General features: G+C 63.7%; 47 protein-coding genes and 1 pseudogene (1 of these 48 cut by a window edge). 24 read left to right on the top strand and 24 right to left on the bottom strand.

The features are described from left to right. Positions 1-371, bottom strand: the start of a protein-coding gene (locus AC6LJ2_RS03210) for an IlvD/Edd family dehydratase (RefSeq protein WP_445658713.1). Its footprint begins 1,405 nt before the window's first position; 371 of the gene's 1,776 nt are visible here — the first part of the coding sequence; its start codon is at positions 369-371; its stop codon lies beyond the left edge, outside the window. A gap of 222 nt (positions 372-593) precedes the next feature. Between AC6LJ2_RS03210 and AC6LJ2_RS03205 the strand changes: the two genes are divergently transcribed. Then, the gene (locus AC6LJ2_RS03205; RefSeq protein WP_263911761.1) at positions 594-1,589 is read left to right on the top strand and encodes a Bug family tripartite tricarboxylate transporter substrate binding protein; all 996 of its coding nucleotides are present in this window, start codon (positions 594-596) and stop codon (positions 1,587-1,589) included. Between the two features lie 364 nt (positions 1,590-1,953). Further along, positions 1,954-3,951 (top strand): cyclic di-GMP phosphodiesterase, encoded by a 1,998-nt coding sequence (gene pdeR / locus AC6LJ2_RS03200; protein WP_263911762.1) that lies wholly within the window; start codon positions 1,954-1,956, stop codon positions 3,949-3,951. Positions 3,952-3,994: 43 nt separating this feature from the next. Here pdeR and AC6LJ2_RS03195 read toward each other — a convergent pair whose 3' ends face one another. Further along, on the bottom strand, positions 3,995-4,879 hold the full coding sequence (locus tag AC6LJ2_RS03195) for a crotonase/enoyl-CoA hydratase family protein (protein WP_263911763.1): 885 nt from the start codon (positions 4,877-4,879) through the stop codon (positions 3,995-3,997). 434 nt (positions 4,880-5,313) lie between these two features. On the opposite strand from AC6LJ2_RS03195, the gene AC6LJ2_RS03190 reads away from it, so the two are divergent. From AC6LJ2_RS03190 to AC6LJ2_RS03175, 4 genes are all read left to right on the top strand, one after another. Next, positions 5,314-7,413, top strand: coding sequence for a TonB-dependent receptor (locus tag AC6LJ2_RS03190; RefSeq protein WP_498150747.1), 2,100 nt, complete (start codon positions 5,314-5,316; stop codon positions 7,411-7,413). A 114-nt stretch (positions 7,414-7,527) separates the two neighbouring features. Beyond that, complete coding sequence (locus AC6LJ2_RS03185) at positions 7,528-7,689, top strand: hypothetical protein (protein WP_263911765.1); 162 nt, start codon at positions 7,528-7,530, stop codon at positions 7,687-7,689. A gap of 6 nt (positions 7,690-7,695) precedes the next feature. Then, complete coding sequence (locus tag AC6LJ2_RS03180; RefSeq protein ID WP_498150746.1) at positions 7,696-8,418, top strand: hypothetical protein; 723 nt, start codon at positions 7,696-7,698, stop codon at positions 8,416-8,418. Positions 8,419-8,515: 97 nt separating this feature from the next. Next, on the top strand, positions 8,516-9,115 hold the full coding sequence (locus AC6LJ2_RS03175; protein WP_263911767.1) for an RES domain-containing protein: 600 nt from the start codon (positions 8,516-8,518) through the stop codon (positions 9,113-9,115). A 90-nt stretch (positions 9,116-9,205) separates the two neighbouring features. On the opposite strand, the gene AC6LJ2_RS03170 is transcribed toward AC6LJ2_RS03175, so the two are convergent. After that, entirely contained in the window at positions 9,206-9,976 is a 771-nt protein-coding gene (locus tag AC6LJ2_RS03170; RefSeq protein ID WP_498150745.1) for a Bug family tripartite tricarboxylate transporter substrate binding protein, read from the bottom strand. Between the two features lie 185 nt (positions 9,977-10,161). On the opposite strand from AC6LJ2_RS03170, the gene AC6LJ2_RS03165 reads away from it, so the two are divergent. Next, the gene (locus AC6LJ2_RS03165; protein ID WP_263911771.1) at positions 10,162-11,019 is read left to right on the top strand and encodes a dienelactone hydrolase family protein; all 858 of its coding nucleotides are present in this window, start codon (positions 10,162-10,164) and stop codon (positions 11,017-11,019) included. 11 nt (positions 11,020-11,030) lie between these two features. Here AC6LJ2_RS03165 and AC6LJ2_RS03160 read toward each other — a convergent pair whose 3' ends face one another. Continuing rightward, the gene (locus tag AC6LJ2_RS03160) at positions 11,031-11,411 is read right to left on the bottom strand and encodes a tautomerase family protein (RefSeq protein ID WP_263911772.1); all 381 of its coding nucleotides are present in this window, start codon (positions 11,409-11,411) and stop codon (positions 11,031-11,033) included. A gap of 83 nt (positions 11,412-11,494) precedes the next feature. On the opposite strand from AC6LJ2_RS03160, the gene AC6LJ2_RS03155 reads away from it, so the two are divergent. Continuing rightward, positions 11,495-12,352 carry a LysR family transcriptional regulator gene (locus AC6LJ2_RS03155; protein ID WP_263911773.1) on the top strand — a complete coding sequence of 286 codons (858 nt, stop codon included), beginning with the start codon at positions 11,495-11,497 and terminating at the stop codon, positions 12,350-12,352. A gap of 48 nt (positions 12,353-12,400) precedes the next feature. On the opposite strand, the gene AC6LJ2_RS03150 is transcribed toward AC6LJ2_RS03155, so the two are convergent. After that, a complete protein-coding gene (locus tag AC6LJ2_RS03150) occupies positions 12,401-12,835 on the bottom strand; it encodes a rhodanese-like domain-containing protein (protein WP_498150744.1) in 435 nt (144 codons plus the stop codon). A 125-nt stretch (positions 12,836-12,960) separates the two neighbouring features. On the opposite strand from AC6LJ2_RS03150, the gene ftrA reads away from it, so the two are divergent. Continuing rightward, positions 12,961-13,968 (top strand): transcriptional regulator FtrA, encoded by a 1,008-nt coding sequence (gene ftrA / locus AC6LJ2_RS03145; protein WP_263911775.1) that lies wholly within the window; start codon positions 12,961-12,963, stop codon positions 13,966-13,968. Positions 13,969-13,996: 28 nt separating this feature from the next. After that, the gene (locus AC6LJ2_RS03140) at positions 13,997-14,767 is read left to right on the top strand and encodes an APH(3') family aminoglycoside O-phosphotransferase (protein ID WP_498150763.1); all 771 of its coding nucleotides are present in this window, start codon (positions 13,997-13,999) and stop codon (positions 14,765-14,767) included. 414 nt (positions 14,768-15,181) lie between these two features. Here AC6LJ2_RS03140 and AC6LJ2_RS03135 read toward each other — a convergent pair whose 3' ends face one another. After that, positions 15,182-17,914 carry an autotransporter family protein gene (locus AC6LJ2_RS03135; protein ID WP_498150743.1) on the bottom strand — a complete coding sequence of 911 codons (2,733 nt, stop codon included), beginning with the start codon at positions 17,912-17,914 and terminating at the stop codon, positions 15,182-15,184. A 138-nt stretch (positions 17,915-18,052) separates the two neighbouring features. Next, the gene (locus AC6LJ2_RS03130) at positions 18,053-18,922 is read right to left on the bottom strand and encodes a LysR family transcriptional regulator (protein WP_263911777.1); all 870 of its coding nucleotides are present in this window, start codon (positions 18,920-18,922) and stop codon (positions 18,053-18,055) included. A gap of 145 nt (positions 18,923-19,067) precedes the next feature. On the opposite strand from AC6LJ2_RS03130, the gene AC6LJ2_RS03125 reads away from it, so the two are divergent. Further along, on the top strand, positions 19,068-20,240 hold the full coding sequence (locus tag AC6LJ2_RS03125) for a Bcr/CflA family efflux MFS transporter (protein WP_263911779.1): 1,173 nt from the start codon (positions 19,068-19,070) through the stop codon (positions 20,238-20,240). Between the two features lie 57 nt (positions 20,241-20,297). Here the strand turns inward: AC6LJ2_RS03125 and AC6LJ2_RS03120 are convergent, their stop codons facing one another. Further along, a complete protein-coding gene (locus AC6LJ2_RS03120; protein WP_498150742.1) occupies positions 20,298-23,450 on the bottom strand; it encodes an autotransporter family protein in 3,153 nt (1,050 codons plus the stop codon). Between the two features lie 497 nt (positions 23,451-23,947). On the opposite strand from AC6LJ2_RS03120, the gene AC6LJ2_RS03115 reads away from it, so the two are divergent. Beyond that, complete coding sequence (locus AC6LJ2_RS03115; RefSeq protein ID WP_498150762.1) at positions 23,948-25,618, top strand: sensor domain-containing diguanylate cyclase; 1,671 nt, start codon at positions 23,948-23,950, stop codon at positions 25,616-25,618. A 34-nt stretch (positions 25,619-25,652) separates the two neighbouring features. Here the strand turns inward: AC6LJ2_RS03115 and AC6LJ2_RS03110 are convergent, their stop codons facing one another. The 5 genes from AC6LJ2_RS03110 to AC6LJ2_RS03090 form a co-directional block, all read right to left on the bottom strand. After that, positions 25,653-26,579 (bottom strand): alpha/beta hydrolase, encoded by a 927-nt coding sequence (locus AC6LJ2_RS03110; RefSeq protein WP_498150741.1) that lies wholly within the window; start codon positions 26,577-26,579, stop codon positions 25,653-25,655. 342 nt (positions 26,580-26,921) lie between these two features. Next, positions 26,922-27,167, bottom strand: coding sequence for a Rap1a/Tai family immunity protein (locus AC6LJ2_RS03105; RefSeq protein ID WP_498150761.1), 246 nt, complete (start codon positions 27,165-27,167; stop codon positions 26,922-26,924). A 192-nt stretch (positions 27,168-27,359) separates the two neighbouring features. After that, positions 27,360-27,980, bottom strand: coding sequence for a hypothetical protein (locus AC6LJ2_RS03100; RefSeq protein ID WP_263911786.1), 621 nt, complete (start codon positions 27,978-27,980; stop codon positions 27,360-27,362). 160 nt (positions 27,981-28,140) lie between these two features. Then, a complete protein-coding gene (locus AC6LJ2_RS03095; protein ID WP_498150740.1) occupies positions 28,141-29,304 on the bottom strand; it encodes a hypothetical protein in 1,164 nt (387 codons plus the stop codon). 353 nt (positions 29,305-29,657) lie between these two features. Next, a complete protein-coding gene (locus AC6LJ2_RS03090) occupies positions 29,658-30,209 on the bottom strand; it encodes a helix-turn-helix domain-containing protein (protein WP_263911789.1) in 552 nt (183 codons plus the stop codon). Between the two features lie 72 nt (positions 30,210-30,281). Here AC6LJ2_RS03090 and AC6LJ2_RS03085 point away from each other — a divergent pair, with 72 nt between their 5' ends. After that, complete coding sequence (locus AC6LJ2_RS03085; RefSeq protein ID WP_263911790.1) at positions 30,282-30,803, top strand: GNAT family N-acetyltransferase; 522 nt, start codon at positions 30,282-30,284, stop codon at positions 30,801-30,803. Between the two features lie 291 nt (positions 30,804-31,094). Here the strand turns inward: AC6LJ2_RS03085 and AC6LJ2_RS03080 are convergent, their stop codons facing one another. After that, positions 31,095-31,523, bottom strand: coding sequence for a bleomycin resistance protein (locus AC6LJ2_RS03080; RefSeq protein WP_498150739.1), 429 nt, complete (start codon positions 31,521-31,523; stop codon positions 31,095-31,097). A 214-nt stretch (positions 31,524-31,737) separates the two neighbouring features. On the opposite strand from AC6LJ2_RS03080, the gene AC6LJ2_RS03075 reads away from it, so the two are divergent. Next, a complete protein-coding gene (locus AC6LJ2_RS03075) occupies positions 31,738-35,655 on the top strand; it encodes an ATP-binding protein (protein ID WP_498150738.1) in 3,918 nt (1,305 codons plus the stop codon). Positions 35,656-35,694: 39 nt separating this feature from the next. Next, the gene (locus AC6LJ2_RS03070; RefSeq protein ID WP_498150737.1) at positions 35,695-37,368 is read left to right on the top strand and encodes an RNA-directed DNA polymerase; all 1,674 of its coding nucleotides are present in this window, start codon (positions 35,695-35,697) and stop codon (positions 37,366-37,368) included. 528 nt (positions 37,369-37,896) lie between these two features. Here AC6LJ2_RS03070 and AC6LJ2_RS03065 read toward each other — a convergent pair. Next, positions 37,897-38,217 carry a hypothetical protein gene (locus tag AC6LJ2_RS03065; RefSeq protein WP_498150765.1) on the bottom strand — a complete coding sequence of 107 codons (321 nt, stop codon included), beginning with the start codon at positions 38,215-38,217 and terminating at the stop codon, positions 37,897-37,899. A 69-nt stretch (positions 38,218-38,286) separates the two neighbouring features. On the opposite strand from AC6LJ2_RS03065, the pseudogene AC6LJ2_RS03060 reads away from it, so the two are divergent. Together AC6LJ2_RS03060 and AC6LJ2_RS03055 are read left to right on the top strand one after the other, a co-directional pair. Beyond that, a pseudogene (locus AC6LJ2_RS03060) lies at positions 38,287-38,538 on the top strand (transposase); the annotation flags it as partial. A 209-nt stretch (positions 38,539-38,747) separates the two neighbouring features. Further along, positions 38,748-39,299 carry a GIY-YIG nuclease family protein gene (locus tag AC6LJ2_RS03055; protein ID WP_498150736.1) on the top strand — a complete coding sequence of 184 codons (552 nt, stop codon included), beginning with the start codon at positions 38,748-38,750 and terminating at the stop codon, positions 39,297-39,299. A 69-nt stretch (positions 39,300-39,368) separates the two neighbouring features. Here AC6LJ2_RS03055 and AC6LJ2_RS03050 read toward each other — a convergent pair whose 3' ends face one another. Beyond that, on the bottom strand, positions 39,369-40,520 hold the full coding sequence (locus AC6LJ2_RS03050; protein ID WP_498150735.1) for a phospholipase D family protein: 1,152 nt from the start codon (positions 40,518-40,520) through the stop codon (positions 39,369-39,371). A 796-nt stretch (positions 40,521-41,316) separates the two neighbouring features. Beyond that, entirely contained in the window at positions 41,317-42,153 is an 837-nt protein-coding gene (locus AC6LJ2_RS03045) for a hypothetical protein (protein ID WP_498150734.1), read from the bottom strand. Positions 42,154-42,420: 267 nt separating this feature from the next. Here AC6LJ2_RS03045 and AC6LJ2_RS03040 point away from each other — a divergent pair, with 267 nt between their 5' ends. The 7 genes from AC6LJ2_RS03040 (at position 42,421) to AC6LJ2_RS03010 (ending at position 48,214) form a co-directional block, all read left to right on the top strand. Continuing rightward, entirely contained in the window at positions 42,421-43,161 is a 741-nt protein-coding gene (locus AC6LJ2_RS03040; protein ID WP_498150733.1) for an imm11 family protein, read from the top strand. A gap of 240 nt (positions 43,162-43,401) precedes the next feature. Continuing rightward, positions 43,402-44,382: a Bug family tripartite tricarboxylate transporter substrate binding protein gene (locus tag AC6LJ2_RS03035; RefSeq protein WP_498150732.1), complete on the top strand. Its 981-nt coding sequence runs from the start codon at positions 43,402-43,404 to the stop codon at positions 44,380-44,382. A 26-nt stretch (positions 44,383-44,408) separates the two neighbouring features. After that, positions 44,409-45,374: a tripartite tricarboxylate transporter substrate binding protein gene (locus AC6LJ2_RS03030; protein ID WP_498150731.1), complete on the top strand. Its 966-nt coding sequence runs from the start codon at positions 44,409-44,411 to the stop codon at positions 45,372-45,374. Between the two features lie 22 nt (positions 45,375-45,396). Beyond that, positions 45,397-46,041, top strand: coding sequence for a flavin reductase family protein (locus tag AC6LJ2_RS03025; protein ID WP_498150730.1), 645 nt, complete (start codon positions 45,397-45,399; stop codon positions 46,039-46,041). A 37-nt stretch (positions 46,042-46,078) separates the two neighbouring features. Then, entirely contained in the window at positions 46,079-46,693 is a 615-nt protein-coding gene (locus AC6LJ2_RS03020) for a glutathione S-transferase family protein (protein WP_498150729.1), read from the top strand. A 13-nt stretch (positions 46,694-46,706) separates the two neighbouring features. Beyond that, the gene (locus AC6LJ2_RS03015) at positions 46,707-47,321 is read left to right on the top strand and encodes a carboxymuconolactone decarboxylase family protein (protein WP_498150728.1); all 615 of its coding nucleotides are present in this window, start codon (positions 46,707-46,709) and stop codon (positions 47,319-47,321) included. Beyond that, positions 47,318-48,214 carry an amidohydrolase family protein gene (locus AC6LJ2_RS03010; protein WP_498150727.1) on the top strand — a complete coding sequence of 299 codons (897 nt, stop codon included), beginning with the start codon at positions 47,318-47,320 and terminating at the stop codon, positions 48,212-48,214. Before AC6LJ2_RS03015 ends, AC6LJ2_RS03010 begins: the two co-directional genes overlap by 4 nt. Positions 48,215-48,227: 13 nt before the next feature. Here AC6LJ2_RS03010 and AC6LJ2_RS03005 read toward each other — a convergent pair whose 3' ends face one another. From AC6LJ2_RS03005 to AC6LJ2_RS02975, 7 genes are all read right to left on the bottom strand, one after another. Continuing rightward, positions 48,228-49,190: a LysR family transcriptional regulator gene (locus AC6LJ2_RS03005; protein WP_263911799.1), complete on the bottom strand. Its 963-nt coding sequence runs from the start codon at positions 49,188-49,190 to the stop codon at positions 48,228-48,230. 63 nt (positions 49,191-49,253) lie between these two features. Then, complete coding sequence (locus AC6LJ2_RS03000; protein WP_263911800.1) at positions 49,254-50,225, bottom strand: Bug family tripartite tricarboxylate transporter substrate binding protein; 972 nt, start codon at positions 50,223-50,225, stop codon at positions 49,254-49,256. Positions 50,226-50,269: 44 nt separating this feature from the next. Further along, on the bottom strand, positions 50,270-52,600 hold the full coding sequence (locus tag AC6LJ2_RS02995; protein WP_498150726.1) for an acyl-CoA dehydrogenase family protein: 2,331 nt from the start codon (positions 52,598-52,600) through the stop codon (positions 50,270-50,272). Continuing rightward, positions 52,597-53,820, bottom strand: coding sequence for a CaiB/BaiF CoA transferase family protein (locus tag AC6LJ2_RS02990; protein WP_263911804.1), 1,224 nt, complete (start codon positions 53,818-53,820; stop codon positions 52,597-52,599). The genes AC6LJ2_RS02995 and AC6LJ2_RS02990 overlap by 4 nt, the downstream gene beginning before the upstream one ends. 108 nt (positions 53,821-53,928) lie before the next feature. After that, positions 53,929-54,726 carry an enoyl-CoA hydratase/isomerase family protein gene (locus AC6LJ2_RS02985; RefSeq protein ID WP_263911806.1) on the bottom strand — a complete coding sequence of 266 codons (798 nt, stop codon included), beginning with the start codon at positions 54,724-54,726 and terminating at the stop codon, positions 53,929-53,931. A gap of 36 nt (positions 54,727-54,762) precedes the next feature. Continuing rightward, positions 54,763-55,983: a CaiB/BaiF CoA transferase family protein gene (locus tag AC6LJ2_RS02980; RefSeq protein WP_498150725.1), complete on the bottom strand. Its 1,221-nt coding sequence runs from the start codon at positions 55,981-55,983 to the stop codon at positions 54,763-54,765. A 253-nt stretch (positions 55,984-56,236) separates the two neighbouring features. Beyond that, positions 56,237-56,980, bottom strand: coding sequence for an SDR family oxidoreductase (locus tag AC6LJ2_RS02975; RefSeq protein WP_498150724.1), 744 nt, complete (start codon positions 56,978-56,980; stop codon positions 56,237-56,239). Positions 56,981-57,032: the final 52 nt, after the last annotated feature.

The following is a 57,032-nucleotide window of genomic DNA, read 5'->3' as shown; positions in this document are numbered from 1 at the left end:
TCGGTGTCCATGGACATGAGGTTGCGCAGGTACATGCTGGTGGGCTGCGAGAAGCTCTCGTGCACCGAGATCGTGGGGAAGTCCATCGGCAGGCCGCCGGCCAGCATCACGCCGCGCTTGACCGCTTCGATCAGTTGCGGCGCGTTGCCGTGGCAGGGGTTGTAGCTGCTGCCGGTGTTGACGATGCCGATGATGGGGCGCGACAGCGCGTCGTCGGACAGGCCCGCACCCTTGATGAAGGCCTTGCGCAGGAACAGCGAAAAACCGATGTCGCCGTAGTTGGTCAGCCCGCGCGCCACGCCGCGCGACTGGGCGCCGTCGCTGTCGAAGGGGCCCTTGGCGGGCTTGCCGCCCTGCGTGTCATCCGTCATTTTTGTTCCCGATAATATTATTGATAATCCAGGGGCATGATCATATCCAGCCTTTGAAAGGCGCGGCAAGCGGTTTTGCAGCGATTGTTTATTGATCTAAATAAACGATCAGTCGATAGAAAAATTCTGATTCATCAATCAAGTTTCGGCTCCTACACTGGCGCGGTTGACGAGCCGGGCGTCCGTTCCATTCCAATACTCATCCCGGCAGGAGACCTACCCATGTCCGACCTGCGCCTGCGGCCCCGCCGCGCCTTGCTGCTATCCCTGCTGGCCGTCTGTGCCGGCGCCGCGACCCCGGTGCTGGCTGCCGACGCGTACCCCGACAAGCCGATCCGCCTGATCGTGCCGTACCCGCCCGGGGGCGCCACCGACGTGATCGGCCGCGTGCTGGCGCAGGAGCTGACCGGCGCGCTGGGCCAGTCGGTGATCGTGGAAAACCGCGCGGGCGCGGCCGGCAACATCGGCGCAGACCAGGTGGCCAAGGCGCAGCCCGACGGCTACACGCTGTTGATGGGCGCGCTGACCAGCCATTCCATCAACGCCGCGCTGTACCGCGGCCGGGTGACGTACGACGTGGAAAAGAGCTTCGCGCCGGTATCCATCGTGGGCACGGTGCCGCTGGTGTTCGTGGTCAACCCGACGGTGCAGGCCAACAACCTGCAGCAGTTGATCGCGCTGGCCAAGTCGCGCCCGGGCTACGTCACCATGGCGTCTGCCGGCAACGGCTCGCCGCAGCACCTGGCCGGCGAAATGTTCAAGCGCGCCGCCGGCGTGGACATCCTGCACGTGCCCTACAAGGGCAGCGGCCCGGCCATGACCGACCTGATGGGCGGCCAGGTGCTGAGCATGATCGAAACCGTGCCGGCCTCGCAGGCCAGCATCAAGGCCGGCAAGCTGCGCGCGCTGGCGGTCACGTCGCCGCAGCGCGTCGAGGCCTTGCCTGACGTGCCCACCGCCGCCGAAGCCGGCCTGAAAGACTTCGAAGTCAGTTCCATGTTCGGCATCGTCGCGCCCGCCAATACGCCGGCGCCGGTCATCGACCGCCTGAACGGCGAGTTGAAGAAGATCCTGGCCAAGCCCGAGGTCAAGGCATCGCTGCTGAACCAGGGCGCCATCGCCGAATGGACCAGCCCGGCCGATGCCCGAGCCCGCGTGTCGTCGGAACTGGCGCGCTGGACCAAGGTCATCGACGAAGCCGGCGTCAAGCCGGAATAGGCCGGCGGGTTCACCCACAACATAGGGCGGCACGCGTGCGTGGCCGCCCGGCAGCGGCCCCCGGCATCCGGCGGGCCGCTTTGTTGCGTCCGGCGATCGCCGTTTCCGGGCCACATGCCAAAAATAGTCACAAATTTTCGGCGATATTGTTTGCGTGCATTGCGCTGCAGCACGCAACAGACATGCAGATCGGCTTTCATTGGAGCATTGTCCATAGCGCCAAGGGCGGGCCGGGCAACACACTTGCCTACTGTTGTGAAATATTCCGCAATACAGCATCCCGGCCGGTCCTACAGGTGGTTGACCCCAAACTGACTACACCGTAATGTTCTTTGCAGCCTTCCTGGGACGGCGGGGGACTCCAATGACTGAGACTCAGGACGACAAATCGATCCTGTACCTGCATTTCGGTACGCCTAGCCCGTACTGGAGGCTGGCGGCCGACAGCGACGCGATCGAACTATCCGCCGTCAAAGGCGCCACCAATATCGCCATGGCGCTGCAGCCCGAGCAGGCGCAGGCCATTCGCGACCTGACCGGCATCACCGCAAGCCTGCGCATCGACATCTCGCTCTATGGCGAGCCGGTGCGCCTGCACCTGGTCGGCCGCAAGATCAATCCCAACGAATGGGCCGGCACCGCGTCGGCCCACACCGACACCGATTCGGTCGCACGCGACCTGGTCGAAGGCCTGTCGTTCGCCGAAACCGTGGTGTCCGAAGCCAACTCGGTCATCGTCATCGTCGACCAGCACGGCCGCGTGCAGCGTTTCAACAAGGTCAGCGAGGAATACACCGGCAAGCGCGAACAGGACATCGTCGGGCGCAGCGTGTTCGACATGTTCATGACGCGCGAAGAGGCCGCGGCCTCGCGCCGCAACATCGCCGAGTTCTACAAGCGTGGCCAGTCCTACGAGGTCGAGCGCCTGATCAATACGGTCAAGGGCCCGCGCCTGTTCCTGTTCCGCAACAAGTTCGTCACCAGCGGCAGCGGCGAAAAGCGCGTCTACCTGATCTGCTCGGGTACCGACATCACCGAAGAGCGCCAGGCGCAGGAGCGCCTGCGGGTGCTGGCCAACACCGACATGCTGACCGACCTGCCCAACCGCCACGCCATCACGGCGCGGTTGCAGGCGGCGCTGGCCGAAGGCGAAGGCGCCAGCGGCGGCGTGCTGTTCCTGGACCTGGACAACTTCAAGCGCATCAACGACCACTACGGCCACGGCTTCGGCGACCGCCTGCTCAAGTCCGTGGCGGTGGCCATTTCCAGCTGCCTGTCGCCGGGCCAGACGCTGGCGCGGCTGGGCGGCGACGAATTCATCGTGCTGCAGGAAGGCGCGCAGGCCTGGCAACTGGAAGCCACCGCCGAGCGCATCATCGAACGCCTGCGCGAACCGTTCCGCCAGGAACTGATCGAGGTCTACACCAGCTGCTCGATCGGCATCGCCATGTACCCGCAGCACGGCGAGGACCTGGACAGCGTGGTGCGCAGCGCCGATATCGCCATGTACGTGGCCAAAGAAGCCGGCCGCCACACCTACCGCGTGTTCCAGCCCGAGATGGACCGCCGCAACGCCGACTATGTCTGGCTGGACACCAACCTGCGCAAGGCGCTGGCCGAAGGCCACCTGATGCTGTATTACCAGCCCAAGCTGGCCGGCCGCGGGGGCGACGTCGACAGCGTCGAGGCCCTGCTGCGCTGGCGCTCGCCCGAGCGCGGCATGATCTGCCCCAGCGTCTTCATTCCCTACGCCGAAGAGTCCGGCCTGATCTCGCAATTGGGCGTCTGGGTGATGCGCGAGGCCGCGCGCCAGGCCGCCGCCTGGAAGCGCGACGGCCTGAACCTGCGCGTGGCCGTCAACATGTCGGCGCGGCAACTGGACGACAAGGGCGTGGTCAGCGAATTCATGCGGGCGGTCAGCGATGCCGGGCTGGATCCCTGCCTGCTGGACATCGAACTGACCGAAAGCTGCCTGATCGAAGACGAAGTCGCGGCCATTGAACTGATGAAGCAGTTCCGGCAACTGGGCGCGCGGGTGCACCTGGATGACTTCGGCACCGGCTATTCGTCGCTGTCGCAGCTGGCGCGCATTCCGCTGGACGCGATCAAGCTGGACGCCAGCTTCGTGCGCGGCGTGAACGAGAACCCGGTGTCGCAGGCGCTGGCGCGGGCCATCGTGGCCGTGGCCCGCACGCTCGAATTGAAGGTGATCGCCGAAGGCGTGGAAACGCAGGAAGAAACCGCCTTCCTGGATACGCTGGGCGTGGATGCCAAGCAGGGCTACCTGTACGCCAAGCCGATGCCGGCGGCGGAATTCACCGCCTGGCTGGCGCAGCGGCGCCGGCTGCACCTGATCGCCTGACGCCCTGCGAGGCGGCGGGCCAGCCCGCCGCGGCCTGACCCTTTCAATGCATCGTCGCGTCCAGCGTCGATTCGGCGCCGCCGGACGAACGCCGGTTCTGCGCCATCACCAGCCGTTCCATATAGGCCCGGTCCTTCGGGTCGATCATGAAGGCGGCGTCCACCCAGTCTTCCGTGATGTCCATCAGCTCTGACCGCGTCAGCTGCAGCACGCGCTGGCGCGCCCGCAGCATGGCGCGCATGCCGTTGAGCTTGGGCCGCATCACGTCGATGAAGGTGCGGGTGGCCTTGTAGGCGTCGCCCGGCTCGAACACCACGTCCACCAGGCCGCGGGCCTGGAACCATTCGGCGGTGTGCGATTCGCCCGAGCCGATCAGTTCCTCGGCCAGCTTCATGCCCGAGCGGCGCGCCACCAGCGAATAGCCGCCCATGCCCGGGAACAGGTTGAACGCCATTTCGGGAAAGCCCATGCGGGCGTTGTTCTGCGCCAGCACGAAGTGGTGCGCCAGCGCGGCCTCGAAGCCGCCGCCCAGGGCCGTGCCTTCGATCATCGCCAGCGACACGGCGCCGGTGTCAAAGCCGCGCGTGGCCGCGTGCACGCAGTCCACGCAGGCGCGCGCATAGGCGCGCAGCGCCTCGCGCTTGCCCGTGCGGATGGCTTCGGCGAAGAAGTTCAGGTCGCCGCCCACGTTGTAGATCTGCGGCACCAGCGAACCGGTGACCCAGAAGTCGATGGGCAGGCCCGAATCCTTGGCGGCGCGCGCCAGGGTCATGATTTCGTCGATCAGTTCATGGTTAAAGCACGGGCGCGGCTGGGCGCGCAGCATCATCCACATGACGCGTCGTCCTTCTTCGTAGAACGCGGAGACTTGCTTCAGGGTGCCTGCGGCGGTGAAGGGATGGCAATCCGGATGAATGAGTTGATTCATTTGCTTTCGTCCAATCGATCAGGGTGAGTCGGAGTACTGCGGGGCCAGCCTAAACCAGCTGTCGCCCAGTCCCTCTCATGCAAAGCTCATTCGGCCGGCCAGAGTTCTCCGTAGTGCAAACATCCGAGTGATTGTTGGGAAAACTTTGCATCGACGCGTCCAGGTCATGCGCGTGGAGGACCCGCGCCTCGTCAATGCGGATGAGGACCGTCGCGAATTCGCGAGGATCGGCGCGGCCGCCAGGTGTGGGGGCGCCTCGTGCAAAAGGAGGGCAGGGCACTGCTGCGGGCGACCGCGTGGCGAGGCCGGCGTGGGCCTCGTTGTGACCTCGCAACAAAAATCAGGGAATCCCGCCAAATGCGAATAATCTCATTTACTAATAAGGTTCATTATCGATATCATCGCGGCTCGATAAAATCTACACACTGCTCGCGATGTCCCTATCCTCCGTACCGCGCGCCCTGCCACTGGGCGCCGCGCTGGCTTTGCTGTTTTCCGTCGTTGCCGTTGCCGCCGAACCGGCGCAGCTCGCGCCCATCAGCGTTGAAGGCGCCAATGCCGACGACCCCCGCCTGCCCGAAACCACCACCGCCACCCGCACCCAGACCCCGGCCCGCTACGTGCCGCAGGCCATCGACAGCGTCAAGGTCGAGAACCTGCAGAACTACGGCATCCGCACACTGGGCGAGGCGCTGGCCGGCATTCCCAACGTCACCAACGCCCAGGACACGCGCTTTGACTCGCTGCGCATCCGCGGCTTTGACGCCAGCAACGACTTCTATCTGGACGGCATCCGCGACGACAGCCAGTACGTGCGCGATCTGCACAACATCGAACGGATCGACGTGCTCAAGGGCCCGGCGGCGGTGCTGTACGGCCGCGGCAGCCAGGGCGGCATCGTCAACCGCGTGAGCAAGGCGCCGCAGCCCGGCCGCGAATCCACCTTCGAAGCCCAGGCCGGCAGCTGGGACCTGCGCAGCGTCTACGGCGACCTGAGCGCCGACCCCAGCGACCACGTCAGCGTGCGCCTGAACATCGGCCAGGAAGAGACCAACAGCTTTCGCCACAAGATCGGCGGCACGCGCCAGCTGGTGGCGCCGTCGCTGAACTGGCGCATCACGCCCGACCTGGACTGGCTGGTCCAATACGAATACAGCCGCTACGACCGCACGCCCGACCGCGGCATCCCCAGCGTCAACGGCCGCCCGGTCGACGTGGGCCGCAGCACCGTCTACGGCAACCCCGACCGCGACGACATCGACGACCGTGCGCAATCGTTCCGCTCGCGCCTGTCGTACGCGCTGGCGCCGGGCTGGCAACTGCGCTACACGCTGGCCGTCTTCGCCCTGGACAGCGACTTCGACAACACCTACCTGACGGGCTACAACGCCGCCACCCGCAAGGTCACGCGCACCCGCTGGCAGCAGGACCTGTCCACCCGCAACCTCACCAACAACCTCGAAACCGAAGGTCTCTTCCATACCGGCAGCATCGAGCACCGTGTGCTGTTCGGCGTCGAACTGGCCAACCAGGACCGTTCGCCCAAGCTCTACACCACCGCCACCCGTGGCCCCGGCGCGCAGGCCGTGCCCTCGCTGGACCTGTACAACCCGGACCTGTCGCAGCAGCACAATGGCGCCATGGCGATCAACAGCGACGCGCGCCACAAGGTCAAGAGCCAGGGCTACTACGTGCAGGACCAGATCAAGCTGGACGACGCCTGGCAGGTGCTGCTGGGCCTGCGCATGGATCGCTTCAGCATCGATTCCACCAACCGCCTGCTGGACGCGTCGGCCAGGCGCGACAGCCACGGCCTGAGCCCGCGCGCCGGCGTCGTGTGGACGCCGGTGCGCGACCATTCCTTCTACGCCTCGTACAGCAAGACCTTCTCGCCCACGGGCGGCGGCACCATCGGCATCACGCCGAATGCCCGCGGCAACGCCAACGACCTGGACCCGGAACACACGCGCCAATATGAAGTGGGCGTCAAGAGCGACTGGCTCGATGGTCAACTGAGCACCACGCTGGCCCTGTACCAGCTGGAGCTCTACAACCGCCGCACCACCGACCCGGTGGACCCGACCCTGGTGCTGCTGACCGGCCTGCAACGTTCACGCGGCATCGAGCTGACGGCGGCCGGGCGCCTGACCGGCAACTGGTATCTGCGCGGCGGCATCGGCCTGCAGAATGCCTCCATCGTCGAAGACAACAACGGCCTGGCCGGCAACCGCGTCAGCAACGTGGCGCGGCGCAACGGCAGCGTGTTCCTGACCTACAAGCCGGCCGAAGGCCTGTACGGCGAAACCGGCCTGACCTTCGTCGGCCAGCGCTACGCCGACAACGCCAACTCGGCCGTGCTGCCGGGCTACGCCACCTGGGACGCCCTGGTCGGCTACCGCACCGGCCGCTGGGACTGGCGCCTGGCCATGCGCAACATCACCGACAAGGGCTATTACGCCTCGGCCACCAGCGCCGGCCAGATCCTGGTGGGCGAACCGCGCACGGTGGTGGCGACGGCGCAGTATCGCTTCTGATCGGGGCGGTTCCGGCAAGACGGACGGGCGCTTCGGTGCCCGTTTTTTATGGGACGTTTTCCGGCTTGTTCAGGCTTTGCCGATGAACGAACATGGCACAGTGATGGAGAACGAATGATGCGAAGCAGGGCCAATGACGAGGCGATGGCCGAGATGTACCGCGATGACCCAGCCTTTGCGCTGATGTTGGTCAATAGCATTCTCGAGGATGGCGATGAATGGGAATTGCAGGTGGTGTCGCGCCAGATTCTGCTGGCGATTCGATCGTATTTTTAGGTGATAATGAATATGCTGTTATTTGATAATTCCTATCACCATGAAGGCGCATCCATGAGCGTCGAGCGGGAGTCTCCCGGCGTTTCCTCGTTTGTCGGCACGCCGAAGCAGGCGCAGGCTCGCCTTGGAAAATCGCATGCGGAGCAGGTGCTTGTTGTCGAGATCGAGCGCATCAGCACCAGCAAGATGCAAGCGCTGGCTGAAAACATTGCAGTCGTCGCATCTTCGATGTTCGATGCCCTGCAAGTCCGGCAAGACCGCGTATTGCTGGAACAACTGGCAAACGCCCTGGTTCCGCGCAAGCCGGTATCGCCCCGGCTGCTCAGGGAAGCCGCCATGCTGGTCCAGGCGCGCAAAGCAGTCCTGTCCAGTGGCGATTGGCTCACCGCAGCCCAGATTGCCGAGCTTGCGGGTCTGAGCGCTACCAATCCCAGTGCACAGCCCAACAAGTGGAAGAAGCAAGGGCAGATATTCGCTATTCACCACAATGGCGTTGACTACTTCCCTGGCTTTGGGTTGGCGCGCAATGCCAACTTCCGGCCGGTCAAGGCGCTGGCGAAGGTGATCGACGTCTTTGCGGGGCATAAGGATGGCTGGGGCATGGCCTATTGGTTCATGTCTGTCAGCAGCCTGCTTGGGGGAAAGCGGCCCCGGGATCTGCTGGTCAGCGCCCCGGAAAGGGTGATGGAGGCCGCGCGGGACGAAGTCCTGGGGGCCGTGCATGGGTGAGCGTCGCGTGCCAGCCGCGACTGGCAAGAAGCCGCTATGTCGGGCGGGAGCAGAGCCTGGTGCGCTTCCTTCGCCCGACGCCCTGAATGTCACCACCATGCTATTGGCTTCTGGAACGGTGCTGCATCGAATCCATCTGAATCGATATCGCGCAGATCGGTTCAACCGGGGACGACAAGGCAATGCGCGTTTCAGCCCGATCCGCGATGCCCGGGGAAAGCTCATTCCCACGCTTTATGGCGGTTCAAGTATGGATTGCGTCATGATGGAGACGGTATTTCGTGACGTTCCACATACCGCGGGTTTAAAGACAGTTGATCGGGCGGCACAGGCCGATCTGACGCACTCTCGCGTTGGAATCACGCGGGATCTGGAAGTCGTCAACCTTGCCAATGTGCCGCTACGCAAACTGGGTGTCAGTCGCAGGCAATTGATTGACACGGGAAGAGACCATTACCCGGCCACGCGAAACTGGGCTGAAGCATTGCATCAAATCTGCCCGCAAGCGCAGGGACTTTGCTGGATTTCGCGACAGGACGACACAGGCCGCGCCGTGATGCTGTTCGGTGACCGGATTCCTTTTGGGGTGTTACGGGCACAGGGCGACTCGCGCAGCCTCGTGGATGATCCCGACGCCCGTGACGCAGTGCTTGACCTGGCCGAGCGGCTTGGGGTGGCGATCGTTGCGAGAGACTAGTCAGCTCGGGTCCGAGTTGCCCACGTTCAGAACCCCTGTATGCCGCGCCTGCGAGGCGGCCCAGACTGCGAAAGCCTGGGCCGCTCAGGCTTACTGCGGCTCGATCTTCGCGTCGATCGCGCGCTGGGTCCAGATCTGGCGTTGCGATTGGGCAAACGCCTGGTGTTCGGCCAGCGTGTTGGGCGCGACCTGCATGCCCAGGGTCTCGAATTTCGCCACGCTGTCGGGTTCCTGCAGGATCTGCGTGATTTCCCGGTTCAGGCGTTCGACCACGGGGGCGGGGGTGCCTTTCGGGGCCGCCACGCCAACCCACACCACCAGGTCGAAGTTCCTGTAGCCCAGCTCGGCCAGCGTCGGCACCGCAGGGAAGTCCTTGGACCGCGCCTGACCCGTGAAGGCAATGCCGCGCAGCTTGCCGCTGTGCATGAACGACGTCACGACCGACAGGTCGGCGAACAGGTAGTCGACGTGGCCGCCGAGCAGGTCGGTGACGGCGGGCGGCTGGCTCTTGTAGGGCACGGCGTTGGCGGCGGCGCCTGCCACGCTGTTGAAGGTGGCGCCGGCGATCTGGCTGGTGGGCGAGCCGTAGGCGTAGTTCAGCGGCTTGTCGCGGGTGGCCTGCACCAGCTTGGACACCGAGTCGTAGGGCGAATCTTCGCGCACCACCAGCATCATCGGGATGGTGGCGATGCGGATGACGTGGATGAAATCGCCCGTCGGGTCATAGGGCAGCTTGCGAAACAGGGCCGGCGTGGCCGAGTGGGTCGAGCTGCTGGTCAGGATCAGCGTGTAGCCGTCGGCGGCGGCGCGGGCGGCGGTCGACGAGCCGATGGTGCCCGAGGCGCCGGCGTTGCCAGCCATCCTAGGCCCGGTCGTTGATCACGACAAACAAGTAATTTTCATGGAATAAGTCTGAAGTGGAATGAATCGGCGGGGCGGGTTCGCAATAGTGGCGAGCCGGCCGCGGCGGGAGTAGTCTTGCCGCTACCCGGGCGCCGAGCCTGTTCATGACGAGGGTCTACATGGGTGCGCTGACAAGAATCGCGATGATCGCAAGCGTTGCGTTGCTGACGGCCTGCGCTGCGCCGCCGCCCCGGCAGGCGGCCAACGAAAGCATCGAGAAAGTCCCCGTCAAGGTCGCGCTGGAAAACGGCGGCACGGCTTCGGGCGATCTGGTGGTGACCGTGTTCACGCCCGCCGGTACAGGCAAGCATCCGCTGATCGTCATCAACCATGGCCGGGCGGGCGACCCCGCCGGCCGAGCCAGGCTGGGCCGGGCGCGCTACTCGGCGGCCTCGCAGTTCTTCGCGGACGCGGGCTTCGTGGTGGCCGTGCCGGTGCGCCTGGGCTACGGCGCCACCGGCGGCCCCGACCTGGAAAGCAGCGGCCCCTGCAACGACCGGCGCTTCACCCCCATGTTCGACCGGGCCGCCAGCCAGATCAGCCAGGTCGTGCAAGCGATGGCGCAACGCGTGGACGTGGACGCCTCGCGCATCGTCGTGCTGGGCCAGTCGGTGGGCGGAGGTTCCACCGTGGCGCTGGCGGCGCAGAACCCGCCCGGCGTGAAGGCCGCCATCAACTTCGCGGGCGGAGCCGGCGGCGATCCAGTGCGCGCACCCGGCAAGTCCTGCGGGCCGGATCGGTTGCAGGCCACCTATGCCGCCTATGGCCAGGCGACCCGCCTGCCGATGCTATGGATCTACACCGAAAACGACCTGTACTGGGGCCCCGACTGGCCCAAACAGTGGGTCGCCGCCTACAACCAGGCGGGCGGCCACGCCACGTTTGTGCCGATGGGGCCGGACGGCGAGAACGGGCATAGTCTCTTTACCCATTCGCCGCAGAAGTGGAAGCCGATCGTGGCGCAGTTCTTGCGCGAGCAGGGGTTCGCGATGGGGCAATAGCGGGCGGGCGCTCAGGCATACTGCGCGAGGCCATTGCCCATCGACCAGTTCTCTTTCGCCACCTCTACGAGGTTCACGAACACATCCTCGGGCCTCATGCCCGGGCTTTCGGCGAGCAGTTCCGCCGTCCGCGCAAACAGCGCCTTCTTCTGTTCCAGGCTGCGGGTGTTGTTGGCCGTGATCTGGATGAACACAAGGTCATCGCTGCGCGCCACCCCCAGGTAAGACTTGCCGTAGCGAAAGTCCGCCGCCTCATGCTGGGTAAGGGTCATGAACTGGTCGTCTTCGGGAACGTTGAAGGTGTCGCGCAGCGCACGGTAGACGCTGTCGAAGATGGCTTGTCGGTAGGCTTCGGTCTTGCCGGTGCGCAGGGAGATATGAACGAGGGGCATGTTTCGGTCTCTGTCAGTTGAGTCGCTCCATACTAATCATTCTGATACGCTATGCGTGTTTATTTCAATGATAACTATCTGAAATGACTGCGCATTCTCTTGATCTGGACGCCGTAAAAGCCTTCGTCCGCATTGTCGAGTTGGGAAGCTTCACGCGCGCCGCAGAAGCGATGCAGACGACGCAGGCCGGCATCAGCCTGAAGCTCAAGCGGCTGGAAGACAGGCTGAATGCCCGGCTGATCGAGCGTACGCCCCGGTACGTCGAGCTGTCCGCAAGCGGGGCAATGTTCCTCGAGCACGCACGCGAACTGCTGGCGGCCCATGATCGTGCCCTGGCGGCATTTTCCGGTGCCCGCCAGCGCATAACCCTTGGCATCAGCGATCACGTCGCAGGCCCGGAACTGCCTGCCTTGATCGCGCGCATGAATGCGCAGGACCCCGAACTGTTGGTCGAAATCCGCATCGGCTCGTCCGGTGATCTGCTGCAAAGTTTCGACCGGCGCGAACTCGACACGGTCATCGTCCGCCTGGATGCCGGCCGCCGCGATGGCACCCTGATCGCCGAAGAAAAGCTCGGCTGGTTCGCGGCCCCGGGCTGGCAATACCGGGCCGACGAACCCCTGCCGCTTGCCACCCTGGCAGAGCCCTGCGGGGTGCGCGCGTTGGCGGCAAGCCTGCTGGATGCCGCGCAGGTCCCCTGGCGAGAAGTCTTTGTCGGGGGCGGCGTGGCGGCCGTCGCAGCGGCGGTCATGGCGGGACTGGGCGTGGCGGCGCTGGCGCCCAGAATGCTGCCCTTTGGCGCGGTGGATATCGGCGCCAGACTCGGGCTTCCCGACTTGCCGCATCTGCCCGTCCTGCTACATACCCGCAGCAAGGATGCCCGCACGCAGGACGCACTGGCTGCGCTATCGGCGGCGTTTCGCAGCGCGGTGCGCGGGTAGGCGACTGCCCGTTCCCGCTCGCCGGGATCGTCCGTCCGCGCCCGATCCTCAACCCGGCTGAGAGGCTTCTCTGCGAGGCGTGGCATCGCCCGTCAGGTCGAAGCCTTCATCGAGCCACCCGGTGATCCCGCCTATCATCACCTTCACCGGCCGCCCCAGCTGGGCAAACCGTATCGCGCCCCGCGTCGCGCCATTGCAGTGCGGCCCGGCGCAGTAGGTCACAAACAGCGTATCCGCCGGGTAGTCCACGAGTTTGGACTCGACGATCTTGCCGTGCGGCAGATTCAGCGCGCCCGGCACGTGGCCCTGCGCATACAGCGCCGGGCTGCGCACATCCAGCAGCACGAAGCCGGGCACGCCGCTGGCCAACGCGCTGGCCACATCGGAACAATCGGTCTCGAACTGCATGGTCGCACGAAAATGGGCAAGCGCGGCATCGCTGCGGGCGGCGGGAATGGCGGTGACGGCATTGGAGGTCGACATGGGTGAACTCTGCGTGAATGGTTCGATGAACAAGTGCCTGGAAACCCGATCCAGTGACGTCATTCTGGCCGTTGGCCGCCATTCGCAGTAGTGGCGTAAATGCCATTATTCGGTAACATCACGCCATGGCTACTCATCTTGTCGTCGCGCTGGCTTATGACCGGCTCTGTACCTTCGAATTCGGCTGCGTGACGGAACTGTTCGCGCTGGAGCGTCCGGAACTCGGCGTCGACTGGTATCGCTTCGCCGTGTGCGCGGGCGAACCCGGTCCGCTGCGCGCCGCGGGCGGCATCACGGTCGCCGCGCCTTACACGCTGAAGATGCTGGATCGCGCCGACACGATCGTGGTGCCCGGCTGGCGCGACGCCGACGAATTACCGCCCGAGGCCTTGCTCAAGCGCATCCGCCTGGCCTACCAGCGCGGGGCGCGGCTGTGCTCGATCTGCTCCGGCGTGTTCGTGCTGGCCGCGGCCGGCGTGCTCGACGGCAAGACGGTCACCACCCACTGGCGCTACGCTGAAGCGCTGCAGCGGCGCTATCCGCAAGTGCGGGTCCAGCCGGACGCGCTCTATATAGACGAAGGCCAGGTCATCACGTCGGCGGGGTCCGCCGCGGGGCTGGACATGCTGCTGCACCTGGTACGGCGCGATTACGGCGGCGCCGTGGCCAACCGGGTCGCGCAGCGGTTGGTGGTGGCCCCGCACCGGGAAGGCGGCCAGGCGCAGTTCGTGCCGCGCCCCATGCCCCTGGACGACAGCGGGCGCCTGACCAGGCTGATGGACTGGATGCGCCAGCATCCCGCCTTGCCGCACACGCTGCGCTCGCTGGCGGAACGCGCCGCGATGAGCCCGCGCACCCTGCAACGGCAATTCCACGATGCCACCGGCATGGCGCCGTATGAATGGCTGGTGCGTGAACGCGTGGCGGCGGCGCGAGACATGCTGGAAGCGCAGACGGCCTTGTCGATTGGACGGATTGCGGAGCTGGCGGGTTTTGGGTCGGAGGAATCGATGCGCAGGCACTTCAGGCGTATCGTGCTGACGAGTCCCGCGGCATATCGGGATAAGTTTGGCCGAGGGGCGCCACCGCTGAAAGACGAGGGTGGCGACGATAGACGGCTGCGCCCAACGTAATTCCGCTGGAAAACAACACGTGGACAACATGCATATCCCGGAAGTATGGCAACAAAGACTGGCTGGCGCGGTCATCGAACGACAAGTCATTGGAGAATCCGGAGCGGAAGTCTTTCGCATCCATGGCGATGACGGGCAAGCGCTATTCCTGAAGTCCGAACCTGCGGGCCTGTTGAGTGAGCTTCCTGGCGAAGTCGAACGCCTTCAATGGCTGCAGCGGCTGGACCTGCCTGGGCCGGCGGTGGTCGGCTTTACGACGGATGACAACCGCCACTGGCTGCTCATGACTGCCGTTCCTGGGCGCGATCTGGCCAGCGCGGATGACCTGCCTTCCGCTCAAGTCGTGGCTGTTCTGGCGCAGGCACTGCGTCGTCTCCACCAGGTGCCGATCGCAATGTGCCCATTCCACCACCCCCTGGAGGAACGTATCGCTGTCGCCAGAGATCGTGTGCGCCTGGGACTCGTCGACGAAGCGGATTTTGACGATGAACGCCAAGGGCAGAGCGCTTCGGATGTGCTGGCGGAGCTGTTGTCGACGCGTCCGCTGGCCTGTGATCCTGTCGTGACCCATGGCGACGCCTGCCTGCCCAATTTCATGGCAGCCGGAAGCGATTTCACGGGCTTCATCGATTGCGGCCGCTTAGGCGTCAGTGACAGATACCAGGACCTTGCACTGACCGCACGAAGCATCGCGCGCAATCTCGGGCAAGCATGGGTGGCACCATTCTTTCGTGAATACGGCGTGGAACCCGACCACGAACGCATGGCGTTCTATTGTTTGCTGGATGAGTTTTTCTGATTGCCGTTGCGTCGGGGTTCGATCATCGGATCACGTCGCAACAACCGCGGCGCAAGCCGAACTATCTCGGCACTCCTGTCTTTGCCGCACCTGATATGCAGGGAGATCAAATCCAATTGATCCGTCGGCTCTGAATAGGTGTCCAAGGCCACTACGGTAGCGTCGTCAATCTCGAACACATAGACGTCGCCGCGACCCACTCGAGCACGGTCTTCAAAATACCCGGAGATTATGGGTAGTAAAGCGATATCGGGAAAAGTTCGGGCGTAGGGCGGCGCCGCCGGCAAACGCGGGGGGCGGCGACAGACGATCGCGCGCCGCATGGATTCCAAGGGAGGGTCGCCTGGCGACCGTGTGATCGGGTGGCAGATCCAGCGCCTTGATCCCAAGGCGCTGTGTGCCAATCGTGCGGATCTAGAACGTCATTCTGAAACCTGCGGTCGCGGTAACGATGTAGCTGCCCGAGAAATCCGCGTCGGCATCGACCTGGCCGTAGATCGCATAGCGATCGCCCCAACCGTAATTTGCCCCCGCTCCCACGCTGCCCCAGGTCCGCGCCATGCGGCTGGCTGCGGGCACGTCGGCCACGCGCACACGCGTTCCGTTCAGGAATTCGTGTTTCACATTGACGACGCCGTAGATGCTGGATTCCCGATTGACGCCACCCGTTTGCCAATTGCGCTTGTAGTCCAGGGCGATACCCATGCGGGCCAGCAGGCTGTCGCCCTTCTCGCTCTCGACGCGCGCGCCGAATTTATCGTTGAAGCTGTCAAAACGGGTCGATACATAAGACAGCTGTGCCTGCGGGATCAGGGCAAACCGTTCGCCCAACCCGAACGCCTTGCCCGCCTCGATACCCAGCCCGTAGCTGTTGGCCTGGCGGCCGCTCTTCAGCTTGCCGGCCAGCCGGGAATTCAGGTCGCTGTCGAACCAGGTGGCCTGGGCCTGCGTGTCGACATAGAAGCCGTTCTTGCCGTACCAGGTCAGCGTCGGCGTCAGGCCATAGGCAGTGGTGTCGATCGTGCCGTTGCCATACGCCGACGACACGTGCGTGTCGGCCTTGCCGTAGTGAAAGGCGATGCCACCCACCAGGCGGGACCCTTCTTCCTGGCCGGCCAGGATGCGGTCGACACCAAATTGCGCCTTCCAGCTATCGATGTCCTGGCGGGTGCCCGTGGTGGACGTGGACGGGTCGAGCCGGCTCGTCGTGCCCTCCACGCGGCTCCACACGCCGTTGCGGCCGACGTCCGCCGAGTCATAGAGACGATTGCCGACGCGTTGGCGCAGGGTGGGCAGCCGGCTCAGGTGCAGCAGCGTGTTGGCGTAGGCCTCATAGACCGGCACGCCGGGCTGGAACAGCAAGGGGCGGCCCACGCCAGGCGACGCGCCACTGGGTTGGGAGGGCAGGGGAACGGTCGGCGGCGTGCCGGAATCAGGCAGGGACGACCGCAGATACCAGTCGCCGTCGGCCGGATCCTGTTGCAGGATATAGCCATAGGCGCCGGCCACCACGGCCGGGCGGCCCTGGATGACGTAGTCGCCATTGGCCAGGTTGAACTGGCCCGTCGAGAGACCGTTGACCTGCACCACCTGGATGCCTTGTTGGGTCTGCGCGCCCGTGCCTCCCATGTTCTTCACGATGACCGGTGTCGCGCCCGCGGTATCACCCGTGATCACGAGCTTGTCGGTCGGCGAGTCATCGCCGCCAAGCTGGGTGCGGATCTCGAGGTTGCCGCCTTGCGCCGTATAGTTGCCGGCGATGGTCAGGGTGCCGAAGCCGCTGCGCGGCCCCGGTGCGATGGTGCCCTGGTTGACGGTTGCGCCAACGCGCCCCGTCCCGGTCAGCCGTGCTCCCGACAATACGTTCACCGGCCCGCCCAGGACGCCATCGACCTGCAATGTTCCGGCCCGGACATCGGTGGTGCCCGTGAAGGCGGCGCTGTTGCCCGACAGGGTCAGCCTGCCGGCGCCCAGCTTGTTGAGGTTGGAGGTGCCCGAGAACGCGGTCATCACGCCCACCTCGTAGCCGTTGGTGTCGAACGAGGCGCCCTCGTTTCCGATTGCCTGCGTCAGGAAGCCATTCAGGAAATTGGCCTTGTCACGCCGAGCACGCAGGACGCCGCCATCGAGGGTGAAGGTGGCGTTGCCGGCGCCCTTGATGACCGAGCCGGTCTCCAGCACGCCGCGGCCGCTCGCGTCGCCAGTGAGGTTCAACGTGCCGGTAGCGGTGCTGTCGACAGTCACCCACGTGTCGCTGGCGGCGACCGCCAGGCCGCCCTTGAAGACGTTCAAGGTTCCCGTTCCTGCCGAGCCGACTTCGATGCGATCGCTGGCGGTAAGCGTCGAGACATCGGCGGTCGTGCTCGATACGGTCACGGTGCCAACGCCGCTCGTCTGGTTGCCGATGTAGATCGTTGCGGCGGCGCCCGGCGCGGATGATCCGACGGTGCGCACGGTGGCGCCCTCCAGGACTTGCAGGTCGCCCTGGCCCTCGAAGCCTACGTAGATATTGTTGAACGCCTGCCAGACCGATGCGGACCCCGACACCGTCACGTTGCCCTGGCTACCGGGGCCGCTGCCGATCAGCGCCTGGCCGCTGCGCACGGCGCCGCCATCGTCGATACGCAGCGTGCCTGTCCCAAACGAGCCGATCTGGAAGGAGTTCAGCGTGGCGAGATTCCAGGTCGACCCCAAGCCGGACACGAGCACGTTGCCGTTGCTGCCATTGTCCTCGCCGATCGAGGCCGAGTCGCTTTGCGCGAAGCCCCCGCCCAGGAGCCTGAGCCTGCCGGTGCTGCCGCTCTGGACCCCGATGATCACGGGCCCGGCACTGATCCAGGTGGAGGGCGTGCCACTGCCGCTGCGTCCCGACACTGTCAGGGTGCCCGTGCTGCCGGGACTGTTGCCGATACTTGCCGCGCTATTGTCAACGGCGCCTCCTGCGTCCAGGGTCAACGTCCCGTCCACGACATCCCCGACGGTCAGATCGCCGCCGACGCTCCAATTCGGCGACAGCACCGGCCCAGGCACGACATCGCCCGTACTGGAAACCGACTGGGCTTGGGCAGGATGGGCGACATAGGCCGCATAGACCACAAAGATGGCCGACGATAACCATCCCGCGCTCGCTTTCTGGTTAGCAATCATGAACACCCCTCCTGAAATTAATGTGATTTTGTTGGGAAAGATTACATTGTGTCGGAGTGTGTCGTCAGAAATAAAAAGTCAAGGATGGTCAATTTGCCTGGGGTGTGGCTGCGGAGTCACACCGAGGGGGGCGTCCGCTCAAGCCGCGAACGCCGACGTGATCGCATCCACGACCACACGCACTCTGGCCGTGCGTGCCAAATCCTGGTGCAGCACCAGCCACGCCTCGTAGGGCTTGGCGCGCCGGCGCTCGGGCCATAGCCGCACCAGCGCGGGATCGCGCCGTGCCAGGTACTCGGGTAACTCGCCCAGGGCCAGGCCGGCGCGCACGAAGGTGCTGAGCATCAGGCTCGAATCCAATTCCGCAACCACGCGGCCCTTTGCCCTCGATTCACCCGCCAGCGTGTCGTCCTGCCGGCCGGTCACGCCCTCTTGGTAAAGCGCAATGTCGTGGCCCGCCAGGCCATCGCCGGGCTGCGGTTGTCCGTACTTGGCCAGGTAACCGCGGGTGGCGTACAGCCCGACATCCCAGCAGCCGAGTTGGCGCACGATCAAGTCCGGTTGCTGCGGCCGCAGGGTGCGTACGGCAATGTCGGCTTCCCGTCGAGCCAGGTCGAGCAGCCGTGTCGTGGTGCTCAGGATCACCCGCACCTCGGGATGGCTGGCACGCAGGCGTTCGATGGCTGGAACCACGAAGTCCACCGCCAGCGCGTCGGTGGTGGTCACGCGCACCTGCCCGGCCACGCGCGCATCGGCACCTTCGCCACGACGCTCGAAGGAAACGGCCATGCGTTCCATATCCTCAGCCATGCGCAGCACTTGCTGGCCGGTGTCGGTCAGCACCAGGCCGGCGGTGGTGCGCAGGAACAGCCGGCTGCCCAACGTCCGTTCCAATCCGGTCAGGCGCCGGCTGACGGTGGTCTGGTCGATGGCCAGTTGATCCGCCGCACCGCGCAAGGTGCCGGCGCGCAGAATGGCCAGGAATATCCGTACGTCGTCCCAGTTCATCGTCGTCCCCGCATGCGTGTCCTGCAAATTTGCAGCACATCGCTGCCAATTTGTGCATTTTCACATGAAAGGCATCTCCGTAGCATGGCGGCTATTCCTTTGAACCTTGGATGCGCAGCGAGCCCGACTGGCTGCCCGGAACCCCATGCCTCGCCTATCTTTCATACTGACCGTCGCCATGCTGAGCGCCTTGGGGCTGCTTGCTTCGGATGTCTATCTGCCCGCCATGCCGACCATGAGCAAGGAGTTCGGGGTTGCCGACTGGCAAATGCCGCAAACGATCTCGTTCTACCTGTTGGCATTGGCACTTGCCCAGTTGGCTTACGGGCCGCTGTCGGACCGCAATGGCCGCAAGCCCGTCCTGCTGGCCGGCATCGCCTGCTACGTCGTCGGCTCGGCGGGCTGTGCGCTGTCCGCCACCTATGAGGGATTTCTGGCGTGGCGCATGCTTGAAGCGGTCGGCGCCGCCGCGGGCCTTGTGGTTGGCCGTGCGCTGATCGCCGATACCTGCGACAAGCGCACCTCTGCGAAGGTCTATGCGGTGATCTACCCGCTGGTGTCGCTGTCGCCCGCGCTTGCACCCGCCATAGGGGGCCACCTGGCAGCGGCCTTCGGCTGGCGATCCGATTTCCTGTTCGTCGCCGCGTTCGGGATCGTCGCTCTGCTGATGGTGCTGACGCAGCTGCCGGAAACGTTGCCCATCGCCGCCCGTACCCGGACCGCTGCGTTTGCCGGCTTCGGCCACGTGCTGCGCGACCGAACCTTTCGCCGCTACACCTTGGTGGTCTGCGCGATCTACTGCGCGTGGTTTGTCTACTTGACCCAATCGCCATTCCTGTTCGCGCGGCAGGGCCTGAGCGAAGAACAGAGCGGCTGGCTGTACTTGCCGCTGACGGCCGGCATCATCGGCGCCAATTGGGTGACCCGGCGGTTGCTCGAACACTGGCCGTATGATCGCATCGTCGCTGCCGGCATCGTTTTCTTCGTCGTCGGGGGCGTGGCGTTCATGGCGGTGGCGGCGCTGGGACTGCATGGCGCGGCGGCCGTCGTGTTGCCGATGTGCCTGGTCAGTCTTGCCAACGGTTCGTCGCTGTCGCTGGCCGTGTCCGGGGCGGTCGCCAGCGAGCATGGCTATGCGGCCACCGCGTCGGGGCTGGTCGGGTTCTGCCAGATCGGCAGCGCCGCGCTGGTGGCGATGGGTGTCAGCGCGGCTTTTGGCACAGGGCCTGGCGTGCTTGGTGCGACGGTGCTGGTGCTTGGCCTGGTCGCGCTGTCAACCTGCCTGCCACGGCCCGGATGCCAGCCAAAGGTCGTCTGAGCGCCATCCGGTACGCCGCGGGGCCCTGCGGTCTTGTGCCAGGAACGCCTGGGCGCATTACCACGTGTACTTCACGCCGATCCGCCCGACATACTGGTGGTAGTCCTGCGCGCCCCAGCTGCCGGACGCGTTGACCCATCCCGTCCAGCCCTTGGTGAAGTCGGCATGCACGCCCACCTTCAATTCATATCGGTCCTTGGGATACAAGCCCCCGACAGGCAGTTGATTGAAGGATACGGAACTGTCGACGCTGCTGTGCCACCAATTCACGGTCGCGAAGGGTTGGGCCTTGCGATTGTTGCCAAGGTCAAGCGTGGTGAACGTGCGCACCCCAAGGCGGGTAATGGTCCCATTCGAGTCGGCACGATCCACCCGGGTGCCGTTCTGCTCGGTGATGCTGTCGGTGTTGCTGTCGACATAGATGATCTGGGCCTGCGGCTCCAGCATCCAGTTTTCCCGCAGCTTGAATGCATAGCCGGCTTCCGCGGACACTGCCCAGGCCCGAGAGTCGTAGTCCACTCGCGGCAGGTCGGTTCCTTGCACCCGGTTGTTGAACCAGCCGTATTGGAACCAGGTGTCCACGTAGGCGCCCAGTTTGGTCTCGTCGTTTTGAAACCAGGTGCCGTACACGCCTGCGCTGTACCCGTTGACGCGGCCTTTTGCCTTGTAGGGGTTGCCGTCGGCGCGCGCCGTGCTGTCAGCCGTGCCGTAACCGAGCATGGCCCCCAGATGCAGGCGATCGGTCTCTGAAAACAGCTTCCATTGCGCAAGATCCGCGCCGCCCTGCAACAGGAAGAGGTCGGTGCTGACGTCAAAGTTGCCGTCGCGGCTGTGGCTGCCTTCCCATTTTCCCACCGCGCGCAACCAGATCGCGCGGCGCTTGCTGTCTTCATCCCGGAACGATTGCGATTCGATGAACTGAGGTTCTCCCAGCCGGTCGTGCATGCTCTGCACGAACATCTGCCCGACCAGGCGTTGGTTGGCCAGGTATGCCGCAACTTCGGGTCGATACAGCGGCTCTGGATCGGGTGTCGGTCCTGGCGGGGCAGGGGGCGCAGGCGGCACGGGCGGCTCCGGTTCCTTTTCAGACCGCAGGTACCAGCTCTGATCCGCGGGGGCCGCCGCGGACCCCTGGTAGAGTCGATATTCGTAGGGGCCTGCGACGGCTCGTCCGGTCAACGAAAATGCGGACGCCTGGGTCGTGGCCCCATTGATGGCGTCGACGACCTTGATGCCTGCGGCCGTGGTCAAGGCCCCGGGACCGCCGGCATTGGCAATGCGCAAGCCGGTGGTGCCCGTCGCGGCGCCGCCATCGATGACCAGGCGGTCCGAGGGGGAACTGTCATCCCCCAGATAGGTGTTCAAGCCAATCAGGCCGCCGCCAGAGCCCGTGTAATTGACGGCGGTCAGCGTCTTGAAGGTGCCCGACGAGGGAGGCGTGAACAGAATCTGGCTCGCGTTGTTGGTCAGCGAGGTCACGTTTGAATTTCCGGACATGTTCCAGACCGTGCCGTTGGTGAGCGCCACCGTCGACGTGGTGCCGGTCTCGGTCAGCGCCGAGCCGTTGAGCGTGGCCCCGGACGCGCTGATCAGGGCGACGCTCGTGGGGCCCGCCGCTGGTGCGCTGACGCCGCCAGCCAGTACCGTCACCGCCACCCCCGAAAGCCCCGGCGAGTTGACCCCGGAAGCGGTCGTCGCATCGGGGGCTGCCAGCGGATCGGCTGTGAGCGTCGAGGTTCCGATCACGTGCAGCCAGCGCGGGGCGCCCGTCACTTGCGTGCCCGTCAGTGTGACCTGGGCAGTACCGCCATTCACCGCGATGGCGTCGGATTGCGCGCTGGTCAGCGTACCGCCCGTCAGGGTCGCGGTGGCCGTGATACCGGCATCGCTGCTCAATCCCAACCCGGCCGCATCGACGCCGCCTGCCTGCAGGGTGGCATTGTTTGCATTCAAAGTGCCGTTGATCACTCGCGCGCCAAAAGCCCCCTGGCCGGCGGTGCTGACCGACGTGCCGTCGACGGACACCGTGGCCCTCGCGCCACGGGCGTACAAGCCGTGCGAATTCGTGCCTTGTGTTTGAACGGAGCCGCCGGTCAGGCTCAGCGCGACGTTGTCGGTGGCCGACGTGCCCCAGGCCGTCGCGCCGGGCGCATTGTTGTTCGTGGACACCGCCGTGACATTGGTGCCGGTCACGCGAGAGTTCGCCCCGTAACTGAGCAAGTTGTATCCCGAGCTGCCCTGGGTAGTGACGCGGGCATCCTGCAGCGTGACGGTCGAACCCATCACCGCATAGACCCCGTAGGCTGACGCCCCGGAGGCGGTCACCACCACATTCGACGCGTTGATCGTGCCGGCGTTTGCGAACAGGCCGCTGCCGCTGGCGCCCGTCGTGGTGATGGTGGTGCCGTTGAGCGTGGCGTCGGAGCCGATGGCGCCTACCCCGTAGGCGACGTCGCCGGCCGTGGAGATGGTGCCGCCCGTGACCATCATCCTGCCACGCACGCCATTCAGTGCGTTGGCCAGCGCTCCATAGGCGCCATAGGTGCCGGTGCCGTCTCGATAGGCATTGCCCCGCGTGGCAATGGCAACGTTGTTGAGCGTGACCTGACTGCCGAAGGCATAGGCGCCCGTTGCGCCCAGGCCTTCCGTGAGAATGTTGGCCTGGGTCAACGATATGCTGCTGTTGTGGCTGGCGACGGCGCCGTACGAGCCGACGGGCAGGCCGCCGACGTTGCCGTACCCGCCGGTGGTATGAATGTTCAGCCCGCCCAAAGACGTCGCGGATACCCCCGCATTCTGCGTCCAAAGCGCGGCGGCTGCGTTGCCGGAGGTCATGATGGACGTGGTAACGCCGGGCGCGGCACCGCTACGGAAGATAATCGTTCCGCCTGTTGCGTATATGCCGAAAGCGTTGAAGTTGCTTGCCGAGAATGACACCGATCCGGGGCTTGGACCGGCTGCGGGATCGACGATCAATGTCCCGCCCGTTACGGCTGATGACGTCCCCGGCGTCGTGATCGTGGTACCGCCCACCACGGTGGTGGTGCCGCTGCCCACGTTGACGGGCACGCCGATCGGTCCGGGACCGACCGTCTGCGCACAGACATCGTTTACTGCGGGTAAGAACGACCCCGTGGCGACCACGGGATATAGCCAGTGCAGCGCCGAACGCCGCGGAAATAATGAGCCTGATACTAACCAGCGTTTCATAGTGACACTCCAGAAGTTGCGATGGACAACTCACACGGTCTGACTTGATGAAACTGGCAATATCTGTAATTTGGCGAAAAGCCTAACACACGACTGAAAAAATGGTCGCAAAAAAAAGACTATCGGGTGGGGAGGGCAGTGGAGGGGTTTATTGTCGACTCACTGCTGGCGCACAAGATCTGTCCCCGAAAAAAACCGTAAATGGGCGCTGCAATCACCTCATTCTTGGCGGGTAATCACTCATCGAGGTCGACCCACGTACATTGCCGGTATCCCGCTGTTAAATATTGTCAACAAAAAAATCGAAGGCAGACGGCTGCGATATTGTGTCGATGCTTGTTCCTGCTCCAGCACCGATAAATCCGACGCACGATGCGTCGGTGCGCCTATTGCGATATTTTTGAATATCGCCTGGGAGAATGGGCGGGACGGGGCGACGCTCATACTGTAGCCAGGAGTGAGAAGGTCACACATACCGAATCAAGCGCTTTTCGACGATTGGCAAAGCGAGGGAGAACGACGTGTTGCTGCAGCAAGGCGGGCGTGAACAACAGACGTGGCGCACCGTGCGCCGCGTCTCGCTGGGCCTGGCCGTCGTCTGGTTGGCGCTGGTGGCCGGCCTTGGGTGGTGGATTTCGCAGGGGATCGTGTCAGCGCAATTGGCGAGGTCGGCGGCAAGCGCCGAATACGAGGCGAAAACGACTGCGCGCGTCATGGACCGGCTGTTCACCGAGATGGCGAGCGTGGCCAATATGGTGGCGCGGCAGGGCCAGGTGATTGAACTCGCCATGCGTTATCGCACGGATCCCCCAGGCGCCGCCTCGCTGACACGGCAGCAGCGTGCTGCGCAGTTCGCGAGCGACCCGCTGGTGCGCAGGGTCGGTGATTTCATGAACGCGCTGGCCACTGACCTGCGCTACGCCCGCATTTACATGAATAACATGTCGGACGACACCGTGTCGGCCAGCAATTGGGCCGAACCCGACAGCATCGTGGGCATGATCTATTCGGGCCGGCCCTATCTGATTGACGCGTTGCGCACCGGCAATGGCCATTATTTCGGTATCGCGCGTTTGAATAAATCCCCCTCCTATTTCGTGGCCAGTCGTATCGAGGACGCGAACGACGTGCCGTTGGGCTCGGTCACGGTCAAGTTCGACGCGCCAGAGGTCGCGCTGTATTTGACAGGGCGCCATGTCGCGCTGATCGTGAATCGCCAGGGGCGCGTGATCACGGCATCGTCAGAGCCGTTCATGCTGCGCAACGTCGCGGCGCTCCTGCCGCCAGGCACGGTCCTTGCGCCGGATGGCGAAGAAGCGGCAGGCGAGCGCATGGACGTGCGCGCGGCAGGCGACCCGGACCTTGCCGACCAATGGCTCATCGACGGCAGGCCCTATCTGCTGCGGCGCCAGCCCTTGTCGGGCACCCAGTATCAGCTGCTCACGCTGGCCACGCTGGAGCACCTGGCACCCATGCGCAGACAGCACTTTTGGATGACGGGGTTGGTCGCGGTGGTCGGCCTGGTCCTGATCCTGCTGACAGGCCACGTCGCCAGCCAGGTCGTCATGCGCCGACAGGATGAACGGTATGCCGCCAACTATGACGCGCTGACCGGCCTGCCTAATCGACGCGCAGTGTTGGCTGAATTGGAGCGGTTGTTCGCGCTGGCAAAGCGGACACAGCAATGGGTTCTGGTAGCGTTTATCGATCTGGACGGGTTCAAGCCCATCAACGACACCTATGGGCATGACGCCGGCGACAGATTCCTGATCGAGGTGGGCCGGCGCATGTCGGCCGGTCTCCGTGCAAGCGACATGCTGGGTCGATGGGGCGGCGACGAGTTCGTTGTGATCGGACTCGTGGATCCGTCCAGGTCCGACAATCCGCAAGGAGTCGTTGACGAAATGCGCAACCGGCTGGCGCAGCCGCTGATCGGTACCTACACCGCCGCCGAGTGCAGTTTCCATTATCGAGGTGCAAGCTTTGGCATCGTCACCGTGGATCCTGCCGTCAGTTCGTTGCAAGCCGCCCTCAAGCAGGCCGATCAGCTTATGTATGCAGACAAGCAGGCACGGCGGGCGCAGCAGGCTGCCAAAGGGGGGCAGGCGGGTGAATCTGCGCGAAGGCCGGGCTCGGACTTGGATGTGGGGTTGCTGAACAAGGTGTGATGTCGGTGGCAAGAACCGGCAGCCCTATGAGGGTTCAGCGCACTGGCAGCAGGTACTTCAATCCCTGCGTGAAGCCCCGGGGTGCGACGGTGAGATGATCTTCGTCGTTCAAGATCGCTGACTTCAGTTTCAAGCTCGAGTAATTTCTGCTCAGCAGCGCCGCTTCCAATGCGCGGTTGTCGGCAACCATGTCCACCGTCTGGTTGTAGCGTCGATCACCTTTGCGCAAAGCCTCATAAGCACCGACATAATGGTAGACATTCGCCTTCAGGTCCTGATTCTGCTTGGCGTAGGCCGCCTCGAGTTTCAAGGCATATCGCTTGTCGTACCAAAGAGAAGGGCTGCCGAGGATATAGCTGCTGAACAAGCCAGGATCGGTGAAAAGCACCTGAACCCCAAGCAGCGCGCCGTAGGAGTGGCCCAGAAAGATTGCTCTGGCAGGGTCTGCGCGATACCGAGCGGTGATGAAGGGCTTTACTTGATCGCGCAGATACTGCTGATATGCGCGCGCCTGACCGTGTATCGAATTGGGTGGTGCCGTACTTGGGCCGTTGGGTGTCGGCGTGTAATCACGCTGGCGGCTGACACCGCCGTCCTCGCCCTTGCCATAAGATAAGCCGACGAGAATGAATTCCTCGATCTGCGGGCCTTCAACATTCAGGCGGCGCCCTAGCTGCCGAACGATCGGGAAGGCGTAGTCGGCGTCCGTCACGTACAGCACGGGGTAGCGCCGCTGTGGCTGTTTGGCATAGGACGGTGGCAACGCAACGAAGACCTGGTAGCCGCGGTTGGAAACGGGATCAGGCACGTCCCATACTTCGCTGTCGGCGATCTCGTAGGGGTGCCCGTCGCCAGACTGCACCTTTGGCGTCGATGGGGCCTGGGCGTGCGTGGGAGCAATATAGGCGCCGAGGCTGGTCAATAGCGCGATCAATACGGCATGTGCAAGACGTCGATGCATGTGGATTCTTCGTTGATGAGCGCTGCCCTTGGCGCACGGGAATGATTCGGGTCGATGATGCGTGGCGTGCTTGCGCAGCCGCACGGGGCACATACTACTGAATTCGAGATGCCAGCGTGCTCGTATCGGCCTTGGCCGCGGTAGTCGTTCCAGCTAGCATTGGTCGAGGTGATTTTCGTCGACCTTCGGCGACACGTCGAACTACCGCTTCTGGCCGGCAGGGGCTTTTGCGCGCGCCGATGTCAGCAGCCGCTCGGAATCATCGACAGTTACCGTGCGACAGAACGCACGCACCCATTCCGGTCTTAGCGCAGCGGGGGGGCCGTATTGGCGGGGATGACTCTACCGGCAAGCGAAAGACTGATGGAGTGCCTCGCTTACTAGCGGGCCGGCATTTTCCTCGAGACGGCTGGCTTGCAGCGTGGACAAGTAGCTGTACACCCTGTCCTTCAATTCGTGGGGAAGGACGCCGGTGGGGGGGCACCAGACCGTGCCTTGTGTCTGGTCGGCGATACCGACGACGTAGGCCTGCGCATAGGAGGAAGCGAATTGGCGGCGAAGCGATGGATCGTGAAGCTCCGAGGGCATCCGGCCTTCAAGGGCCGCGGCCAGTTCGGCACCAGTGAAGTGCCAGGTCCTGGTTCCCTGCGCCTGGCAGACCGCGCAAGCGGACAGCATGATGACCTGTGCTAGTAGTCGCATTGGAAATTTTACCTCCTTGACCCGCCTGACGGCCCTGTCGTGTGCATTCTGTCGTCCCTGCTGGGCGCAGGTCCGGTCTCAAAGATGGTCGAGTTGATCGCGGGGGTGGAACTCCGGATCCTCTTTGCCGTCCAGCATCGCGTCCACCATGGCCTCGAAGGCGCCAGCGGCGTGGCCGAGTTTTTCGGATGCCAGGAATACGGAGCAGCCCTTTCCGGCGAATTCAAGCGCCGCCACAGTTTCTCGTTCGTCTTCCTCGCCCCAGAGATAGTCGTGAACCACTGCAAGGCCGCGATCATCCGCCTCGAAAAAATCGGCCGCTCCGCGCGCTACCGTAAAAAACACGATGAGGTCGTAGAGGTTTTCGGAATAGGTCAGCGAGCCTGCAACGAAGCACGTTCCTGTACGATCGTAGGCCGCAACCTTTATGTTCTCGGCCTCTGCGGATTTCAGGATGGCCCCCAGCGCCGCGCGGTTGTCTGGATGGCGAGCCAGCATGGCGTCGCATTCCGAAATGAGCCTGCCCAGATCCTGATTGCTGGAGGCAGCCAGATCCTTGCCTTCGGAGAGATACCACTGGCCGCCGATGGAACGCCAGTCCGACCATCTTGATGCCGCCGGCGCCGGGGCAGCGAGCCATCTGGCAAGATTCTCGCGGGACATCTGGAGATTGAGAAAGGCAGAATAGGGTTCGGACATGGTAGCCATCGACTCTCAGGTTCTGATCAACTTTGCTTTTACCAAATAAGGGCTTTCAGGCCAACTCTCGACAAGATTCGTTCAGTTCAGAGGCCGGTAGCGAGCAGCCAGCTGCGACTTTGGAAGGGTCAAGGCAATGACCGTAAAGAAGGTGCAATTGCTAGGGCTGTGTCGTCAGCACGGCCTGCCGCACGATGTCGTAGACCGACAGGCCCGGGAGGCGCGAGAAGAAGGAGCTTCTATCAGCAGAAGGTTTCCATGCCGACCACAGTGTCAGCACGGAAAGCTGGCCGTTCTTCCATGCGACGAAAGCCTCAATGGCGCCGGCGTCTCGGCCTTTTTTGTCTTCGACGGAAAAGCGGAAGGTGCGCGCGGCAGCCCCCTGGTCCCTCAATGAGCTGTCTTCTTCGCTCGACAACAGCACCGGTGTTCGCGCGTCCGTTGTCTGCTTGACGAAATAATCCTTCACGATAGCGGCACCGGCTGTTGCGAGGTCGGGTTTGTCCTTCATGTTTTGCACGAAGAGCCAAACCAACCCGACATCCTTTCCGTCCTTACGCCTGACCATGTGCAGCTCGGCAGGAAGCGGGCCGTGAAAATCGTTGATAGGAATGTCCCATCCTCTCGGAATGCGAAGCGTCAGGTCCTTGGCGCCAATACGAAGCGGGATCGCCTGCATTTCCCGTCCGAAGCTCGACTGCCGCCCATCTGCCCATGACAGGCCGTCAATGAACGAAGCGGCGTCTCGGTCGACTTTACGTACCAGGTCGTTCGCGGCCTCCATGCTGGCGGCACTGCTCACATCGACGATGAAATAAATGCCCAACGCCTGCTTTTCGCGGGCGAAGCAATAACCGATCGCGGCGCTCTTTGGCTTTCCGCTTTCGGCCTTCTGGGCCAGAAGGGCCGCCTCTGTCAGGTCGTCCGAGGTCGTGGAGACTGAAGGTATAAAACCGATTGCTTCCACTTCGAACGTGCAGATACGCAATGCTGTGGCGGGCGCTTGCAGGTTATAGCCCACAATACTTGTCTCGAGCTTCGGGGCATCTTTCTCCGACTCGATCTTTCCTATGACCTTTACGTTGCCGATGGTGTTTGGCGGCTTCGGTTCCATTGGCACCATCTTGACTGCCGCATCCCGAGGAACGCGGCTTTCAAAATTCAACGCGGGCGCTGAAAAATCGAACTGCTGGGTTACCCAGGGCCCGCCATCGGACGAAGTGTCGTTCCCTGTGGCGAAAGCCGTTCCAATGGTGGGTGGGACCCAAATCGACACCGCCAACGTCGTATTGGCAAGGATAAGATACGCTTTCCTTCTGTTCATCTGTGTCGCTCAGAAAGACCTTCAGGGTTGTGGCGATCCTGTCGCATTTTAATGATGGAGCGGATCTTGGCCATTAGTCAAAGGCATCGTCTGCACGATTCTCCGAGGTAGCCAGAGGCTTTCGAGCGTCGGCAAGAGGTCCACAGGGGCTGATATTGCATCGCGGTCTGTTCTTCATCAACTGAATTGGGACGTTTGAATGCGTGGTTGGAACAACGACTTGCGCAAGCCATTCAAACGCGTACTTTCTGGCGTCCGGGCCAAGCCTGTGAGCAGTCTTCGAGCACGGCCCGCTTCCGAGCCGAAGCGGAGCGTGTATGAGACAGGCGGATACATCGGATTGCCGAAGCGATTCAGGCATGGAGCACGTTGAGCAGGTATCGGCATTGCTCGCATGCGAAATAGCTGACGGCCTTGTCCACGGCAAAGTCCAGTTGATCGCCTGCCACCAGGCGTCGTGTCTCGTCGCCGTAACCCAGTTCGAGCACGCCCTTCAGCAGCCATAGCCGCTGTCGGTACGGTTTCGAATGCCATTGTGGATAGTCGATGCGGGCACCGGCAGGCAGCTCGATTTCTATGAGCTCGGTGCCGGTTTTTTCATCCAGTTCTGCGACTTGCCGCCGGACGTATCCGGTGGCTGGGTCACGCCAAGTCGTTTGATCCGCCTTGTGACGGAGCAGGAATGGGTTGGGGGAGGGTGCCGGGGCCAGCAGCTCTGTCAGCGCGACCCCAAGGCCCGATGCAAGGCGGCCGAGCACGGCCGCTGTCGGGCTGCTGTCCCGTCTCTCTATCTTCGAGATCATTGCCTTGCTGACGCCGGAGCGCTCGGCCAACTGGCTAAGACTCAGCCGCTGGGCAGTCCTCAATTCAGAGATGCGTTGTGCAATGACGTCGTCAACAGCCATCGGGTTTCCTTTTTCAAAGATGTCTCATATAGTAGACGAATCGTACTCTAATGTGAAACCCGAGGCCCCCTTATGCGTACCGTCCATTGCACCGAAGAACGCCATGCGGCAGCCATGCTGGCTATCTTTAACCACGCGATCCTGAATTCCACGGCGCTATACGACTACAAGCCCCGCCCGCCCGAGGCCATGTCCGGTTGGTTCGAGACGAAACGCAAGCATGCCTTCCCGGTCCTGGGATTGGAGGACGAATCCGGGAAACTGCTGGGCTTTGCATCCTATGGGACGTTCCGTGCTTGGCCTGCCTACAAGTACAGCGTTGAACACTCGATCTATATCCACGATGCATGCCGCGGCCAGGGGCTAGGCCGTCGCTTGCTGACCGAGCTGATTGAAGAGGCTCAGGCAAGGGATGTCCACACCATGGTGGGCGGGATCGACACCACCAATCGGGCAAGTATCGCCCTGCACGAGCGCTTGGGCTTTCAGCCGGGCGGGGTCATCAGAGAGGTCGCCTACAAGTTCGGAAACTGGCTCGACCTGGCGTTCTATCAGAAGGTGTTGAGCACACCGGCCCATCCGAACGAAGAATGACGACGACCGATGCCCGCTGCTGGCCGTTTGCAGGCCTTGGTGGCCGTCCGTTTTCAACTTGGATCGGGCCGGAGCGGCAGCCTAATCCTGATCTAGCTCTTTGTGCTTCTGGAAAACCTGCTCCCTGTGCACTTTCAAGAATTTCCTCTGTCGAGGGTGAAAAGCGCCGACGTTGGCTGGGCACCTCACGAGAAACCCTGGAATACCGGCTCTTCGTCACAAATCAGATATGGAGCACGTCCAGCAAGTATCGGCATTTCTGGCATGCGAACTAGCCAATGGCATTGTGTATTACGAGGGGCGATTTCCAATCCACGCGGAAAAACGCAGTAGATAGCCATCGGGGTCTTGCACTAAAAATTGATGGACCCCGATCTCGATTTGCTCGCTCCGATACCAACGCTCTTGCGGTTCCCGGTACAACGGCCAACTGGCGTCCAGTAATCTTCTGTACAGGGTGTCGATCGACCTCACCTTGATTTCAAAATTCACGCCACGGCCCAAAGGCGCTTCGAGCGGTGCTGTGATCCAGCCATCGTCGCCGCGGACCTCTTCGAGCATGAACTGTGCGCCCTCCCGGTCCAAGAAGACGAATCCCTCCTCCTCGCGCTGATAGACGACCTCGAAGCCGCACAGGTTGATCCAGAATTGCCGGCTTCGCTCGAGGTCTTTAACCATTAATTCCGGGACCATACGCGCTCGGTAGGATTTGTCTTCCATCGTCTCTCCTTTTTATTGGGGCCATGATAACGCCCTAGGTCCTTGGGCGCTGGGAAGCTCTCGCTCGTTGCCGGAATCTGAGCATCTCGGACGCTCGCTTTCGACCCAAAGCGGCCGGTGAAAGACCCAGCGACCCTGCTCGTGTAATATTTCGAAACCATCCGCTTTGAGCGAAAGCAAATCGGCGAACAGTATGGCTGAACCAGGGAGGCATATGACCGATATCGAGCCATCGTCGCGGGACATTCATTTGCTAACTATTGACACCTTGCTTGCAGATCTTATTTGCGGCCGTGCAGTGGGTACTGGCGGCGGTGACAAATTCGCGATGTCATCCGATGACGCGCGCGCAGTCCTCGACTGGTACCGGCAGAATCGCGGCAAGTGGCAGGCGAATTTGTCGGCCAGTGATGCGGAGGCAGTCATAGATAGAATTGGCACTCCGCCGCCAACGACGGAAGCAACGGCCGAGCCAGTGGGCGCCCGCGCTGTCAAGGTATTACGCCTCGTGAAGGTTGAGGCGCACCGTTTCGCGGGGTTACATGCTTATGGCGAAGCGAGTGCGCCTCCGGCGTCTTTCGTCTTCAAACCGGAAAAGCCCGTAACGCTGCTGGAAGGCGTAAATGGTTCGGGTAAGACATCGATCGCCAATGCAATTGTCTGGTGCTTAACTGGTCACCTTATCCGGTCTCAGCGGCTGCCGGAGGAAGGGCCGGTGGAGTTTGTCTGCGAAATTGCTCGAGACGATGGAGCGGACACATCACATCTCATTTCGGCGGTCACACCATTACCGACCAAATCGGCCGAACTACCTGCTGCAGGCCAGCCGATCCCCGCAGATACATGGGTCGAAGTGACACTTTGCGATTTGAGCGGCACATTATTGCCGCCATTGCGTCGCTCACAAACCCGTACAGCTCGCGGCAAGATCAACGAAACCCCACCGGATTTAGAAGCTACAGGGATTGATCCGATTGGATGGCGGATCGCCACGACTATGCCGGCGTTGCTTCCATTCCTTTCGATCGGTTCAACCTCACAGTTGGGCGAGGCAGTAGCGCGGCTAACCGGCTTAGCGGATCTCGTAGATCTGGCCCGACACGCGGAAAAGATGGCTGCCCGCCTTGGAAAAATCGAGGCCGCCACGCTTGAGAAACAAAGGCTGGAGATCGCGGGCCGCTATCAACAAACAGTCGACGACCTCGCAGCAATTCTCTCCGAAACACCAATTATCGCGTTCGAAGGCGAACCGCCGGCAGTAGACGCTGTAGGGGCTAAAGAGCGAGTCGCCGAAATAGCGCAGCATTTTGTTGAAGTCAAAGCGAAGGCGCTTAGCGAAGCGCAAGAGGTGCTTGGAACAGGGTTCGATCCGGAAAATAAGCAGGCTCGCGACGATTTGGAGGCGAGTACTCGCCCGGCAATCGAAGGACTAAAAACGATTGGCGACCTACCATCGATTGGCCGCCTCTCCGCGCTAAAAGTGGACGCTATCGAGGTCGCCACCGTCGTCGCATTGCTGGCGCAAATTGAAGCTGAAGCGGAGACTTTGTCAACCCTCGCTGCCAATCCTGATCGTGCGCGTCGTGCGCAACTCTATGCCAAGGTGTCCGAGTGGATGCATGACCATGGTCATGTTGACGACGGCGCTTGCCCCGTTTGCATCGGCCAACTGGGGGGCGTGTGCGATCCAGTGACGGGTGCGCTCGTTACCGACCATCTCACGGCAGCAGCACGTAACCGAGGGGTGATTTCCCGGACCATTGCGGAGTGGTCGGCGTATTGGTGCGGGCGTCTTCTTCAGGAACTTCCTCCGGCGATAAGTGGCGAAGTGCGCAAGGATCTGCCCAGTTCTCCTGCCGCGCTGCTCCGCGCTGGTTTGGCTGATGATCTTTTCGCAACAGAACCATACCGTGGCACCTTGGCAGCGTTGCGCACAGATGCTGTCTCCCTGATAGATGAGAGACTCCTCTCACTTCCGGAGTTTGTAGAGCCGCCGGCGCCATCTCTACCGTCTGCATTGCAGGCCGCCTCCGTTCAACTGCAACAAATGATCGGTCGCACTGCTCGGGCTTTAGCCTTTGCCGAGTGGCGTGCGCGGAACGGAAGCGCGCTGACAGCCTTTGTGCATTCGGTGCGACGCGGCGACGACGGAGATGCAAAGGCAGGGCGTGCAATCGGCAGGCGGTTGAGCGCGCTTCTCACAATTGTGGAAGATGTCGCACCGCTGAACTTGGCGAGCGAACAGATTCGCCGTATGGAGGTGGCACGCAAAGAGCATGAGGCAAAGACAGAACGTATTGCCGCATGTGGGCGAGCGGTAATCGCGCTCAATCTTCTGGTTCCGCTCGGCCATTTAGCACAGGTGCAGGTCGACACGCTACGCCGCAAGCTTCATAGCAGATCAGAGTTTTGGCGCCGCGCGATCTATCGCAATGCCACGACTTTTGCGCCCGACCTTACGGGCACGGATATGAACGCGCGCGGTGTGCTGGACCTCAAGGTTGGCCGAGATGGGGTCACGGCGTCAGCACAGCACATCTCTAACGCTTCAGCCCTGCGTGGCGCCCTGTTCGGCTTCTTTCTTGCATTTAGGGAGCATGTGCTATCAAAGCGCGGCGGACTTTCACTGCTCATTCTCGATGATCCCCAGGAACTTCTCGATCACGACAACCGCCAAAGACTGGCGCACGGGCTTGCTGCAGTCGCCCAGGCCGGCGCTCAATTGCTCGTCACCACCCACGATCGTCGTTTCGCCCGTTCGCTCGTTGCGGAGAACCGCTCGTCTGATCGTGTTCAACATCTTTCGGTTCATGCGGTCAATAGCGTCCATCCAACCCTGAGCCTGTCGCCAACTGTAGAGGAAGTCGACCGGCGTCGGCAAGCCTTCGTCAGCGATGTTGATTCAGCGGCCGCAGCGCAAAATTATGCATCAGACCTCCGCGTATTTATTGAGGGACGACTGAGCGATTTGTTCGATGATTTGGCAGAGCCGGCCCACGCGACATCGACACAGGCGCTCACACTATTCCCGTTGCTTGATCGACTGCGCGCGCTCATAAGCGACGGGAAGGGGGAATTATTCTCCAATTCGATATTGCGGCGTTTCGTTGACGACCCTGGGCTGGTCAATGGTGCGGCGCCGAGGCGTATTCTCAATAAAGCCCATCACAATGAACGGGCATCCATAACATATGTCGATGTCAAGGACGTCGAATCAGACTTCGTTCGTCTACGAATTGGGATCGAGAAAGTTCATGAGCAATTCCGGCTGCACCGTTGGCGGGAACCGCTGGCGCCTATGAACGCCTCTGAATCTAATGTCGTTGGGCTGTCGATCATGATGCGGCCGACATTTTCGGTGCCGATCTGTCCTGACATTGCGGCCTTCTCTCGCTCAGTCTCGTCAGCCGGTTCGCAGGACTTTGCCGCCGAACAGCTCAGCGGAGAATGGTTCGACGGAAAGGCGCTATTTTACGTTCGCGGTGAGACACTGGGTTTTGCAATTCCGTCGGGCTCCGTTGCTATTGTGGAGGCTGAGCCCTATCCCGGTCGCGACAGAAACCTGGTAATTGCACGGCATCAAGGTAACGTGCTTGCGCGTCGGCTACTTAGGGCGTCGGGCGCACAGGGAATATCACTCGCCGCGCAAGCGCCTGATCCTCGAACTCCGCGCCCGACGTTGACTTACGACGAAAGCAAAGTTCGGCTGTTCCGCGTCGTCGGTGCCATATTCACCGATATGGCACCGCCATCTGGTAGTGGCGAAGCGACAGTGATCGACACAGTACAGGAACTTGGCCAGATCGAGGTCGCATATCGTGTGCGTGAAGAAAGTGCGGTACCTCTCGCACTACCTGGTCAGATCATTCTTGGCGGTGCCGAACTGACGCCAAGCGAACTCGATACATGGGAAGGCAAACTCGTCGCCGTTTCGCTTGCGGATGGGAGCAGCATCTTTAAGCGTGTTGGCGCGCGCCTTCCCGGTGGCCTTGCTCATATTCGCCAGTTCGAGACCATCGGTGGTCTTGGGGCCTCGATGGTAGTCGCAACGGAGGTGTTGGACACGGCCACCCACGTCCCAGTGATGGTTTCCGCCCGACGGATTCTGGGAGTGCTCTATGAACAAGCATAAAGACAGATGAGTGGCATCAAATGAACTGGATAGAATGAAATGGACCGAATCGAAAGACTCCTGAGGTTGGGCTACCTGCCGTCCCAGTTGCCGCCGGCGTTCAAGTCGGGCGACCTGGCGTTACACCATGCAAATTTGTACGCTGCATGGGCCGCTATGCCTTCTAAGTCTCATGTTCCGACGTCCCCAAGATCAAAGTCAGAACTGTTTAGTGTCGCGCGCGCTGGCCATCAACGCCGGGCGACGGGCTTACCAAACCCGATTGCTCAGACCTTCCTGAGCAAGGCCGTCGTCGACAACTGGGCCAGCATCATTTTGAATTTTCGCCGTTCGAAAATTAGTGCAAGCCATCCCCGATTTCGACGCGACTCCAATCGAGCAGCAAGCTTGCCGTCCATGCAAACTCTGTACGAGAGACGTTTATTACAAGGCGCCGGATATCGCTACGTCCTTCGAACTGACATCTCACGATTCTTTCCTACTATCTACACGCACTCCATTCCTTGGGCGTTGCATGGAAAGGCAGCAAGCAAAAAGAATACTAGACCTACTCCGAAATTTTTCGGCAACCTATTGGACCTCGCCACTCGTCAAAGCCAGGATGGTCAGACATTCGGGCTATCGATCGGTCCGGATACTTCGCACATCATTGCCGAATGCATCGCAACGTCGATCGACGTCGACCTAGAACGCAAGCTGAAGGGCAAACTCGCCGGTTTTCGTTACGTTGACGACTACTACCTATTTTTTGAAACGCAGGACGATGCAGAGAAAGCACTCGCTGCCTTGGTACGGTGCCTTAGAGATTTCGAACTGCAAATAAACTTCGAAAAGACCCGTATATGCCGCATCGACGAACTGGAAGAGGATTCCTGGACACACGCACTTCGCAGCATCGCCATCTCGTCCAGCGGTCAACGGCAGCGTTCAGACATCAACCACTACTTTGAACTGGCGCGTGATCTCGCCAAGCGACATGCAACCGATGGCGTCATGGTCTACGCTCTGCGCCGCGTCGGCTCAGTGATTCTTCGGTTGGAGAATTGGGACGCTTTTGAAGCGCAACTTTGTCTGGTTGCTTCCGCCCATCCTGTCACGCTCCAGTCGATCGCAAGACTCCTTTCCACATATTCAAGGTTGGGATTTCCAATCAGCAAGCAACGCGTGTCGCGCCTCATCAACTCGCTCATAGCAGAGCATGCCCCACTTGAGCACCATAGCGAGGTCGCATGGTGCCTGTGGATCTGCAAGGAGCTTAACTTGGAAATCACAGCTGCGAACGTCGACTCGGTCGCGGCAATGGAATCTTCGATCTGCGCGCTAATCTTGCTGGACCTTGACTCAGCTGGGGCTCTACCTAAAACGCTTGCACACTCTCGCTGGAGGCCATTCGAGACATCAAGCGCACTATGGGAGGAGCAGTGGATGCTCAGCTATGAAGCAGGGGTGAGAGGCTGGGGAGGCATGTCCGACACGCATATCAAGGCGGACCCGTACTTTGATGAGCTTCGTAAGCTTCAGGTTCGCTTCTACGATACGGGTGCATTGATAACTCCGCTCATTACCCCTAAGTCGAATGCACTGGAGCGCCACAATTTCAATTCGATTGCTCAGCTGTTAGAACTCGAAGATCTTGACGACGTGTTCGAGTATGAGGACGAAGAAGATGCATATGGGAGCCCAATCGAAAAGGAAGAAGAAGATGATTTCTAAACCGGCTTGGCCCGAGTGATCAGCATTTAGAAATCGGAGGTCATCTTCGTTAGAGTCCCTGCTCGTTGATCGTTTATATTGACGTGAAATGTCCAGCCATTTGGGGTAGCAACTATTGTTCTGCGAGAGCGACGGCTTGATATCCGAAGCAGACCATCGGAGAAGGATTCTGCAAGGGTCCATCCAGCCTGAAGCGGGCATTCAGCCAAACCTTCCGGATGACCGCTCCTGGCCGGGAACGGCCAGTGCTCCTGGTTGCCCGAGCGATGACCGCCAGGGCTGAGGTTCGCGGTAGCAGGATCTACCGCGGGGGTGGCTCGACGCTGGCGACTGGGGGCGAGGTAGGCGCGGCTGTCCAAGTGAGCGACGGGGTGGACCGAGGCACCCGTGACCCCTGCCAGGATGTTCTGTGAGCAAGTTCAGTGAACTTGTTGGACGAGAATCCCATGTTAAATGAACCACGGCGAACAAAGTGGATGAACCAAATCTCAATAAGTCGTTAATTTGTATGGTTTGGCGTCTGCACTTTCAATGAACTTCGACAGGCGGATCAGGCCACTCAGCTTGACGATTCTGATTAGCCGCTCGTTCTGCGTCGAGTCTGCCGATAATGTCTTGCATCGCAACATCACGGTTCCATGCTCCAGGTGCATGTTCTTCGATCGGCATATGGGCGAACTCTCGGAGTCGCTTGGCGATCCCTGAAACTTTGAAGCCGAGGGCCGCGTAGTCGCGCTGCCGATGCATGAAGAAGTCGCCGTGCTCAGGCGGATCGTCATTCTCCCACACGTTACTGAGTTGGGTTTCCAGGCGCTCCTGCTCGGCAGGAATTTCCAGAATGTCGTACATCAGCTTGCGCGGCAGAACGCGCCACTCGACCCTAATGTCCAGCGGCGCGAACGTCGGCGGTTTGACCGTCAGAGGCAGTCAGGCACATCCTTGCGTGGGCGCAGCCGCATGTCCAAGGCGGGTCCTGCCGACGTCAGGGCGCTGGCATACATGGCTGGGGTCGTCGCCTCGAAACACAATCCTCATGTACGGGCGTTGTATCAACGGTTGCTGGCCGCGGGCAAGACCAAGATGTCGGCTCTGGGCGCCTGCACGCGCAAAGTGGTGCATCTGTGCTTCGGCGTGCTCAAGACGCGACAGCCTTACAGGCCTGATTACGCTTTTTTCTACTTGACGGCCAAGACGGTATCTTCAGAGTCGGAAGCAGCCTCAGAGAAAGGCCGCTGCCGACCGCTTTCCGGTCATTCAATTACTGATAAGCTCCCATGTGGTCGCGCCCTCACCGGGGAGCTTTTTTGAGGCACAACTTTGATTTCGACAGGAAGGGGTAAATTGACAAACTCGTATTCTGCCATTGAGGGGTGATCTACATGATGGAGACGGTTCCAGCAATAGCGCCTGGAGGGTGGATCTACATAATAATGACGCGCAGCGACGGAGACAGGGTCAAGATCGGAAAGACCAAAGGCAACCCTATTGATCGGCTGGCGAAGCTCCGATGCGGCGACCCATATTTAGCAATGGTTGGGGCGTTTTTCATTCCCGAATCGAAGGGAAAAATCAAGCAAGTCGAAAAGTATGTGCATAGTTGGTTTGCAGAAAAGCGGATTAGGTTTCAAGAGCACATTCGTTCGCACGGGGGTAGTCCCGCATATACGCTAGATGACCCTGATCTTATCCCCCACTCCGAGTGGTTCACGATGGACCCGCGTGAAGCAGAACACGACGTGCGCGGCGCACTTCAGAGTTGCCTCGCCGGCGCGCCGATTTCCGTTGCGAGCTGGTTTAACGCCGGCTCATTTCCCTGCCTTGCCTTTTACACTCAAGATATGTTGACCCAGATGTTCGGAAAGCCAGCAAATATAGATGACGATTACGAGTTAGGCGATGAGCTTGAAGACATTCCATGGGATGCTTGGTAGGAGCAGTGACGTAATCCCGCGCTCCGAAATAGCGAAGTTTGGCTCGCCCCAGGGGGCGGGGCCTCACTGTCAACGCTTGGCGGGGCTGTTTTTCCCATAAGCGAGCCAAAGAACCGCGTCCAATTCTGCAAGCGTCTTAGCGGGGTGACGCGGGTTGGCACGCAATGCCATGCGAAGGCGCTGGGCCAGATCCACATAGGCCACACCTTCCGACGCGCCTCGCGGCCCGCGGAACTTAATGTCTGTCAAGAAAGCCAACACAGGCTGGTTCTTCACTGGATACAGCTTCGGAAACCTAAGGCATAGCATTTCGGACAAGAATGCGCCGCGAGACTGGACGCCTTGCCTGCTCAGCGAGTCGATCTCCCTCACGACGGTGTCATCTCGTTCTGAAGAGGGAGAATTGACGATGCGAAGAAAGGATTGACTGAGCTTGTGAAAGTCGCTCGCCTTGCCTTGACGCTCCCAACCCGCACCTTGCAGACGATCGTTGAGCTCGGAGCTCCAATGCTCGGGCAATGCGTCGTAGAAATCATGGTTGGACATGCGCCTTTCGGCGGACGCTCTGAAGATCTGCATCAACCCAGCCCTGTGTCTTGAATAGCTCTCTATCTGTTGCCGGCGCCTGCGCACTATCGCGGCCGCGCCAGCAATCCGCGGTAGCTTCAAAGCCTCAAGCAGTTCCTCGGACGAAGATTTTCCCTTTTGACCGATCGGTCCGCCTTGAGGAGCCTCTCGGTAGATTTTGAGCCAGTCTTCCGACACGCTGATACACGCCTGTTCCATTTTCTTTATCCAACCGCGTGCTTCAGCAAACTGAGCCGTGCTTGGTTGGAAGTAGACGTTTGCTTCATGGTTCCTTGAGAACGCAGCACCGGTCAAGTTGGACGAACCAACCAAGGCGTGAAGGCTTCCATCACCCTCGCGCCAAAACATCGCCTTAGGATGGAAACCGTCAATGTCTACTGCGACCATGAACTGCCCACCGAGGCGGTTTGGCAGCCACTGCATCACCTTTTTGCAAGCCTCCTTACGCGTGATGCCAAAGTCCTTGCCGACAATGAACCGAAACGCGTCGCAGCCATCATTTAGCTTTGCCGGTGCCTCCCAATGGGTCAGGTAGGCCGATACGATGTACAGTTCGACCGCCTTCTTCAGCGCGCTCGCATAGTAATGTTCCAGGAGTTTTTGTCCGCTGTCCGGCAGCAACACTAGGTTCATTCGGAATTTCCTCTCTCGTCGGACCCACAGCTTAACGATTGCGAACGCGAGTGAATTTCCACACGACGAGCCTTAATTGGACGTTATTCTCGTAATTTGAAGGCCGCTCTGGCTCGGCTTCGGGACATTCAGACGCGAATAGCGTAGGCTATCGCCGACCGCGGATGGTCGCATGCTGCTGCCGGCGTCTTCCATGCGCGGCGATGGACAACGTCGTGCGTGTGGTGGCCAGCATGCGGGAATCCATGCGCGGCTTGACGTGGGGACGGGGTCGTGGGCGGGGGCTTTCTGCTCGGAGCGAGGGCCTGGTGCTGGCCCGCGAGCCCGGTGCGTGCGTCAGCGTACGGACCTGTCGTGCTGGGGTGCGGGGCTGGCGGCCGCTCTGCGCATAAATCCGCCTGGCCAGCGTCTCGGCCGCTCTGCCATACGCGGCCCAGCGCACGCTAGCGCAGCGGCACCATCTCGCATGCCAACTCGGCGAACAATTAGCACATCTCGCTCCGTCGTCATTTGCAGATCGGCGCTCAAAATGCTCCAGTTCCACCAGGGTCGCTTGCCACGCCCGGGTTGCCGGTCATGGGTCATGGCACAGACGCGGCAGCCGCGCTGGCTCGGAATGTCGATAGCGAGGTCGACCGCGCCGCGATACATTTGCACGCAGTAAAGTTGATCGACCTGTGGCTGAAGTAGTTCATCGAGCCGTCTGCTCGGTAGATGGTTCATGGCCTGCGTGATTCGGCACGGACTGCTATTGGCCGGTGCTGGACAAGCGCAAGCGGTACTCGGTGACACAGCGCTAAACGATTGCTGGGCAACCAACTCGAGCTTCGCCGACGTACGAGAGCTCAGTCGTCAGCTCCCTGCCAAGGTAGCTCAGGTAGGCTTCAGGCTGCCCGACAATTCGAGGCTTGCATAGCGTCAATGGTTGAAAGCCGAATGAACTGGCGACGCCGAGTTGAAGGTCTCCTCCGATGCTTGGGAATGACTCGTCGTTGATGCAGTCCTGAATAACGTAGCGCGGCATCCTGCTAATCGGTCTTCCCGGAGAGGACGCTCCCGACAGTGCTTCAGACAGTCTTCTCGCCATCAGCTCCTTCTTGTCCCCCAAATACAGGAATTCGCCAGTCCGCATTCCATTTTTTGCCGAGGCGCCAAGCACGTACATGCCGTCACTGATCTGGGGCCTGAAGTGAACAATCGCGAGCGCTTCTATTGAGTGGCAATAGCCAAAAATAGCCGCCTCGAATATGGCATGTTCCCCCACTCGACCCTTGTAGTCGTCGAACGTAAGCTGCAGGTAGGTATGAACATATTGAGCAATATCGGCCATCGAAGGAGCGTGTCCTGCCGGCGATGTTAGATTGTTGAGGAGTGGAGCAAGTGAAAGATATGCGTTCTGCCCCATAAGAGTGTTGCCGGCGAAGCAAAAGCCAATCGAATGGAAATAGCTGACCTTCGAAAAGAAACCGTTCTCTCCAGGTTCACGGCAAATAATCTGAAGAGGGAAAATCTTCGCGCCATCCTCAAGCAGTATTCTTTCCGTCGGCGATGCACTGATACGACTGTCTGCGGCGACCCACAGTGTCGGGTGCTCTTGCAATTCATTGTTAAGCCAAATGGCGATCGCCGTCATGCTGCGCTCCAAGGTTCCATAAGTTCGCCTAGCACTAGATTATTGCCCAGTTGGCGGCAGACCGCTCTTGGCCGCGAGCGGACGTCGGCGACGGGCCGCGTCCGACGCAGTGCGGTCTTCCAGCCAGTGATTCCGGCCCAGAATTGCAACTCCGGTTAAAGCCGACCGTACTCGTATTGGTTTAAATCAGCGATCTGTGTCAAATTTCTGCTGCAGAAAGGGATTCCTCGAAAATTGCTTGGCAGCTACGAAGTTCTGCCGCAGGCTATGTCTATCCCGCTCACTCAGAGCGAAAAGGATTCATCAAGATTGGCTTCAGCGAAGTCGACCCCTTTACCCGCCATGACGGAAGCCACCGTGACCGAACCGCCCGCCACTGAAATTTCAGCCGAAGCCGCCTCCCATAAGGGCGAATTTTTCCTGATCGACGCCAGCTTCCCGGGCAACGGCGGGGTTCCCGGCATAGCAATCGCCAACGAAGCGAAGCTGATCCATCCGGGAATGCACGTCGTCTCGCGTCCTGACGGAACGCCTAATCAGTATCCGGAGCGTCCTCACCTGGTCCATGTACCGGAGAAGGGCGCAATGCCACGCGATCTGGAAGAGCTTGCCGGCATATGGGTTGTGTCCGAGCCTTTGAAGCAGCTGTTTGAACAAATGGACGCCGAGGCGTTTGCATTTGTGGCCTGCGACTTCAGCCTTGCTGACGGCAGCCCCGGTCCTCGGTACTACCTGGGCAATGTGCTGCGCAGACTCGATGCCCTGGATGAAGCCTCTTCTCGCGTGAGGATCAAGCTCGACCACAATGACCAGACCGGCGAGGACGAGAAGCTTTATAGCCTCGTCGGCGGGGCCAGTTTGGTGTTCAGAAAGGATGTTATCGGAGATGCCCATATTTTCCGCCAGGATCGCATGGGCGCGCCTCCCATCTGCGACCGCGCGATGTTTGACGCATTGCGTGCGGCCAATTTCTCCGGCGTACGGCTGCGCGATGTCGCCGATCTCTGAGAAAGGCGCCTTCAAACGGATTCTTGAATGAGGTTGTGCGCCGGCATTCAGGCGCGGCGCCAATATTCGGCGATGACGCCCAGCGTTGGATGCACCGCGGCCTCCCCAGTCCCGCCGTAGTCGCGCTGCCGCCCCATTCCCCGATGTCGAGCAAAGCAGATATGCGGTCCTGCGCATAGCGCCGTCTGTGCGCCGCGCCTACCATGCTGAAAACACAAGAACCCCCAGGGTGGAGACAGCATGAGAATGGCAAGTGCGCTGACCGCGGTCAGCCTGTGGCTCGGTGCGGGCCTAGTATCGGCGGCGGTGGCGGCCGGGGCGTATCCCGACCGGCCGGTCAAACTGATCGTGCCGTTTCCGGCCGGCGGGGCCACCGACCTGATGGCGCGCTCGCTGGCGCAGGGGCTGGGCGAAAAGCTGGGCCAAACCGTCGTGGTGGAAAATCGTGGGGGGGCCGGCGGCGCCATCGGCGCCGAGGCCGTGGCCGGCGCCGCGCCCGACGGCTACACGCTGCTGTACTCGACCATGGGCGTGCTGACCATCAATCCGTCGTTGTATCCCAAGCTGCGCTATGACCCGCAGCGCAGCTTCGCGCCGGTGTCGCTGACCAACCTGACCTCCAACCTGCTGGTGGTCAACCCCGCGCTGAAGGTCGATTCGGTGGCTGCGCTGGCCGAGCTGGCACGCCAGCGGCCGGGCGAGCTGACCTTCAGTTCGTCGGGCAACGGCACCACCAGCCACCTGGCGGGCGAGATGTTCAAGACGGCGGCGCATGCCGACATCCGCCACATTCCCTACAAGGGCACCTCGGGCGCCATCAATGACTTCCTGGCCGGCCGCATCTCGATGATGATCGACACCTCGTCCAACTTCATTGAGCAGGTCAAGCAGGGCAAGGTGCGGGCGCTGGCCGTGACCAGCCGCCAGCGGCTGGCGGCGCTGCCCGACGTGCCGTCGATGTCGGAGACGCCGGGGTTCGAGGACTACGAGGTGAGCCTGTGGTCGGGCGTGCTGGCGCCGGCGGGCACGCCGCGCCCGGTCATCGATCGCCTGAATGCCGACATCCATGCGGTGATGACGTCGCCGCAGATGGTCGAGCGCATGGCCGGCTATGGCATCCAGACCACTCATAGCACGCCCGAGGCCTTTGCCGAACGCATCCGCGTCGATACGGCGAAATGGGCGCGCATCATCGAACAGTCCGGCGCGCGCGCCGATTGAGGCCCCGGCCCGACTAGGGAACTCCCATGCGTACGATGCTTCGATCCCTGCTGGCGACGGTTGCGCTGTCCGTCGCTGCCGCCTCTGCCATGGCGGCGTATCCCGACCGGCCCGTCATTCTGGTCAATCCCTATGCCGCGGGCGGCCCCGCCGACGTGGTGGCGCGCAGCCTGGCGCGGGCGCTTGAAAAGCGCCTGGGCCAGCCGGTGGTGGTGGAGAACAAGCCTGGCGGCGGTGCGTCCATCGGCACCGGCTTCGTGGCGCGCGCCAAGCCGGATGGCTACACGCTGCTGCTGGGCACCTCGGCCGGCCATGTGGTCACGCCGCTGATGCAGAAGACCGTGTACGACGGCGTCGAGGGCTTCGCCTTCTGCTCGGTGGTGGCGGTGCAGCCCATCATGCTGGTGGTCAATCCGTCGCGCGGCATCCGCTCGGTGCCGGCGCTGATCGCCCGCGCCAGGGCCGAACCGGGCAAGTGGAGCTACGGCTCGGCCGGCGTGGGCGGCGCGACGCACTTGGGCGCCGAACTGTTTCAGCAGGTCGCGGGTGTGCAACTGAATCACATTCCCTATGCCGGCGCGTCGCCTGCCATCAACGACGTGGTGGGCGGCCAGACGGATCTGGCCATGCTGAACCTGTCGGCCAGCCTGCCGTTCATCCGCCAGGGGCGCCTGGTGGCGCTGGCCTACGCGGCGGACAAGCGCTCGCCCTTGCTGCCGGACGTGCCGACGCTGGCCGAGGCGGGCGTGGCGGGCCGGGACGCGGCCACCTGGTACAGCCAGGGGGCGCCAGCCGGCACGCCCGCCGACATCGTGCGCACGCTGAGCGAGACCGTCCGCGCCGTGAACGGCGACCCCGACTACCGCCGCGTGATGCAGGATCAGGCGATAGCGTTGATGGCGTTGTCGCCGCAGGAGGCGGAGGCCTACGTCGCCAAGGACCAGGCCGCCATGCGCCGACTGCTGGGCGCGCTGGGGCTGCTGGCCAAATGAGGACGAGAGGGACGCCACATCCATGAATTTCGATTTCAGCGAACTGAGCGCTGCCAATGCCTTCAAGCTGCTGTCCAGCGTGGTGGTGCCGCGGCCCATCGCCTGGGTGGTGAGCCAGTCGGCGCTGGGGCAACGCAACGCCGCGCCGTTCTCGTTCTTCAACGTGGTCAGCAGCGATCCGCCGATCGTGGCGCTGGGCATCGGCCCGCGCGGCGGTCAGCTCAAAGACACGTCGCGCAATATTCTTGAGACCGGCGAGTTCGTCATCAACCTGGTGTCGGCCGAGCTGGCCGCGCAGATGAACCACACCAGCCTGGACTACGTGTCCGAGGTGGATGAGCTGACCCGTGCCGGGCTGGCGACCGAACCCTCGCGGGTGGTTGCGCCGCCGCGCATTGCCCTCAGCCCGGCAGCGCTGGAATGCCGGGTGTGGCAGGTGCTCGATGCCGCGCCGCAGCGGGTCATCGTGCTGGCGCGGGTGGTGGCGCTGTACCTGCGCGACGACGCGCTGCTGGATGCGCAGCGCTTTCACGTGGACACGCCCGCGCTGCGCCTGCTGGGCCGCATGCACGGCGCCGGCTGGTATGCGCACACCAGCGACCTGTTCCAGATGCGCGCGCCGGACGCCGCCAACGATCCGGCGCTGCGGCCGGCCCAGGGCCATTGACGCGCGTCACGATTTCGAATCCATAGGGAGTCTTTTGATGAAACTGCATTGGTCGCCGCGCTCGCCCTTCGTGCGCAAGGTGATGATCGTCCTGTACGAAGCCGGCATCGCCGACCGCGTGACGCGGGTGCGCACGCCGGTGGCGATGGACAAGCCCAACCTGGACCTCGTGGCGGACAACCCGTTGATCAAGCTGCCCACGCTGGTGCTGGACGATGGCACGCCGGTGTACGACTCGCGCGTCATCTGCGCCTATCTGGACGGCCTGGCCGGCGCCGGCCTGCTGCCGGCGGACCCGGCCGCGCGCCTGCTGGCCGAACGCCGCCAGGCGCTGGGCGACGGTTTCCTGGACGCGCTGCTGCTATATCGGCAGGAGCGCAACAAACCGGTCGACAAGCAGACCCAAGCCTGGCTCGATGCCTTCGCGCTGAAGACCCGCGCCGTGCTGGCCGTGCTGGAAGCCGAGGCACCGGCGCTGCGGGCCAGCCGCTTCGACCTGGGCCTGATCGCCATCGGCTGCGCGCTGTCGTATCTGGACTATCGTTTCCCGGACCTGGCTTGGCGCGACGGCCATCCGGCGCTGGCCGCCTGGCACCAGGACTTCAGTGCGCGGCCCTCGGTGCAGCGCAGCCAGCCCGACGAAACCCCTTGAGCGAAGGACGATGATGAGCCGCATTCCCCTGCCCACGCCCGACAGCATGAGCGACGACCAGAAGCGCGTCTACGAACGCATCGTCTCCGGCCCGCGCGGCCGGCTGGTCGGCCCCTTGCGCGCGGCGCTGCACAATCCCGAGCTGGCCGAGCGCTGGCAGGCGCTGGGCGCCTTGCTGCGCTTTGGCACCAGCCTGCCGCCGCGCGTCAGCGAACTGGCCATCGTGGTCACCGCGCGGCGCTGGAACAGCCAGATCGAATGGCACATCCACGCCCAGGCCGCCCGCGCCGCCGGCATTTCGGAGGCGGTGCTGGACGCCATCCAGGCCCGCCGCGAACCTGCCTTCGACAACCACGACGACGAGATCGTCTACGCCTACGCCTGCCAGTTGCAGGAGACCGGCCAGGTCGAGCCGGCGCTCTATGCCGAGGCGGTGCGGCGCTGGGCCGCGGTGGGCGTGGTCGAGCTGACCGCCGTCATCGGCTACTACACCATGGTGTCGATGACGCTGAACGCGCATGAGATCCCGATGCCGGACGACGCGCCCGCGCCGCTGGACGTGCCCGAGCAGGATGGCCGGCCGGCGCTGAGTCGGCTGGCGCCGCTGGCCTGGCAGGGCAAGGCATGACCGCCGCCAGCGCCTACGTGCCCGACAGCGTCGAGACGCCACGCATGCCGGCGGCCCCCGCCCAGCCGCTGCCGCCGCAGGCCTGCGACACGCACTGCCACGTGTTCGGCCCCTACGACCGCTTTCCGCTCTGGCATCCGTCGTCCTATGCCGCGCCCGACGCGCCGGCGCAGCGCTACCTGCGCATGCTGGACATCCTGGGCGCCGCACGCGGCGTGCTGGTGCAGCCCGCGCCCTACGGCACGCATCCCGACGCCTTGCTGGACGCCCTGGCGCAGGGCGGCGACCGCCTGCGCGGCATCGCGGTGGCCGACCCGTCGGTCAGCGACGCGCAACTGCAGGCCCTGTATGACGGCGGCGTGCGTGGACTGCGCTTTGTCGAGGCGCGCGACCCGGCCGGGAACCTGTTTCCGGGCAGCGTCGGCTTCGACCAGGTCGCCGCGCTGGCCCCGCGCATGAAGCAATTCGGCCTGCACGCGCAGCTGTGGGCCCCGTGCGACACCTATCTGCGGCACCTGCCGGCGCTGGCGAGGCTGAACCTGCCGCTGGTGATCGACCACCTGGGCAGCCTGGTGCCCGCGCGTGGCGAGCAGGATCCGGCGTTCCAGCTGCTGCGCGGCCTGCTGGCCGATGGCCGCCTGTGGCTGAAGCTGACGCTGTGCCGCGTGGGCAGCGCGCCGGACTACGAGAACGCGCGTTTCATCCACGACGCCTTCGTCGCCGCCAACCCCGACCAGGTGCTGTGGGGCTCGGACTGGCCGTTCGTGCGCATGGGTGAGTCGGCGCCCTCGGCCGACGCCCTGGTGGCCGTGGCGCAGCGCTGGCTGGGCGATGATGCCCTGCGCCGCAAGGTGTGGGTCGATAACCCGGCGCGGCTGTACGGCTTCGCCTGAGGCGCCTGCCCCGTCAGGGGCTGGCGTGCCACACGCCTTCGCCGCCGATCTCGCGCACCAGGCTCTGGATCTGGGCCGCCACCTCGGTGACGGTGCGGCCGGGCCCCTTGGCGCGGGCAAATGCCATCGAGATGATGCGGCCCATGGCCGGATCGCGCAGCGCGGCAATGCCCAGGCGGCCTTCCTGCACCTCCTGCCAGACCGCGTGCAGCGGTAGCACCGTGTACATGTGCTCGTGCTCCACGATGGACTTCATCAGCGGCAGCGAATCGGCCTCGATGAGCGGCGCGATGGTGATCTTGCGCGCCCGCGCCAGTCCGTCCAGCGCATTGCGCAGGCCGTTGGGCGCGCCGGGCAGGATGAAGGGCAGGCCGTCCAGCTGTTCGAACGCGACTTCGCCGCCGCGCGTCAGGGGATCGCCCGCCGCGCCCACCAGATACGAATCGACCGAGGCCAGCGCTTGCTCGCCCGGCGGGCATTTGTCGCCATAGCGGTACAGGATGGCGATGTCGACGCGGCTGTCGGTCAGCCATTCTTCGATCTGGCCGCTGGAGCCTTCCAGGATCTTCAGGTGCACCTTGGGGAACTGCTTGCGCAGCCGCGAGAACAGCCGCCGGATCAGCGGATGCGCGGTGGACGGCAGCAGCCCCAGCGTGACTTCGCCGGCCGGTTCGCGCGCCTCGCCGTTCAGTTCCAGTTCCAGCCGCTCGGCGTCGCCAAGCAGCGTGCGCACCAGCGGAAACAGGCGTTCGCCCACCTCGGACAGATGCACGCCGCGGCCGGTGCGATTGAACAGCCGCGCATTGCACTCGCGTTCCAGTGCGTTGATGCGGCGGCTCAGTACCGACTGGTCCTGGTCCAGGTACAGGGCGGCGCGCGAGATGCTGCCCAGTTCCGCGATGGCCAGGAAGGCCCGCCACTTGTGCAGGTCGGCGGTGACGTCCAGGCTCAGGCCCGTGGCTTTGGCAGGCGGCATGATGGATAAGGCGGCAACGAAAGAGACGGCATAAGGGTACGGCAAAAGCGGGCCGGCATGGGACTATTCCAGCCCCAGCTTGCCGCGCCGGATCACCTCGCCCCATTTCTTCGACTCGGCCTGCATCAGCGCCTGGTAGGCCTCGGGCGTGGTGGCCGTGGGAATGGCCCCTTGGTCGATCATTTTCTGCCGCAGGGCCGGCTCGGCCAGCGTCTGGGCGATGGCTTGCGACATCTTCTGCACGATCTCGGGCGGTGTGCCGGTCGGGGCGATGATGCCGTAGTTCGATTCCACGATCACATCGGGAAAACCCGCCTCCTTGGTGGTCGGCACATCGGGCAGGCCCTCGAAGCGCGTCGGGCTGGCCACCGCCAGCGTGCGCAGCTTGCCGGCCTTGATGAAGCCCAGCACCGCCGAGGCGTCGCCCGGGAACATCTGCACCTCGTTGGACAGCAGCGCCGTGACCGCGGGCGAGGCGCCCTTGTACGGCACGTGCATGATGTCGATGCCGGTTTGCTGCTTGAGCAGTTCGCCGCCCAGGTGCGGGGTGGTGACGTTGCCGGCCGAGCCATAGTTGTACTTGCCGGGCTGGCGCCGGGCGCTGGCGACGAAGTCGGCCAGCGTGGCGTCGGGCAGGGACGGGTTGACCACGATCACCAGGGGAATGCGCGCCACCAGCGACACGTACTGGATCCTGGACACGTCGTAGGGCACCTTCATCACGTGCGGCAGGCCGGTGATGGCGCCCGGCACGCCGAAGCCGAAGGTATTGCCGTCGGGCGTGGCGCGCACCGTGGCGTCCACGCCAATGGTGCCGCTGGCGCCGGCCTTGTTCTCGATCACGATGGTCTGGCCCAGCCGCTGGCCCAGCGCCGGCGCCAGCAGCCGCGCCAGGTTGTCGACCGAACCGCCGGGCGGGTAGGGCACGATCAGCCGGATCGGCTGGCTCGGCCAGGGCGCGGCGGCGTGGCCCGGGGCGGCAAAGGTGGCGCCCAGCAGCAGGGTGGCCACCGTCAGTGCGGTTGCTTGCTTCATCTGTCTCTCTCCTGTGGCGCCGGCTCAAGGCCGGCGCGTCGTTGTCATGCGCCTTCCAGGCCGAGCTGTCTGGCGTAGATATTGCGCTGGATCTCGTTGGTGCCGCTGAAAATGGTCGCCGCCAGCGCGTTGACGTACGGCGCCAGCGCGTGCACCTGGCCGTTGCCATAGCCCAGCCGCATCGCCGCGCCGCCGTATTCCTCGGCGATCTGGATCAGCAGGGCACCCAGCCGTTCGTGCGTCTCGGTGGCCCAGACCTTCAGCAGCGACAGTTCGGGCGGCAGCGGCCGGCCGGCCTTGGCCAGCTCGGCGAAGACGCTGTACATGGCGGTCAGGTCGGCCGCGTCCAGCCGCAACTCGGCCAGCCGGTCGGCGAACGCCGGGTCGGCCAGCAGCCCGCGCTGGCGCGCGATGCCGTAGATCTGCTGCAAGGCATGGTTGGCGTGCTTGGGGCTGCCGCTGAACAGGCGCTCGAAGCCCAGCAGCGCCTTGGCGATGCCCCAGCCGGCATTCAGCTCGCCGACGACGTTGGCGCGCGGTACGCGCACCTGGTCGAAGAACACCTCGCAGAATTCCTCGTGCCCCGACAGCGTGCGGATGGGGCGGCGGCTCACGCCCGGGCTGGCCAGGTCGACCAGCAGGAAGCTGATGCCGGCCTGCTTCTTGACCGTCTTGTCGGTGCGCACCAGCATGAACATGTGGGTCGCGTCCTGGGCCAGCGTCGACCAGGTCTTCTGGCCGCTCACCACCAGCTCGTCGCCGTCCACCAGCGCCTCGCAGCGCAGCGAGGCCAGGTCCGATCCGGCGTTCGGCTCCGAATAGCCCTGCGCCCATACCGCTTCGCCCGACAGGATGCCCGGCAGGAAGCGGGCGCGTTGTTCCTCGGTGCCGTGGCGGATCAGGATCGGTCCCAGCATCACCAGCCCCTGGTCCGGCGCGCGCGCCACGCCGTGGCGTTCGGCCTCTTCGATGAAGGCGATCTGGCGCGCGGGCGACAGCGCCATGCCGCCATGCTCGCGCGGCCATGACGGCGCGATCCAGCCCTGGCGCGACAGCGTGAAATACCAGTCCCTGATCTCGTCCCAGTGCAGCCGCCACGGCACGTGGCGCAGGTGCTCGGGATAATGGGCGCGGAAAAAACCGCGCACCAGCCGGCGGAAATCGGCTTCCGGCATGCCGTTCCAGTCGGCCTCGCGCGGGAAGTCGATGGCGGGCGCGGCGGTGTCGTCCTCGGCGTCTTGCGCAGGCAGCGCCGCCAGTGCGCCGTAGCGCTGGCGATGGGCCGCAGCATTGCCCAGCCACGCCGCCAGGTGCAGCGCGCTGCGCAAGTACAGGCTGACGTCGCATTCGTCGGTGTAGCCGATGGCGCCATGCAGCTGGATCGCCAGCCGCGCGGCCTCCAGGCCGGCGCGCGCCGCTCGGGCCTTGGCGCGGCTGGCCACGCTCTTGCGCAGGGTGGCGTCGTCCGGCTGCGCGGCCAGGGTATCGAGCGCGTCCAGCAGGCTGTTGGCCGCCAGCTCGACCTGCATGGCGGCGTCCACCAGCCGGTGCTGCAAGGCCTGGAACGACGCCAGCGGCCTGCCGAACTGCTGGCGCGTGTTCAGGTAGGCCACCGAGTCGGCCAGCACCTGCCGCGCCACGCCCACCAGTTCCGCCGACTGCATCAGGCGGCCCAGGTCCAGCGCTTCGTCCACCGCGTCCAGCACGGCGTCGATCGCCAGCAGCGCGTCCGCCGGCACCACGGCCGACTCGATCGCCAGGTGGCAGGCGACGGTGCCGTCGGCGCGCTCGTGGACCTGCGCGGACACGCCCGGCGTGCCGGCCGCGACGTAGAAGAGGGCGCTGCCGCGCTCGCCATCGGCCGTGACCAGCCAGCCATCGACGCCGGCCCCGGGGACCACGTGGCGCTTCTCGCCATTGAGCACATAGGCGCCCTCGCGTTCGATGACGCTGACGCCGAAGGCCGTGGCGGCCTCGCCGGCCTCCAGCTGGCCCTCGGTCTCTTGCCAGGCCAGCCCGATCAGCATTGCGCCGCCGCACACCGCTTGCAGCAGCGCGTCGCGTCGCGCCGCGTCGACCGGCGCGAGCCGCGCCAGCAGCGCCGCCGGCAGCACGCCCGCGGCCACCAGCGGTTCGGGCAGTTGTGCGCGGCCCGCTTCCTCCAGTACCGCCGCCATGGCCCGCCAGGGCAGCCCAAGGCCGCCTTGCGCTTCGGGCACGCTCATGCCGATCCAGCCGACCTCGGCGATCTCGCGCCAATAGTCGCGGTCTGGCGCGGTCGCGCTGCGCTTGCGCTGGCGCTGGTCGCGCCGCTGCAGGAAGTCGCGCGCGCTGTCGCGGATCTCTTCGATCAGGTCAGGGTCGATGCCGCTCATACGATGCCCTCCGCCCGCAGGCGGGCTATCTCGTCATCGGCCAGCCCCAGTTCGGCGCGCAGGATCTCGGCCGTGTGCTCGCCCAGCAGGGGCGGCGGCAGGCCGCCCGTGATCGGCGTGCCGGAAAAATGGATCGGATTGCGGATGACCGGCAGGGTGCCCAGTTGCGGATGCTCGACGCTGCCCAGCACTTCGCGGTGGCGCACCTGCGGGTCTTCGAACACCTGGTCCATGGTGTAGATCGGCCCGCAGGGCACGTTGGCCGCCGCCAGCGCCTGGTTCCAGTCCTGCACGGTGCGGGCGCGCATGGCCGGCTCGATCAGTCGCGACAGTTCCGGCTGCGCGGCGGCCCGTTTGGGGTTGGTGTCGAAGCGCGCATCGCATGCCAGGTCAGGCAGCCCGATCACCTGGCAGAAGCCGCGGAACTGCGAGTCGTTGCCCACCGCCACCATCAGGTGCCCGTCCTGGCATTCGAACGCCCGGAACGGCGCGGTGATCTGCGAGGCCGAGCCCATGCGCGCCGGCAACTGGCCGCTGGCCAGGTAGTTCATGCCGATGTGCGACAACGCCGCGATCTGCGCATCCAGCAGCGCCAGGTCGATGTGCTGGCCGGCGCCCGACACCTGGTCGCGGTGCCGCAGCGCCGCCAGGATGGCGCACACCGCATAGAACCCCGCCGTCAGGTCCGACACCGAATAGCCCGCCTTGACCGGCCCCGCGCCCGGCTCGCCGTCGGGCACGCCGGTCACGCTCATCAGTCCGCTCATGGACTGGAAGATCGGGTCATAGCCCGGCAGGTGGCTGTACGGCCCGCTCTGGCCGAAGCCGGTGATCGAGCAATACACCAGCCGCGGATTGACGGCCGCCAGCGCCGCGTAGTCCAGTCCGTAGCGGCGCAGGTCTCCGGCCTTGAAGTTCTCGATGACGATGTCCGCCTGTTGTGCCAGCCGCCGCACCAGCGCCTGCCCCTCGGGTCGGGAGATGTCGAGGGTCAGCGACTTCTTGCCGCGGTTCATGGCCACGAACGACGAGGTCTGCGGGCTGGGCGCGCCGTCGCGGCCGGGCAGCGGGTAGCCCTGGTGGCGCACGTCGTCGCCGCGCCCGGGGCGCTCGACCTTGATCACCTCGGCGCCGAAGTCGGCCAGCATCTGCGCCGCCCACGGCCCCGAGAACACCCGGCTCAGGTCCAGCACCTTCACGCCGTCCAATGCGCTCGTCATGTCGTCTCCTAGTGTCTTTTTTTTCTTGCGAAGTGCGGGCAGCGCCCGGCCTCGCTCGTACGGCGCCACCGCAATGGCTGTTATGCGCCCCGCTCCGGGGGCGCGCCGCTAGCGGCCCTGGAATACCGGCGCGCGTTTTTCCAGGAAGGCGCGGCGCGCCTCCATCGCGTCTTCGGTCTTGGCGATGGCCGCCGTCATGTCCTGCTCGTAGCGGTAGCCGTCGCGCAGGCTCATGTCCTCGATGGCGTTGAGCGTCTGCTTGGCCAGCATGGTCGCCAGCGGGCTCTTGGACGCCAGCTCGCGCGCCAGTTCCAGCGCGCGTGGCATCAGGGCCTCGGCCGGCAGCGCTTCCTCGACCACGCCCAGCCGGTACAGCTCGTTGCCGTCCACCCGCAGCCCGGTCAGCATCATGCGCCGCAGCCGCGAATGGCCGAACAGCCGCATGCCATGGCGCCCGCCGCCCAGCAGCCCGACGTTGATCTCCGGCAGGCCCACCACCGCGTCGGACGCCGCCAGCAGGATGTCGCACGAGGCCACGATGGCCAAGCCCGCGCCCAGCGCCGCGCCGTTGACGGCGCCCACCACCGGCTTGGCGCATTCGCGGATGGCATGGAAACACTCGCGCGTTCGGCGCGAATGCTGCGGCAGGTCGCCCGGCCCCTTGATGGTGGCGGCGCGGTTCTTCAGGTCGGCGCCGGCGCAGAAGGTCTTGCCTTGGCCCGACAGCACCACCGCGCGCACCTCGGGCGTCTCGGAAATGCGGTCCAGCACCCACGCAAGCTCGTTCATCATTTCAGTGCTGAGCGCGTTGACGGGGGGATTGGCCAGCAGGATGGTGGCGACGCCGCCGTCCAGGCTGACGTCCAGCGCGGTGTAGGGCCCGGCCAGGTTTTCCGGCATGGTCATGGTGTGTCTCCTTGTTGTCGGGTCGGTCGAGGCCGGTCAGATGATCTTGCGGTCGCGGTAGTCCTGGATCTGCGCCGCGCTCAGCCTCAGTTCGGCCAGCACCTCGTCGGTGTGCTGGCCCAGCAGCGCCGGCGCGCGGTCCACCCGCAGCTGCGACTGCCCGAAGCGCAGCGGGTTCATCACCTGCGGCACCTCGCCGGCGACGGGGTGGGGCAGGCGCCGCAGCATGCCGCGGTGCTGCACCTGCGGGTCGTCGAACACCTCGGGCACCGTGTTGATCGAGCCGGCGGGCACCCCGGCTCGCTTGAGCAGGTCCAGCCAATGGGCGCGTGGCTCACGGATGAAAATGGCGTCCAGCAGCGGGTCGAGCGTGTCCAGGTTCTTCACGCGCTGGCTGTTGCTGACGTAGCGCGGATCGTGCGCCAGGGCGGGTTGGCCCAGCGCCTCGCACAGGGTGGCGAACTGCCCGTCGTTGCCCACCACGATGACGATGTCGCCATCGGCGCAGGCAAAGGTGCGCTGCGGCTGGATGTTCGGGTGCGCCGTGCCGGTGCGGCGCGGCACGCGCCCGCCCAGCAGGAAGTTCATGGCCTGGTTGGCCAACAGGCCCACCTGCACGTCCAGCATGGCCACGTCGATGTACTCGCCCTGGCCGGTCTGCGAGCGCCGCAGCAAGGCGGCCACGATGCCCAGCGCGGCATACACGCCGGTGGTCAGGTCCACGATCGGCACCCCCACCTTCTGCGGCCCGCCGCCCGGCTTGTCATCGCGTTCGCCGGTCACGCTCATCAGCCCGCCCATGGCCTGGATCAGGAAATCGTAGGCCGGCTCGGCCGCGCGCGGCCCGGTCTGGCCGAACCCCGTCACCGAGCAGTACACCAGGCGCGGGTTGATCGCCGACAGCGATGCGTAGTCCAGCCCCAGCCGCGCCAGCGTACCGACCTTGTAGTTCTCCAGCACCACGTCGGCATCGCGACACAGCTGCTTGACCAGCGCCTGGCCTTCGGCGGTCTGCAGGTCCAGCGTGATGGAACGCTTGCCCCGGTTGGTGGCCACGAAGTAGGCGCCGTCCGCCGTGTCGCGGCCCTGCTCGTCCTTCAGGAAGGGCGGCCCCCAGGACCGGGTGTCGTCGCCCTGGCCGGGCCGCTCGACCTTGATGACGTCAGCGCCCAGGTCCGCCAGGATCTGGCTGGCCCAGGGGCCGGCCAGCACGCGGCTCAGGTCGAGCACTTTCAGGTTGGATAACAGCGGTTGCAACGGACCTCTCCTTGACTGCGATGATTTGCAGCCAGTCTAGGAGTTGGTGCGCGCCTGGGGATGGGCCTGGGGGCGCAAAGCTGTTATGCGGTTTGCGGCGTGATTCACCGCCGGCCGCGCCGGCCCCGGCTGCCGGCGGGCAGGCCGTCGCAGCGCGCATACGCCGTCCCGCGTGCCGTGTCGCCGGGCGTGCCGGCGCCGGTGATGGGGATGACGGATGGCATGAGGGAGGTTCCGGGAAGGGGCCGTTGAATCAGGCAATCCCGCCGTTGGCGCGCAGCACCTGGCCGTTGATCCAGCCGCCGTCCTGGCTGGCCAGGAAGGCGACGACGCCGGAGATGTCTTCGGGTTCGCCCAGGCGTTCCAGGGGCGGCATCTTGGCGAAGTGCTCGATCAGCTCGGGACTCTTGCCTTTCTTGAAGAGGTCGGTGGCGACGGGCCCGGGAGCGACGGCGTTGACGGTGATGCGGCGGCCGCGCAGTTCCTTGGCGAACACGCGGGTGAAGCCTTCGACGGCGGCCTTGCTGGCGATGTAGATGCCATAGGTGGGCATGTTCAGCGCCACGGTGGTGCTGGACACGTTGATGACGGCACCGCCGTCGGCCAGGCGGGCGCCGGCTTCGCGCAGGGTGTTGAAGGTGCCGCGGGTGTTGATGTCGAAGGTCTGGTCGTACAGCTCGTCGGTGGTGTCGGCCAGCGTCTGCAGCTTGAGCACGCCGGCATTGTTGACCAGGACGTCGATGCGGCCCAGTTCGGCTTGGACGTGATCGAACATGGCGCGCACGTCGGCGCTCTTGGATACGTCGGCCCGCACGGTGGCGGCGCGGCCGCCGGCCTGGCGGATTTCGGTGGCCAGGGCGTCGGCTTCGGTGGCGCTGGACGCATAGTTGATGGCGACGGCAAAGCCGTCGGCGGCCAGGCGGCGCACGATGGCGGCGCCGATGCCGCGGGATCCGCCGGTGACCAGGGCAACGCGTTGGGGGGCTTGGGGGTTCATGTAAGGCTCCGCAGGTGAGGGGGTGAGACGAATCATCGACTATTCCAAACGA

The sequence above is a fragment of the Achromobacter sp. 1014246743 genome (assembly GCF_059760725.1).
Note: the sequence above shows the minus strand (reverse complement) of the source record. Positions and strands in the feature narration are given on the sequence as shown.

What these genes read in the sequence shown, in the direction of transcription:
- AC6LJ2_RS03020 (WP_498150729.1), top strand. Translation starts at nt 46,079, where the DNA reads ATGAAACTGCATTGGTCGCCGCGCTCGCCCTTCGTGCGCAAGGTGATG.
- AC6LJ2_RS03110 (WP_498150741.1), bottom strand. Translation starts at nt 26,579, where the DNA reads ATGCATCGACGTCTTGCACATGCCGTATTGATCGCGCTATTGACCAGC.
- AC6LJ2_RS03180 (WP_498150746.1), top strand. Translation starts at nt 7,696, where the DNA reads ATGAATATGCTGTTATTTGATAATTCCTATCACCATGAAGGCGCATCC.
- AC6LJ2_RS03070 (WP_498150737.1), top strand. Translation starts at nt 35,695, where the DNA reads ATGGACCGAATCGAAAGACTCCTGAGGTTGGGCTACCTGCCGTCCCAG.
- AC6LJ2_RS03165 (WP_263911771.1), top strand. Translation starts at nt 10,162, where the DNA reads ATGATCGCAAGCGTTGCGTTGCTGACGGCCTGCGCTGCGCCGCCGCCC.
- AC6LJ2_RS03160 (WP_263911772.1), bottom strand. Translation starts at nt 11,411, where the DNA reads ATGCCCCTCGTTCATATCTCCCTGCGCACCGGCAAGACCGAAGCCTAC.
- AC6LJ2_RS03095 (WP_498150740.1), bottom strand. Translation starts at nt 29,304, where the DNA reads ATGAACAGAAGGAAAGCGTATCTTATCCTTGCCAATACGACGTTGGCG.
- AC6LJ2_RS03075 (WP_498150738.1), top strand. Translation starts at nt 31,738, where the DNA reads ATGACCGATATCGAGCCATCGTCGCGGGACATTCATTTGCTAACTATT.
- AC6LJ2_RS03130 (WP_263911777.1), bottom strand. Translation starts at nt 18,922, where the DNA reads ATGAACTGGGACGACGTACGGATATTCCTGGCCATTCTGCGCGCCGGC.
- AC6LJ2_RS03175 (WP_263911767.1), top strand. Translation starts at nt 8,516, where the DNA reads ATGCTATTGGCTTCTGGAACGGTGCTGCATCGAATCCATCTGAATCGA.
- AC6LJ2_RS03035 (WP_498150732.1), top strand. Translation starts at nt 43,402, where the DNA reads ATGAGAATGGCAAGTGCGCTGACCGCGGTCAGCCTGTGGCTCGGTGCG.
- AC6LJ2_RS03155 (WP_263911773.1), top strand. Translation starts at nt 11,495, where the DNA reads ATGACTGCGCATTCTCTTGATCTGGACGCCGTAAAAGCCTTCGTCCGC.
- AC6LJ2_RS03025 (WP_498150730.1), top strand. Translation starts at nt 45,397, where the DNA reads ATGAATTTCGATTTCAGCGAACTGAGCGCTGCCAATGCCTTCAAGCTG.
- AC6LJ2_RS03135 (WP_498150743.1), bottom strand. Translation starts at nt 17,914, where the DNA reads ATGATTGCTAACCAGAAAGCGAGCGCGGGATGGTTATCGTCGGCCATC.
- AC6LJ2_RS03125 (WP_263911779.1), top strand. Translation starts at nt 19,068, where the DNA reads ATGCCTCGCCTATCTTTCATACTGACCGTCGCCATGCTGAGCGCCTTG.
- AC6LJ2_RS02985 (WP_263911806.1), bottom strand. Translation starts at nt 54,726, where the DNA reads ATGACCATGCCGGAAAACCTGGCCGGGCCCTACACCGCGCTGGACGTC.
- AC6LJ2_RS03140 (WP_498150763.1), top strand. Translation starts at nt 13,997, where the DNA reads ATGCATATCCCGGAAGTATGGCAACAAAGACTGGCTGGCGCGGTCATC.
- AC6LJ2_RS02995 (WP_498150726.1), bottom strand. Translation starts at nt 52,600, where the DNA reads ATGAGCGGCATCGACCCTGACCTGATCGAAGAGATCCGCGACAGCGCG.
- AC6LJ2_RS03190 (WP_498150747.1), top strand. Translation starts at nt 5,314, where the DNA reads ATGTCCCTATCCTCCGTACCGCGCGCCCTGCCACTGGGCGCCGCGCTG.
- AC6LJ2_RS03185 (WP_263911765.1), top strand. Translation starts at nt 7,528, where the DNA reads ATGATGCGAAGCAGGGCCAATGACGAGGCGATGGCCGAGATGTACCGC.
- AC6LJ2_RS03045 (WP_498150734.1), bottom strand. Translation starts at nt 42,153, where the DNA reads ATGACGGCGATCGCCATTTGGCTTAACAATGAATTGCAAGAGCACCCG.
- AC6LJ2_RS03055 (WP_498150736.1), top strand. Translation starts at nt 38,748, where the DNA reads ATGATGGAGACGGTTCCAGCAATAGCGCCTGGAGGGTGGATCTACATA.
- AC6LJ2_RS03030 (WP_498150731.1), top strand. Translation starts at nt 44,409, where the DNA reads ATGCGTACGATGCTTCGATCCCTGCTGGCGACGGTTGCGCTGTCCGTC.
- AC6LJ2_RS03000 (WP_263911800.1), bottom strand. Translation starts at nt 50,225, where the DNA reads ATGAAGCAAGCAACCGCACTGACGGTGGCCACCCTGCTGCTGGGCGCC.
- AC6LJ2_RS03085 (WP_263911790.1), top strand. Translation starts at nt 30,282, where the DNA reads ATGCGTACCGTCCATTGCACCGAAGAACGCCATGCGGCAGCCATGCTG.
- AC6LJ2_RS03015 (WP_498150728.1), top strand. Translation starts at nt 46,707, where the DNA reads ATGAGCCGCATTCCCCTGCCCACGCCCGACAGCATGAGCGACGACCAG.
- AC6LJ2_RS03050 (WP_498150735.1), bottom strand. Translation starts at nt 40,520, where the DNA reads ATGAACCTAGTGTTGCTGCCGGACAGCGGACAAAAACTCCTGGAACAT.
- AC6LJ2_RS03010 (WP_498150727.1), top strand. Translation starts at nt 47,318, where the DNA reads ATGACCGCCGCCAGCGCCTACGTGCCCGACAGCGTCGAGACGCCACGC.
- AC6LJ2_RS03120 (WP_498150742.1), bottom strand. Translation starts at nt 23,450, where the DNA reads ATGAAACGCTGGTTAGTATCAGGCTCATTATTTCCGCGGCGTTCGGCG.
- AC6LJ2_RS02990 (WP_263911804.1), bottom strand. Translation starts at nt 53,820, where the DNA reads ATGACGAGCGCATTGGACGGCGTGAAGGTGCTGGACCTGAGCCGGGTG.
- pdeR (WP_263911762.1), top strand. Translation starts at nt 1,954, where the DNA reads ATGACTGAGACTCAGGACGACAAATCGATCCTGTACCTGCATTTCGGT.
- AC6LJ2_RS03040 (WP_498150733.1), top strand. Translation starts at nt 42,421, where the DNA reads ATGTCTATCCCGCTCACTCAGAGCGAAAAGGATTCATCAAGATTGGCT.
- AC6LJ2_RS03150 (WP_498150744.1), bottom strand. Translation starts at nt 12,835, where the DNA reads ATGTCGACCTCCAATGCCGTCACCGCCATTCCCGCCGCCCGCAGCGAT.
- AC6LJ2_RS03105 (WP_498150761.1), bottom strand. Translation starts at nt 27,167, where the DNA reads ATGCCCTCGGAGCTTCACGATCCATCGCTTCGCCGCCAATTCGCTTCC.
- AC6LJ2_RS03080 (WP_498150739.1), bottom strand. Translation starts at nt 31,523, where the DNA reads ATGGAAGACAAATCCTACCGAGCGCGTATGGTCCCGGAATTAATGGTT.
- AC6LJ2_RS03205 (WP_263911761.1), top strand. Translation starts at nt 594, where the DNA reads ATGTCCGACCTGCGCCTGCGGCCCCGCCGCGCCTTGCTGCTATCCCTG.
- AC6LJ2_RS02975 (WP_498150724.1), bottom strand. Translation starts at nt 56,980, where the DNA reads ATGAACCCCCAAGCCCCCCAACGCGTTGCCCTGGTCACCGGCGGATCC.
- AC6LJ2_RS03090 (WP_263911789.1), bottom strand. Translation starts at nt 30,209, where the DNA reads ATGGCTGTTGACGACGTCATTGCACAACGCATCTCTGAATTGAGGACT.
- AC6LJ2_RS03100 (WP_263911786.1), bottom strand. Translation starts at nt 27,980, where the DNA reads ATGTCCGAACCCTATTCTGCCTTTCTCAATCTCCAGATGTCCCGCGAG.
- AC6LJ2_RS03065 (WP_498150765.1), bottom strand. Translation starts at nt 38,217, where the DNA reads ATGTACGACATTCTGGAAATTCCTGCCGAGCAGGAGCGCCTGGAAACC.
- AC6LJ2_RS03005 (WP_263911799.1), bottom strand. Translation starts at nt 49,190, where the DNA reads ATGCCGCCTGCCAAAGCCACGGGCCTGAGCCTGGACGTCACCGCCGAC.
- AC6LJ2_RS03170 (WP_498150745.1), bottom strand. Translation starts at nt 9,976, where the DNA reads ATGGCTGGCAACGCCGGCGCCTCGGGCACCATCGGCTCGTCGACCGCC.
- AC6LJ2_RS03195 (WP_263911763.1), bottom strand. Translation starts at nt 4,879, where the DNA reads ATGAATCAACTCATTCATCCGGATTGCCATCCCTTCACCGCCGCAGGC.
- ftrA (WP_263911775.1), top strand. Translation starts at nt 12,961, where the DNA reads ATGGCTACTCATCTTGTCGTCGCGCTGGCTTATGACCGGCTCTGTACC.